This is a genomic window from Microbispora sp. H13382 (genome assembly GCF_014161445.1).
Taxonomy (GTDB): Bacteria; Actinomycetota; Actinomycetes; order Streptosporangiales; family Streptosporangiaceae; genus Microbispora.
Genome location: NZ_JABBXA010000001.1, coordinates 685,188 through 742,858 on the forward strand (window position 1 = coordinate 685,188; position 57,671 = coordinate 742,858).

Below are 57,671 nucleotides of genomic sequence, written 5' to 3' on the forward strand. Positions count from 1 at the left end.
GACGCGAAAGAGAGCAGGAAAGACACCATGATCCCGTTGCCGCTGGCCCGGGTCGCCGAGATCACGTCCGGAACGCTGAACGCGGCGGCCGACCCCTCGGCCGTCGTCCGGGGACCCGTCGTGATCGACTCGCGGGCGGCCGGACCGGGCTCGCTGTTCGTGGCGATCAAGGGCGAGCGGGCCGACGGGCACGACTTCGCCCGGCAGGCCCACGACGCCGGCGCCGTCGCCGTCCTCGCCACCCGGCCCGTCGAGGCGCCGGCCGTGATCGTCGACGACCCGCTCGCGGCCCTGGCCTCGCTGGCCACGGCCGTGGTGTCGGAGCTGCCGGCCGCGACCGTGGTCGGTGTGACCGGATCCGCCGGCAAGACCACGACCAAGGACCTGCTGGCCGGCCTCACCGCCCGGCTCGGCCCCACCATCGCCCCCGTCGGCTCGTTCAACAACGAGATCGGCCACCCGCTGACCGTGCTGAAGGCCGATGAGGCCACCCGGTTCCTGGTCCTGGAGCTGAGCGCCCGCAACGTCGGTCACATCGCCTACCTGGCGAGGATCGCCCCGCCCCGCATCGGGGTGGTGCTCAACGTCGGCGACGCGCACCTCGGCGTGTTCGGCGGCAAGGAGGCGATCGCCCGGGCCAAGGGCGAACTGGTCGAGGCGCTGCCCGCCGACGGGGTGGCCGTGCTCAACGCCGACGACCCGCTGGTGCGCGCGATGGCCGGCCGTACGCGCGCGCGGGTGACCTACTTCGGGCGCTCGCCCGAGGCGCATGTGCGGGCGGAGGACGAGACGCTGGACGCGACCGGCCGCGCCTCGTTCACGCTGCGCACGCCGTCCGGCACGGCGCCGGTCCGGTTGCGCCTGCACGGCGCGCACCTCGTGGCCAACGCCCTCGCCGCGGCGGCGGCCGCCCACGAGCTGGGGCTGCCGGTGGCGGACATCGCCGAGGAGCTGTCGGCGGCAGAGCCGCGCAGCCGGTGGCGCATGGAGGTCACCGAGCGGCCCGACGGCGTGACCGTGATCAACGACGCCTACAACGCCAGCCCCGACTCCGTGCGGGCCGCCATCGGCAGCCTCGCGGTCATCGGCGAGGGGCGGCGGCGGTTCGCGGTGATCGCCGCGATGCGCGAGCTGGGCGAGCACGCTCCGGCGCTGAACGAGGAGTTCGGGCGGCTGGCCGCCGGCGTGGGGCTGGAGGCGCTGGTCGTCGTGGGGGAGGACGCCGAGCCCGTGCTCGCCGGCGCTCCCGCCGCGATCTACGCGCCCGACGTCGCGACGGCGGCCAGGGAGCTGTCGGACCGGCTCGCGCCGGGCGACGTGGTGCTGGTGAAGGGGCCGCGTGCGGCCGGGCTCGAGCGGGTCGCCGAGGCGATCCTCGGAGGTGACGCCCGGTGAGGAACATCCTCATCGCGGGGGCGATCTCGCTGATTCTGTCCATGGTCGGCACGCCGCTGGCCATCCGGCTGTTCGCCCGCAGGGGCTACGGCCAGAACATCCGTGAGGAGGGGCCGTCGGGGCACTACGACAAGAAGGGCACCCCGACGATGGGCGGCACGGTGATCGTCATCGCGTCGCTGATCGGCTACTTCGTCGCCCACGGCGTGACCGTCTTCTCGGAGGTCGGCGACCCCCCGACGGCCTCGGGGCTGCTGGTGCTGTTCCTGATGACGGGCCTCGGCGCGGTCGGCTTCCTCGACGACTTCATCAAGATCTACAAGCAGCGGAGCCTCGGGCTGCGCAGCGGCGCCAAGGCGGCCGGGCAGCTCGTCATCGGCGCGATCTTCGCGGTGCTCGTCCTGCGGTTCCCCAACGCCTACGCCGTGACCCCCGCGGAGACGCGGGTGTCGTTCCTGCGGGACATCGGGCCGTCGATCGGCCTGATCGGCTTCATGATCTGGGTCGTGTTCTTCATCGTGGGCTTCTCGAACGCGGTGAACCTGACCGACGGCCTCGACGGCCTGGCCTCCGGCGCCACCTGCCTGGTCCTCGCGGCGTACGTGCTGATCGGCAACTGGCAGCTGCGCAACAGCTGCACGACGGTCGGCTTCGGCCCCAACTGCTACTGGGTGCGAGATCCGCTCGACCTGGCGGTGGTCGCGGCGGCGGTGCTCGGCGCCTGTCTGGGCTTCCTGTGGTGGAACGCCCCGCCCGCCAAGATCTTCATGGGTGACACCGGATCGCTGGCCCTCGGCGGCGTGATCGCCGGCCTGGCCTTCACCACCCGGACCCAGCTCCTGCTCGTCATCCTGGGCGGCCTGTTCGCGATCATCACGATGTCGGTGATCATCCAGGTCGGGTCCTTCAAACTGACCCGCAGACGGGTCTTCCGGATGGCGCCCCTCCAGCACCACTTCGAGCTGTCGGGCTGGGCCGAGACGACGATCGTGGTGCGCTTCTGGCTGATCGCCGCGTTGTGCGTCGCCGCCGGTCTCGGACTGTTCTACCTCGAATGGATGCCGAAACAGTGAACGTCGTCGTCGCCGGCCTCGGCGTGTCGGGCGCCGCCGCGGCGCGGGCCCTGGCCGCCCGCGGCGAGCGTGTGACCGTCCTGGAGGCCGCGGACGGCGAGCGGCAGCGCGCGACGGCCGCCGAGCTCGCCGAGCTGGGTGTGGAGGTGCGCTTCGGCGAGCCCGCCCTGCCCGCCGGCGCCTCGCTCCTGGTCACCTCGCCGGGCTGGCGGCCCGCCACCCCGCTGCTCGTCGCCGCGGCGGACGCGGGCGTCGAGGTCATCGGGGAGGTCGAGCTGGCCTGGCGGCTGCGGGAGGACCCGGCCGCCCCCTGGCTCGCGCTGACCGGCACCAACGGCAAGACCACCGCCGTCCGCATGCTCGCCTCCATGCTGTCCGCCGCCGGGCACAAGGCCCTGGCCGTGGGCAACGTGGGCGTCCCCATCGTGGAGGCCGTGGACGGGCCGTACGACGTGCTTGCCGTGGAGCTGTCGAGTTTCCAGCTCCACTGGTCCTCGACCCCGGCCCCGCTCGCGGCGGCCGTGCTCAACGTCGCGCCGGACCACATCGACTGGCACGGCTCGATGGAGGAGTACGCCGCGGCGAAGGCCCGCGTCTTCGCTCACGCCGGGACCGTGGTCTACAACGCCGACGACCCGTGGTCGTCCCGCCTGGCCGAGCCGTACGCCTCGCGGGTGGGCTTCACGCTCGCCGTGCCCAGGCCCGGGCAGCTGGGAGTCGTGGAGGACCTGCTCGTCGACCGGGCCTTCGTCGCCGACCCGGCGACCTCGGCGGAGGAGCTGGCCTGCCTCGCCGACGTGCGGCCGTTCGCCCCGCACAACGTCGCCAACGCGCTCGCCGCGGCCGCCCTGGCCCGCGCGTTCGGCGTGCCGCCCGAGGCCGTACGCCGCGGCCTGCGGGAGTTCACCCCCGACCCGCACCGGATCGCGCACGTCGCCCGGGTCGGCGAGGTCGACTACGTGGACGATTCCAAGGCCACCAACCCGCACGCGGCCGCCGCGTCGCTGGCCGCCTACGAGTCGGTCGTGTGGATCGCGGGCGGGCAGCTCAAGGGCGCCGACGTCGACGAGCTCGTACGGCAGGCCGCGCCCCGGCTGCGCGGGGCGGTGCTGCTGGGGGCCGACCGGGACGTGATCCGCGAGGCATTGGCGCGACACGCCGCGAATGTCCCCGTCGTGGACGTGCCGGGGCAAGACACTGGGGTCATGGACCGCGTCGTCGCCGAAGCCGCCCGGCTCGCCACCCCGGGCGACACCGTGCTGCTCGCCCCCGCCGGGGCCTCGCTGGACATGTTCGCCGGGTACGGAGCGCGTGGGGAGGCCTTCGCCCGAGCCGTGCAGCGGCTGGCGGACCGGTGACGGGCCCCGCGCCCGGCCCCGCCGGCGCCGCGCCCGCGCGGAAGACCGATCGCCGGGAGCCCGAGCGTCAGGGGCCCGAGCCCATCGGCTGGGCCGCCGCCCAGCTCGCCGCGCTGCGCGAGCTGCTCGGCCGCCCGCTGACGTCCTACCATCTCGTGCTCGGCTGCAGTGCGCTGCTGCTGGCGCTCGGGCTGATGATGGTGCTGTCGGCGTCGAGCATCGAGGCGCTCCAGCGGACCGGCGACCCCTTCTACTGGTTCCTCAAGCAGGTCACGTCCGTGGCGATCGGGCTCCCCCTGATGTGGGTCTGCTCCCGGCTGCCGCAGCGGTTCTTCCGCCTGGCCGGCTATCCGCTGATGGGCCTGTCGATCCTCGGCCTGCTGATGGTCATCTTCCTCGGCCAGGAGCTGCTGGGCGCCCAGCGGTGGATCGTCATCGGCCCGTTCTCGGTCCAGCCGTCGGAGCCGGCGAAGCTGGCCCTGGTGCTGTGGGGGGCCGACCTGCTCGCCACGCGGGCACGCGCCGGGCGCATCGAGTGGCGACAGCTGCTGATCCCGCTGATGCCGGGCGTGGCCCTGCTGGCCGTCCTGGTCATGCTGGGGCGCGACCTCGGCACGACGCTCGTGCTCATGATGATCTTCCTCGCGCTGCTGTGGGTGGTCGGCGCGCCGGTGCGGCTGTTCGGCGGGATCCTCGCGCTGCTCGTGCTGGCGACCGCCACTATGATCATCGTCGAGCCGTACCGGCTCGGCCGTCTCACCGGTTTCATGCACGTGTGGGAGACCGCGCAGGACGAGGGGTTCCAGTCCGCCCAGGGGCTGATGGCGATCGGCTCGGGCGGCTGGTTCGGCCTCGGGCTCGGCGCGGGCCGGCAGAAGTGGAACTACGTCCCGCACGCGGAGAGCGACTTCATCTTCTCCATCCTGGGCGAGGAGCTCGGGCTGATGGGGACGCTCGTGGTGGTCGCGCTGTTCGGCCTGCTCGGCTACGCCGGGCTGCGCATCGCCATGCGGACGAAGGACCCCTTCGTCCGGCTGTCGGCCGCCGCCGTCACCGCCTGGATCGCCGGGCAGGCCGTGGTCAACATCGGCGCGGTCATCGGGGTCTTCCCGGTCACCGGCATCCCGTTGCCCCTGGTGTCGTACGGCGGATCGGCGCTGCTGCCGACGCTCGCGGCGCTCGGCATGCTGCTGTCGTTCGCCAAGCAGGAGCCCGGAGCGGCCGAGGCGCTGGCCGCCCGTGGCCCGGGACCGGCCGCGCGGGCTCTAAGCTGGCTTGGCTTGAACGGCCGCGCCAGGCGGCCCGCGGCCTCGCGGGCACCGGCCCGGCAGCAGGCGGCACAGAAGGCACGGCCGCGGACGGCACGAAACGGAACGACGCGGGAACGGACGCGAGAACATCCGCGAGAACAGGGAGTGACATGAGGGTGGTCCTCGCCGGCGGCGGGACGGCCGGCCATATCGAGCCGGCGCTCGCGCTGGCCGACGCGCTTCGCCGGCTCGACCCGAGGATCGGCATCACCTGCCTCGGCACCGAGCGCGGCCTGGAGACCCGCCTGGTGCCCGCCCGGGGCTACGAGCTCGAACTCGTGCCCGCGGTGCCGCTGCCCCGCTCGCTCAGCCCCCAGCTCCTCACCGTGCCCGGCCGCCTGGCCGGGGCCATCGGCAGCGCCGCGGGCATCCTCGACAGGGTCGGGGCGGACGTCCTGGTCGGCTTCGGCGGGTACGTCGCCACGCCCGGCTACCTCGGCGCCCGGCGGCGCGGGGTGCCGATCGTGGTCCACGAGGCCAACCCCCGGCCCGGCCTGGCCAACCGGCTCGGCGCCCGCCTCACCGAGCACGTCTTCACCGGCCACCCGGAGGCCGCGCTCCCGAACGCCGAGTACATCGGCATCCCGCTGCGCCGCGAGATCAGCATGATGGACCGGCTGTCGATGGGCGACAAGGCGCGGTCGTACTTCGGGCTGGAGTCCGACCGGGTGACGCTGCTGGTGTTCGGCGGCTCGCAGGGCGCCCGCTCCATCAACCAGGCGGCGCTGGAGGCCGCGCCCTACCTGCGGGCGGCCGGCGTCCAGGTGCTGCACGTGATCGGGCCCAAGAACACCGTCGAGGTGGAGCCCCCGCCGGGCGACCCGCAGTACGTGATCCTGCCGTACGTCGACCGGATGGACCTCGCCTACGCCGCCGCCGACCTCGTGCTGTCCCGCGCGGGCGCCATGACCTGCGCCGAGCTCACCGCGGTGGGGCTGCCCGCGGCGTTCGTGCCGCTTCCGCACGGCAACGGCGAGCAGCGCCTCAACGCCGAGCCGATCGTGCGGGGCGGGGGCGGCCTGCTGGTCGACGACGCGAACCTGTCGGCCGCCTGGATCGTCCAGACGCTGCTGCCGATCCTGAACGACCCCGAGCGCGTGGTCGCGATGTCCGAGGCCGCGTCGCGGATGGGCCGCAAGGACGCGGACACGGCGCTCGCCCGCAAGGTGCTGGAGATCGCTCACCGATGAGTCTCGTCAAGCTCGTGGATCCCGTTCCCGCGGCCGCCCTGGGGCGGGTGCACTTCATCGGCATCGGCGGCGCCGGGATGTCGGGCATCGCCCGGATCCTGCTCAAGCGGGGCGTGCCGGTGTCGGGCAGCGACGCGCGGCCCTCGGAGCTGCTGACCGAGCTGCGCGAGCTGGGCGCGGTCATCCACGTCGGCCACGCCGCCTCCCACATCAAGAACGTGGACACGGTCGTGGTGTCCACCGCGATCCGCGACTCCAACCCCGAGCTGGGGGAGGCGCTGCGGCAGGACCTGCGGGTGATCCCGCGCGCCGCCGCGCTGGCGTCGGTCATGACCGGCCGCACCGGCATCGCCGTCGCCGGCACGCACGGCAAGACCACGACCACCTCGATGCTGACGGTGGCGTTGCAGAAGTGCGGTGAGGACCCGTCGTACTGCGTCGGCGGGCAGCTCGTGACGACCGGGCTCGGCGCCGACGACGGCGCGGGCGAGGTGTTCGTGGCGGAGGCCGACGAGAGCGACGGCTCGTTCCTCATGCTCGCCCCGGGCATCGCCGTGGTGACCAACGTCGAGGCCGACCATCTCGACAACTACGGCGACCCCCAGGCCGTCCATGACAGCTTCGCCCGCTTCGTCGAGCGGATCGGTTCGCTGCTCGTGGTCTGCGCCGACGACCCGGGCGCCGCGGCCCTCGTGCCGATCGCGCGCGAGCGCGGCCTCACCGTCGTGACGTACGGCGAGAGCCGGGGCGCCGACCTGCGCACGACCGACGTGGTGCCGCGCGGCCTCGGCGTGGAGTTCGCCGTGGAGCTCGGCCCCGCCGCGCCCGGGGGACCGGGACGCGGCGAGGTGCGCCTCGCCGTGCCCGGCCGGCACAACGCGCTCAACGCCACCGCGGTGATCGCCGTGGCACTCCACCTCGGCCTGCGCTTCGACGACGTCAAGGAGGGCCTGGCCGCCTTCGGCGGGGCCAAGCGGCGGTTCGAGTCGAAGGGCGAGGCCGGGGGCGTGACGGTCTACGACAGCTACGCCCACCACCCGACCGAGCTGACCGCCGACCTGCGCGCCGCCCGCGACGTCGTGACCGGCGACGGCCGGGTCATCGCGGTCTTCCAGCCGCACCTGTACTCGCGCACGCGGTTCTTCGCCGACGAGTTCGGCGCGGCGCTCGGCCTCGCCGACGAGGTGGTCGTGCTCGACGTGTACGGCGCGCGCGAGGACCCCGAGCCCGGGGTCTCCGGCGCCCTCGTCGCGGGGAAGGTCCCGCTTCCCGCCGAGCGGGTCGTGTACGCGCCCGACCGGCAGGCCGTGCCCGCGCTCGTCGCCGGCCGGGCCCGGGCCGGCGACATCGTGCTCACGATGGGCGCGGGAGACGTGACGGAGCTCGGCCCGAGGATCGTCGCGGAGCTGTCCGCCCAGTGATCCGGGACGCGAGCCGGAGCGTGGGGGACCGGTGAGGCGGGCCGTCCGGCGTTCGGCCCTCGCCACCCTGCTGACCGGCGGGGTGGTGGGCGTCGCCACGTGGGTCGTGTTCTTCTCGCCCGTCCTCGGCGTGCGGGAGGTCGAGATCACCGGCAACAGCCGGATCCCCGCCGAGCAGCTGCGCCAGGCCGCGGGGGTGCGTACCGGCACCCCGCTCGCCACCGTGGACCTCGCCGAGGTCGAACGGCGGCTGCGGGCGATGCGGGCGGTCGAGTCGGCCGCGGTCGACCGCGGCTGGCCCGGGACGCTACGCGTCAGCGTTGTCGAGCGTGTCCCCGCCGCCGCCGTGCCCATGGGCCCGACGACCGCGGTGATCGACCGGTACGGGGTCGTGCTGCAGCAGGTGACCGTGGCCCCGCCCCGGCTGCCGGTGCTGCGCGTCCAGCGGGCGGCCGCGGACGATCCCGCCACCAGGGCCGGGCTCACCGTGCTGCGGGCGCTACCGGACAGCGTGCTGGAGCGCCTGCGGGAGCTGCGTGTCCCCTCGCCCCGGTCGATCACGCTCAAACTCACGGACGGCCGTACGGTCGTCTGGGGGGACGCGGGGCGCTCGGCGCAGAAGGGACGTGTCCTGCTCGCCGCGCTCGCCAAGCCGGGTACCAGCTACGATGTCAGCTCGCCGCAGGTGGTGACGGTCAGGTGAGATATCTCACGGGCCGGGAACGCATGATCCGAATTCGCCTCAGGGCGGGGCATCGTGCGAATAGGACAGCCCGCGACACGCCGGACGGCCTTGCGGCGCGGTTAGTTGACCCTGGGGGACGCGCAACCCTACTGTCCGTATCAATCCTCAGGTTGACATAACTCTAAATCTCAACTTGAGGGTGAGAGTTCAGAAGACGGCGGGCCCTGCCCGCATGAAACGCAAACGAGCGGAAAGGCCCCTCGTCGTGGCAGCACCGCAGAACTACCTCGCGGTCATCAAGGTCGTCGGCATCGGCGGCGGCGGAGTCAACGCCGTCAACCGGATGATCGAGGAGGGACTCAAGGGCGTCGAGTTCATCGCCATAAACACTGACGCCCAGGCGCTGCTGATGAGTGACGCCGACGTGAAGCTCGACGTGGGGCGCGAGCTCACGCGGGGCCTCGGCGCGGGCGCCAACCCGGAGGTGGGCCGCAAGGCCGCCGAGGACCACCGGGAGGAGATCGAGGAGGTCATCAAGGGCGCCGACATGGTCTTCGTGACCGCGGGCGAGGGCGGCGGCACCGGGACCGGCGGCGCGCCGGTCGTGGCCAGCATCGCCCGCTCGCTCGGCGCGCTCACGATCGGCGTGGTCACCCGGCCCTTCAGCTTCGAGGGCAAGCGCCGGGCCATGCAGGCCGAGGCCGGCATCGAGACCCTCCGCGAGGAGGTCGACACGCTGATCGTCATTCCGAACGACCGGCTGCTGTCGATCTCCGATCGCCAGGTGAGCGTGCTCGACGCCTTCAAGGCCGCCGACCAGGTGCTGCTGTCCGGTGTGCAGGGCATCACCGACCTCATCACCACGCCCGGTCTGATCAACCTGGACTTCGCCGACGTGAAGTCGGTCATGTCCGGGGCGGGCTCGGCCCTCATGGGCATCGGCCACGCCAGGGGCGACGACCGGTCGGTCGCCGCCGCCGAGATGGCGGTCTCCAGCCCGCTGCTGGAGGCGAGCATCGACGGCGCCCACGGCGTGCTGCTGTCCATCGCGGGCGGCTCCGACCTGGGCCTGTTCGAGATCAACGAGGCGGCCCAGCTCGTCAGCAACGCCGCCGCGCCCGACGCGAACATCATCTTCGGCACGGTCATCGACGACGCGCTCGGCGACGAGGTGCGGGTCACGGTCATCGCGGCCGGGTTCGACGAGCCAGAAGCGGCCGCGCCGGTGGCCGCGCCGCTGTCGCGGCCTCAGCAGGCGTCCCGTCCCGCGCCGGCCGCGCCCGCGGCCCGTCCCGCGCCCGCCCCGGCCAAGCCGGAGCCCGCGCAGCCGCCCGTACGGCCGGTGAGCGGCACGGTGGGCACGGTGGGCACTATGGGCACGGCGCAGCCCGCTCCCGCGCAGGCGCAGCCCGCGAACTCCGCGCCGCCGGCGACCCAGTTGCCGGTGAACGCGCATTCGGCCGGCTCCGCGCCGCCGCCGGCCCAGCCCGTGAGCCAGCCGGTCCAGCCCGTGAGCCAGCCGGTCCAGCAGGCGGCGTCCGCGCCGCAGGCCCAGCAGGCCGACGCGGTCACGCCGTTCCCGCGCGACGCGCAGGCCGACGGCGGACGCGACCAGAGCGTCACCGGGCCGCTGTCGATCCCGCGCCCCGCGCCCGAGCCGCCGACCCCGATCACCTCCAGGACCACGCAGCCGGGTCCCCGGCGCCCGGTGGTGTTCGAGGAGCAGGAGGAGGAGCTCGACGTGCCGGACTTCCTCAAGTGATGCTGGACGTTCGTACGGCCGGAGGCGCGGTCCGTGGGTGACCGGCGCGAGGAGCTGGCTGCGGCCCTGGCCGAGGTGGAGCGGCGTGTCGAGGACGCCTGCCGGGCCGCGGGCCGGTCGCGATCGGAGATCACCCTGATCGCCGTGACGAAGACCTACCCGGCCTCCGACGTGCGGCTGCTCGCGGAGCTGGGCGTGTCGCACGTCGGCGAGAACCGCGACCAGGAGGCGGCGGCCAAGGCCGCCGAGTGCGCCGGCCTCGGCCTCACCTGGCACTTCATCGGCCAGCTGCAGTCCAACAAGGCCCGCTCGGTCGTCTCCTACGCCCACATGATCCACTCGGTGGACCGTCCGCGGCTGGTGGACGCGCTCGGTCGCGAGGCCGTACGCGCGGGGCGCGAGGTCGACTGCCTCGTCCAGGTAGGGCTGGGCGAGGGGGCGGGACGGGGCGGCGCCGCACCGGAGGAGGTGCCGGCGCTCGCCGGGCTCGTCGCGAAGGCGGAGGGGCTGCGCCTGCGGGGGGTCATGGCGGTCGCCCCGCTGGGGGAGGACCCGGCCGCCGCGTTCGCCCGGCTGCGCGCCGTCGCCGAGCGCGTCCGCGAGGAACATCCCGCCGCGGACGTGATATCGGCCGGAATGAGTGGAGACATCCCTCAGGCTGTGATGAACGGCGCGACACACCTGCGAGTCGGTACGGCGTTGCTCGGCCGCAGAAAGCTCTTCGTCAGGTAATGTCCCCCAAGCGGACCGTGGTGTCCGCGCTCAGGTAGAGGTCGATCAGCGGTGAGCTCAAAGGGGGGTACGGCTACCGCCCTGGCCTTCCGAAGGGACCTTGAAGGCACCAGTAACGCGGAGGACGACGAGCGATGGCCGGCGCGATGCGCAAGATGGCGGTCTACCTCGGTCTCGTGGAGGACGACCGCTACGAAGACAGGTACGCGGCAGAGTACGGCACTGAGGAAGAGTACGGCGACGAGGAGTACGAGTCGCCGCGGCGCGGCTTCGCCGCCCCCTCGGGTACGCACTCCGGGCCCCTGGAGCGCGAGGACGACACCGAGACGGCCGTCCCCGCTCCGCGTCCCCCCACGACCGTGCTGGAGCGCCGTACGACCGATCTGGCGCGCATCACCACCCTGCATCCCCGCACGTACAACGAGGCGCGGACGATCGGCGAGCACTTCCGCGAGGGCACGCCGGTCATCATGAATCTGACAGAAATGGTCGACAGCGACGCCAAGCGCCTTGTCGATTTCGCGGCAGGTCTCGTCTTTGGCCTACACGGCAGCATCGAACGTGTTACCAACAAGGTGTTCCTGTTGTCCCCCGCCAACGTTGAGGTGACCGCCGAGGACAAGGCCAGAATCGCGGAACGCGGCTTCTTCAACCAGAGCTAGAGTTCCATACATGAACAGTGACCGGCTTAGCGGTGCCCGTGCGGCCCGAGGACGGCTGGACCGAGGGGAGGCGGGGCTCGACCGTGGGGATCATTAGCGAGATCTTGGTCATCGCCCTGACCCTCTTCCTGGTTCTGCTGATCGGCAGAATGATCATAGATACGGTGCAGGCGTTCGCCCGCGCCTGGCGGCCCACCGGGGTCGTCCTGGTGCTGGCGGAGGTCGTCTACACGGTGACCGACCCGCCTCTCAAGTTCCTCCGCCGTTTCATTCCGCCCCTCAGGTTGGGTACGGTGGCCTTTGACCTGAGCTTCACAGTGCTGTTCATTGTGGTTTTGGTCTTGATCCAAGTCGTGAACGCGCTTCGTTGATCGGGTACCGTCCGACCGGACAGACTCCAAGCGCGCCAAGGAGACCCAAATGCCGTTGACGCCCGCCGATGTGCGGAACAAGCAGTTCAGTACCACCCGGCTGAGGCCGGGGTACGACGAGGAGGAGGTCGACGCGTTCCTCGACGAGGTCGAGGCCGAGTTGGACCGTCTCATCCAGGAGAACGAGGAGCTCCGCGCGAAGCTGGCCGAGTGCCTCAGGGGCAAGGTCCCCGGGGGTATGGGCATGCCCGGCTCCATGCAGATGGCTCCCGCTCCGGTGGCCGAGCCGAAGCCCGAGATGATGGCCCCCCAGCCGGAGCCGATCAAGCCTCCGGAGCCGGCCCGTCCGGAGCCGGTGCCCGTCGGCATGGGCCTGCCGCCCGCCGAGGACAACATGGACACCGCGGCCCGCGTGCTCGCCCTCGCCCAGCAGACGGCCGACCAGGCGATCGCCGACGCCCGTCGCGAGGCGGACGAGACCGTGACCCGCGCCCGGCGCGAGGCCGACGACATCCTCGGCAAGGCCCGCCGTCAGGCCGAGCAGATCATCGGCGACGCCCGCGCCCGCGCCGAGACGCTCGAGCGCGACGCGCAGGAGCGGCACCGTCAGGCCATGGGCACCCTGGTGCAGACCCGCGACGAGCTGGAGCGCAAGGTCGAGGAGCTGCGCAGCTTCGAACGCGAGTACCGCAGCCGCCTCAAGCTCTACCTGGAGAACCAGCTCGCCGAGCTGAACGTCGCCGGTGAGGGCAGCGGAGGCTTCCCGATCGTGGGCGCCGCCCCGGCCATGGCCCACGCCGTCGCCCCCGGTCCCCAGCAGATGGGCGCCGCCCCCAACCCGTTCGGCCAGGAGCCCTCGCAGCACTCCGGCGCCTTCCCCGGTCCCGACGGCCCCCACAACGACCGCCGGTAAGCAGTGGCGGGTCCACACAGGACCCGATAGCTCGGAGAACCCCCCGTGATCCTCATCAGTGCCGCACTGGTCCTCGCCGCAATCGTCCTGCTCATCGCGGGCGTCGTGCTGGGGACACCCCCTCTCGTGATGTGGTCGATCGTCGTCAGCGTGCTGTCGGCGGTCTGCCTGCTGATCGGGGCACTGCTGAGGCGCCACGAGCTGTTCCCGGCCGGCGGGCGTGCCGCCGAGGGAACGGCTCCCACCCCCCCGGGTTCGTCCGTGCCCCAGCTCGCGCACGTCGGTGCCGTGAGCGGGGCGTACGGCGGAGCCCTCGCCGGGGCACCGGCGCATCCGGTTGCGACGCCCATGGTGGCGGCACCGCCGGTCACGCATCACGGGGCACTGCCCCCCCAGACCTTCCCGTCCCCGCCGCCCCAGCGGACGGGACCGATCACGCGGCCTCCGGCCGCCTCGGGGCGCGGCCTCGCCCCCGACGCGATCGTCCTCGTGATCCCCGGGCGCAAGCGCTTCCACCTGGCCACCTGCCGCCAGCTCGCCGGGCGAGAGACCGAGGAGCTGACCCACGAGGAGGCCCGCGAGGAGGGCTTCACCCCCTGCACCACCTGCCTCCCCGAAGCCTCCGCCCGTGTGGCCGAGCCGGAGGAGGCCGCGCCGCGCGACGGTTCGATCCGCGACGACTCGATCCGCGACGAGAGCCTGCGCGCCGAAGCCGCTCCCACGACCACCACGCCTGCGGCCGGGACCACCGGCACGACCGGCCGGGAACCGACCCGTCTCACGCCCGCTGACCCGGAGCCGCCCTTCGCGCGGCTTCCTCAGCCCGGCGTCCCGGGATCGCGCCTGCCCGAGCCGCCCGTCCCGCCCGCGCGGTCCGAGGACGCGCCGTCCGGCGACGAAACGCGTGAAGAGTCCCCTGAGACGCCGCGAATGACGTCCGGGGAGACGGCCGGCGAGGCGGACGCGCCCGGTGGTCCTAAGGCCGACACGGCCGCCGCGGCCGATGCCGGCGCCGAGAACGACGAGCACACACCGGTGGACTGGTTCGGCCGGGGCGGGGCGCAGCCGTCCGATGCCGATGCTCCGGCGCCGGGGACCGCCGCCACGTCATGGTCCGCACCGGCCTGGTCTCCGCCGGCGGCGGGATCGGTGTCGGGCCCGGCGGACGACGAGACGGACGAGTCGATCACCGACACCGCGGAGCACGACTGGTTCAGCCCCGGCCGGGTCTCCCGGCCGTGGGACCCCGCACGATCCAAGACCGCCGAGGCGGCGAAGGACGCACCGTCGTCCGGGGACGGCGACCCCGCCGGCGACACGGCCGCGGAGAAGACGTCCGAAGAGGCTCCGGCCTCCCCGCAGGCGGCCCCCTCTTCCCGGGCGGACGACGAGCGGGCCCGTGACAACCAGACCCCCCGCAACCAGGGCGACCCCGGTGCGGACGCGAACGCGGCGTCCCTCCCGGCCGACGCCCCCACGTCCCCGCCTGCGGGGACCGGAGAGCCGGTGGAGCCGGCAGAGACCCGCGAATCCGGGCGCGCCGGATTCGCGGCCTCGGCCGGCTCCACCTCCGGCTCGGCACCCGTGACCGGGACGAGTGGCGAGGACCGCGCCGCCGGGGCTGCGGAGCCGTCCGAGGACGGGGACACGCAGGTGCGGGTCATGGTCGGCACACGCCGCTACCACATCCCCGGCTGCCCGCTGATCGCCGGCACGGACGACACGGGCATCGAGATCATGACGCTGACCGAGGCCGGCGAGGCGGGCCTCACCCCCTGCTCGGTCTGCCGGAAGAGCTGACCGCGGGCGACCTCCGGGCTCCCGCCGGACCAGAAGACGTCCCGGTGGGTCAGTCCTCGCCGAACCGGATGCGTAGTTCCGCCATCTTCGACCGAAGCTCGCCTTCGGTGAACACGCCCTTGTCCATCAGCGCGTGGGCGACGGCCAGCGCGGAACGCGCGTGGACCGGAAAGCGGCGATAGACGGTCTCTCCGAGCCGGTCCTCGGTCCGGCGGCGTTCCAGGGTGTCCAGCGCGCCTCGCGAGGCCAGGCACTCGCAGGTCGCCTGCATCCGGGACTCCCATGGAGTAGGGACGCGCTCCAGCGACGGCAGGTCGGTGTCACGGCGCTCCCCGATGGCTTCAAGCGTCTCCATGAGCACTGTGTAGGGTGTCTCACCGCTCACTTGCCACCTCCGGGCACGCCCGCCGTCGGACAGACGAGTCCGGACCGCGGGGGTGCCTCGGCGGCCGTCCAACCCGGCTGCGGAAGAGCCACACCGATCATCGTGTCACCGGTGACGATGGCCGCGAGCTGCTCCTCGGTCCAGCCCTCGGTGCCTTCCGGGCGCATCGGCATGACCATGAACCGTGACTTCTGGTTGGAGTCGTGGACGCGTATCTCGACATCGGCGGGCAGGATCAGGCCGAACTCCGCGAGCACCTGGCGCGGCTGGCGCACCATGCGCCGACGGTAGTTCGGGGTCCGATACCAGTCGGGTGACATGCCGAGCACCGGCCTCGGATAGCAGGAGCACAGGGTGCACACGATCACGTTGTGCACCTGCGGGGTGTTCTCCAGCACGTAGAAGTAGGTGTAGTCGCTCGGCGTGCCCGTCCCGGTCGGATCGAGCCAGTCCACCCCACCTCCTTGGAGGTCTCCGTCCCGTCGGCGAGCAGGCGTTCTTTGAAGGCCGGATCGAGCCAGGCCTTGGCCACCAGCCTCGACCCGTACATGGGGGTGCGGCTTTCGGCCCATTCGGAGAAACGGCGGTGGTCCTCCGCGGAGAAGACGCCCTTCTCGATCGCCAGTTCCCGTACGGCGAGCTCGAGGATCTCGAACTCGTTGATCTCCTCGGGCTCCTGGACAGGAGCGTGGGGATCATGACTGTGGGTGCTCATACGCTTCGTTCTCCTTCACCGGCCGGTTCCAGCCAGCGTTCCGAGAATTCCGATTCCAGGGTGTCGAGGTCCGGGCCGGCGTAGTCCGGCCAGAGCTCTGTCTGCCTGAAGCGCACGACGTAGAACGGCTCGTGCCGGCCGTCCTCGTCACGGCCCCACGCCTCGTCCTCGGGAATGACCCTCGCGGGCCGGTCCTCGACCACGGTGCCGATCCGTCCGCGCGTGTAACCCTGGCAGCGCGTGTGGAACAGCGACGTCTCGTCGCGGACGACGACGCGGTCTCCGACCTTGAACCGTCTCATGACAGCTCCTCCCTCCGCCGGGTCCGAATCTCGTCGACCTTCCTTCCGAGCTCGTCGGTCGTGACGATTCCCTTCTCTACGAGCACCCGGGCGGCGGTCGTGATCCACCGGGCGTAGTAGGGCAGCCCGTAGTACTGGGTGGCCCCGAGGTCGTTCTCCATGCGCCGCCGTATCTCGGCGTGTCCTTGGCGCAGGCTCGCCATTTCAGCGGGGCCCCGAGTTCGTCACCCGGGGCTCCGCTGCGGCCTCCTCCGCCTTGGCGCCGCTCATCGGGCGGCGCGGAGGAGGTCGGCCGCCCGTTCCGCGACCATCACGGTCGGCGCGTGGGTGTTGCCGTGCGGGATGCGGGGGAAGACGGACGCGTCGGCGACGCGGAGGCCGGACACGCCGTGCACCCGCAGTTCGGGGTCGACCACGCCGCTGGTCTCGGTGCCGATGCGGGCGGTGCACGCCGGGTGGTAGGTGTGCTCCACCGTCCGCCGGACGTCCTCCTCGAGCTGGTCCCGCTTCAGGATGTGCGCCCCGGGGTGCAGTTCCCTGCCGAGGAACCCGCGCAGCGGCCCGGCCGCCGCGACCTCGCGAGCCCGCTCGACGGCCGTGACCATCGCGTCCACGTCCTCCGGTTCCGCGAGGTAGTTGAAGGTGATCGCCACCTTCTCCTGCGGGTCGGCGCCGCGCAGTCGCACACGGCCGGTGCTGGACGCACCGACCATGGAGCAGCCGATGCTGAACGCCGGGCGCGCGTAGGAGGTGAAGCCGTGGTTGTAGAAGTAGGCCGGCGCGGCGATGAACTGCATGTACGGCGCGTCGTCGCCTGAGCGGGTGTGGAAGAACGCCCCCGCCTCGCCGATGTTGGACGTGAGCAGGCCGCGGCGGCGCAGCAGGTAGTCGAGCAGTTGCACCGGTGACTGGGCCCCGGCGAGCGTCCCCTTGGCCGTCGTCTCGAAGACGATCATGGCCATCGGGTGGTCCATCAGGTGGGCGCCGACGTTGGGGTTGTCCACCACCACCGGGATCCCGTGCTCGGCCAGATGGTCGGCCGGTCCGATGCCCGACAGCATCAGGATCTGGGGGGTGTTGAACGCGCCGGCCGACAGCACGACCTCACGCTCGGCCTGGTAGGACTCGCGTCTGCCCGCGCGGACGACCTCGACACCGGTCGCGCGTCCGCCCTCGATGCGCAGTTTGAGGACGTGCGTGTCGGTGAGCACCGTCAGGTTCGGGCGCTTGCGCGCGGGACGCAGGTAACCGTCCGCGGTGGTCCAGCGCTGCCCGCGGCGCTGAGTCAGCTGATACAGCCCGGCGCCCACCTGCTCGGCGCCGTTGAAGTCGTCGTTGCGCGGTATGCCGGTGTCGACCATGGCCGCCACGAGGCGTTCGCTCAGTTCGTTCGGCGAACGAGGATCTTCGACGTACAGCGGCCCGTCGGCGCCGTGGTACTCGCCGGGGCCGCGCGAGTTGCGCTCGGCCCGCTTGAAGAGCGGAAGAACCTCGTCGTAGGACCAGCCGGTCGCACCGTTCGCGGCCCAGTGGTCGTAGTCGGAACGGTGACCGCGGATGTAGATCATCGCGTTCTGGCCGCTGCAGCCGCCTAGCATCTTCCCGCGCGGGTGGTAGAGGCTGCGCCCGCCCAGATGCGGTTCCGGCTCCGTGTAGAACTCCCAGTCGTGCCTGGTCCTGAACTGCTTGGCGAAGGCGGCGGGGATTCGGACGTTCGGATGACGGCCGGAGCCGCCGGCCTCGATGAGGAGGACCCTGACCGCGGGGTCCTGCGTCAGGCGCCCGGCCACCACGGCCCCCGCCGACCCGGCCCCGATCACGACGTAGTCGTAGCTGCCCACCGTCTCCTCATCTCGTCGATCCGCTGTGAAGGCGTCGCACCGTGCTGTGGGAACTGTGGTTCCGGCTCCTGGATGCGGCTCTCACGATCACGCGGCCGCGTTGGGCGGAGACGTCGTGCCGAGTCGAGTCAGCGTTGACTCGATTCATGACAATAAGTTCCGACAGGAGACAGCACAAGGCTGTACGAGGAGAGGGTGATCTCGGTGTGAGTTTCCCGATATTTCCGGCGTCGCGTCACCGGGGCCGTGGACCGGCCCCGGTGACATCGGGCGACAGCCTGACTCAGGCCTTGCGGAGGCGGAAGGACAGGCCGAGGTCGGCGTCCTCGTGGACCGGCAGGTCCTCGTCCGGGGCGCCTTCCGCGATCCGGGAGGCGAGCACCTCGTCGGCCACGGCGCCGGCGGCTCCGCGCAGCGCCTCGGCCAGCTCGCCGTCGGCCGACCACCACAGGTCGATGCGGTCGGTGATGGACAGCCCGGTGGACTTGCGGGCCTCCTGGACGAGCCGGACCACGTCGCGGACCAGGCCTGCCCGGCGCAGTTCGTCGGTGATCGCCAGGTCCAGGGCCACGGTTTCGCCGGTGCCGGTGTCCACCGCGCCGGTCTCCACGGCCCAGCCCGACTTGGGCTGCTCGGTCACGATCACGTCGTCCGCGCCCAGCTCCACCGTGCCCAGCTCCCCGGCCTCGACCGTCGCGGTCCCGCCCGAGCGCAGGGCCCGGGCCAGCGCCGCCGGGTCGGCCGCCGACACGGCGGCGGCGACGAGCTTGGTCTGCGAGCCGAACCGCTTGCCGAGGCTGCGGAAGTTGGGCTTGACCGTGAACGTCACCAGGTCGGCGGAGAACCCGGACAGGTCCTCCAGCCGCTGGACGTTCAGCTCGTCGGCGATCAGCTCGCGCAGCTCGGCGGGGAGCGCGGCCCAGCCGGGGGCGCCGACCAGCGCCCGGCCGAGCGGCTGGCGGGTCTTGACCGACGAGGACGCGCGGGCCGAACGGCCCAGCTCGACCAGCCGGCGCACCAGCGCCATCCACTCCGACAGCTCGGGGTCGAGCAGCGCGGAGTTCACCTCGGGCCAGGCGGCCAGGTGCACCGACGCCGGGGCGTCCGGGTCGCGCAGCACGTCCCACAGGTAGTCCGTGAGGAACGGCACCAGCGGGGCCATGAGCCGGGTGACGGTCTCCAGGCACTCGTACAGCGTCGCGAAGGCGGACGCCTCACCGGACCAGAAGCGGCGGCGCGAGCGGCGGACGTACCAGTTGGACAGGTCGTCCAGGAACTCGGTGAGCCGGCGACCGGCCCGGGCGGTGTCGAACTCCTCCATGGACGCGGTGACCTCGGCCACCGTACGGTGCAGCTCCGCCAGCGCCCACCGGTCGATCAGCGGCCGCTCGGCGTACGCCGGGGCCTCGGCCATCCGGGCCGGGGACCACGACTCGGCGTTGGCGTAGAGCGCGAAGAACGACGCGGTGTTCCAGTAGGTCAGCAGGACCTTGCGGACGATCTCCTCCAGCGCGGCGTGGCCGATCCTGCGCGGGGCCCAGGGAGAGCCGGAGGTGGCCATGTACCAGCGCAGGGCGTCGGCGCCGTGCTGGTCCATCAGCGGCATCGGCCGCAGCACGTTGCCCAGGTGCTTGCTCATCTTGCGGCCGTCCTCGGCGAGGATCAGGCCGAGGCAGAGCACGTTCTCGTACGACGACCGGTCGAACACCAGCGTGCCGACGGTCATCATCGAGTAGAACCAGCCGCGGGTCTGGTCGATCGCCTCGCAGATGAACTGGCCGGGGAAGGAGCTCTCGAAGATCTCCTTGTTGACCAGCGGCGCGCCCCACTGCGCGAACGGCATGGCGCCCGAGTCGTACCAGACGTCGATCACGTCGGGCACGCGCCGCGCCTCCGCCTGACACGCCGGGCAGGGGAAGGTCACGTCGTCGACGTACGGGCGGTGCGGGTCGAGCCCGGTCAGGTCGCGGCCCGCCAGCTCGCCCAGCTCCTCCAGCGAGCCGACGCAGGTGACGTGCTCCTCGTCCCGGGAGCAGACCCACAGCGGCAGCGGCGTGCCCCAGTAGCGGGACCGCGACAGCGCCCAGTCGACGTTGTTACGGAGCCACTCGCCGTACCGGCCGTGCTTGATGGTCTCGGGGAACCAGTTGGTGCGCTCGTTCTCCGCGAGGAGCCGATCCTTGATCTCCGTGGTCCTGATGTACCAGGACGGCAGCGCGTAGTAGAGCAGCGGGGTGTGGCAGCGCCAGCAGTGCGGGTAGCTGTGCTCGAAGTGCTCGCCGCGGAACAGCAGGCCGCGCTCGCGGAGGTTGTCGGTGAGCGGCTCGTCGGCGTCCTTGAAGAACAGGCCGCCCACGAACGGCACGTCCGGCAGGAACCGCCCGTCCGGGCCGATCGGGTTGACCACGGGCAGGCCGTACCGCTTGCAGACCGTCATGTCGTCGGCGCCGAAGGCGGGGGCCTGGTGGACCAGGCCGGTGCCGTCCTCGACCGTGACGTACGTGCCGAGCACGACGTAGTGGGCATCCTCGATGTCCACCAGGTCGAAGGGGCGCCGGTAGGCGGTGTGCTCCAGCTCGGAGCCCTTGTAGGTGGCCAGCACCTCGGCGTCCTCGCCGAGGACCCGCCGCAGCAGCGGCTCGGCCACCACGAGCACCTCGTCGCCGCGCCGGGCCGCGACGTACGTCACGTCGGGGTGCACGGCGACCGCGGTGTTGGACACCAGGGTCCAGGGCGTGGTGGTCCAGATCAGCAGCGAGGCGCCCAGCTCGGCCGGCGGGCCGGACACGACGGGCATCCGCACGTACACCGACGGGCTGGAGACGGTCTCGTAGCCGCCGGGCTGGCCGAGCTCGTGGTCGGACAGGCCGGTACCGCAACGGGGGCAGTACGGCGTGATGCGGTGGTCGCGGAACAGCAGGCCCTTGTCCCAGACGACCTTGAGCGACCACCAGACGGCCTCGACGTACTGGGGGTCCATGGTGCGGTAGGCCTGGGACATGTCGACCCAGTAGCCCATCCGCTCGGTCATCTCCTCGAACGCGTCCACGTGCCGCAGCACCGACTCGCGGCAGCGCGCGTTGAACTCGGCGATGCCGTACGACTCGATCTCGGGCTTGCCGGACAGGCCGAGTTCCTTCTCGACGGCGACCTCGACGGGCAGGCCGTGGCAGTCCCAGCCGGCCTTGCGGGGGACGTGGTAGCCGCGCATCGACTTGTAGCGGGGGAAGACGTCCTTGAAGACGCGGGCCTCGACGTGGTGCACGCCGGGCATGCCGTTGGCGGTGGGCGGGCCCTCGTAGAACACCCAGGACGGGCCGCCGGCGTTCTGCTCCAGCGAGCGCTCGAAGACCTTCCCGTCCCGCCAGCGTTCGAGGACCTCGTGCTCGAGGGCCGGCAGGTCGACCTGCGCGGGAAGTGAGCGGAAGTGATGGGAAGACATCGTCGGGCGGAACCTCCACGCGGTGGCTGTGACAGCGCTGCTGACATGGCGTGAAGGGACGAAGCCGCCAGACGGCTCCGCGGTACCACCCTTCTTGACGCCCGGCCGGTGGCGGGCGCCCTCTCGTTTTCTCTCCGCTGCCGGTTCTACTCGGCCGGGACGGCCTTTCCTCCGGCGGCTCCGGGGTGATCTTCCCTCCACGGCCCGCCCCGGGCTCACACCGTCCCCGGGTCGCTGAGCGGGCGGATGTGGAGGTACTCGTCCCCATCAACGCCTTGCAGACTAAGACGATAACGCAACCCGGCCGCGAGGGCTTCCCGATATACGGGCGACGATCCGGGTGAGACCCGGCTCGTCGTGGGAATACGGGGGAGGACGCCCTGCGGGGTGCGCACGGGTGATGTACGACTCCTCTCCGGCGGCACCAGTCGCGACAAAGAGATCGAAATTGGGGGCGACGAGGAGGAGCTGGCCGAATACGTCATCCGGGTACGGGTGGGGTAAAAGCCTCGGCGAGTCCGTTGCCGATCCGTTATCGGCGACTTATTCTGCCCGGACCGGCCCTATGTGCGCCCTGCCCCGAGGGGCATGGGCTCGAAGGGTTCCTGGGCGAAGGGGAGGCCCGCAATGACGACGCGCACGGCGAGAACCGCCATCGGTGAGGACGTCTGGTCCGAGGAGGAGCTCGCCGAGGTCCGCGAGCGGCTGCGGCACGAGATCGAGGAGTTGCGCGCCGACATCGCCAGGGCGGAGGAGCAGCTCGCGTCCGGTGACGTGAGCCAGGGCGCGGGGGACGATCCGGCCGATGCCGGGGCCAAGACGTATGAGCGTGAGCGTGAGATCGCCCTTACCCTGAATGCGCGCGACCTGCTCGCGCAGAACGAGCGGGCGATCGCCCGCGTCGAGGCAGGGACTTACGGAGAGTGCGAATCGTGCCACAAGCCGATCGGCAAGGAGCGCCTGAGGGCATTCCCGAGAGCGACGCTGTGCGTAGTGTGCAAGCAGCGGGAGGAGCGCCGCTGAGCGGCGCCGACCCGGCGAGGGCCAACCGGGCGCGGAGGATCGCCCTTCTCGCCGTCCTGGCCGCGGTCGTCTACGTGCTCGACCAGGTCAGCAAGTTCCTGGTCGTGGAGTTCCTGGAGCACGAGGAGCCACTCACCGTCGTTCCCGGCGCGCTCGTGCTGACCGTGATCCGCAACGCCGGCGCCGCCTTCAGCATCGGCACCGGCATGACGATCGTGTTCACGGTGATCGCGCTGGCCGTCGTCGTCGCGATCGTGCGTACGGCGCGGCAGTTGCGCAGCCTGCCCTGGGCGATCACGCTCGGCCTGCTGCTGGGCGGCGCGGTCGGCAACCTGACCGACCGCGTCTTCCGGTCGCCGGCGCCGTTCCAGGGGCACGTCGTCGACTTCATCCAGGTGTTCCCCGTCACGCGGTTCCCGGTGTTCAACGTCGCCGACTCGGCCATCGTGTGCGGTGGCGTGCTCGCCGTGTTCCTCGCCTGGCGCGGCTACCAGATCGACGGCACCCGCCAGACGGACGAGCAGCCCGAGAAGCACGCGGACGAGCAGACCGGCGAGCGGGCGGGGGAGCGGGCCGATGGGTGACCAGCGCAGCCTGCCCGTCCCCGACGGCCTGGAGGGTGAGCGTCTCGACGCCGCCCTGGCCCGGCTGTTCGGCTTCTCCCGCACCCGCGCGGCCGAACTGATCGCCTCGGGGGACGTGCTGGTCGACGGCGCCGTCCCGGCGAAGTCCGACCGCGTCCACGCCGGGGCCTGGCTGGACGTCACGATCCCGCCGCCCCCCGCGGCGCCGATGCCCGTGGCCGAGCCCGTCCCGGGCATGACGATCCTGCACGAGGACGACGACATCGTCGTCGTGAGCAAGCCGATCGGCGTCGCGGCGCACCCGACCGTCGGCTGGACCGGCCCCACCGTGATCGGCGGCCTGCTCGGCGCCGGCCACCGGGTGTCCACGAGCGGCGCGGCCGAGCGCCAGGGCATCGTCCACAGGCTCGACGCCAACACCACCGGCGTGATGGTCGTCGCCAAGAGCGAGCGGGCCTACTCGCACCTCAAGCGGGCGTTCAAGGAACGCACCGTCGACAAGCGCTACCACGCGCTCGTCCAGGGGCACATGGACCCGCTGCGCGGCACCGTGGACGCTCCGATCGACCGGCATCCGTCGGGCGACGGGCGCTTCGCGGTGGTGGCCGGGGGCAAGGACTCGGTCACGCACTACGACACGATCGAGGCGTTCCGGGCGGCGTCGCTGCTCGACATCAAGCTGGAGACCGGCAGGACCCACCAGATCCGGGTCCACATGGCCGCGCTCCGGCATCCGTGCGTGGGCGACCTGATGTACGGCGCCGACCCCACCCTCGCCGCCCGTCTCGGCGTGAGCCGGCAGTGGCTGCACGCGGTCTCACTGTCGTTCGAGCACCCGGCGACGGGGGAGTGGATGACCTTCACCAGCGACTACCCCGGCGACCTGGCCCGCGCGCTGGAGATCCTCGCGGACGAGGGCTGACGGGGGCCCGTCACGCGTCCCAGTCGTTCTCCGGCTGGGTGTAGCCGTCGGGGATGTCACCGGTGTGCTCGTCCGTGGCGGCCTTGTGGCCCTCGCCTTTTCCCGGGCCTCCACTCTTGCCCTGGGTCGGCGCGACGGATCCGCCGCCCTTCCCGGACTTGGGTGCGGAGGGCTGCCCCTTGCTCGACCCGTTGCCGGATCCGTTGCCGGGGTGGTTCGCCTGGCCGGAGCCCTTGGGCTTGGACGCGTCCTCGTCGGGCTTCCCCTTGGGCTTCTCCTTGGGCTTCGCGCCGCCGGGATCGCCGGCCGGATTTCCGCCGGGCCCGTTCCCCGGCCGGCCGCGGTCGTCCGGACGGCTCCCGGAGTTCGCCACGGGCTGGGTGGCCGTCTTCCTCTCCGCCTCGCGGCTCTCGGTCCGCCTGCCGCTCTTGGCGGTCTCGACGGCCTCGGGGGTCCTGGTCGCGAAGACCGTCACCGTGGGCGTGCTCACCACGGTGGTCCCCCGGGGGTCGGCCGGAGGCCGGGCGGTCGCGAACGCGACGGTGCCCGCCGCCAGGCCGACGAGCGCGACGAGGACCCCTGAGCCCGCCGCCAGCGCCCAGGGGCTGCGGCGTCCCTCCACCGGCACGTGGGCGGGGACCGGGGTCGGCGCCGGGGTGATCCCGGGCAGAGGCGCGGGAGTGGGCGCGGGAGCCGGCGCGGTGCCCTCGAACCCGGGCATCAGCCGGGCGAGCCTGGGCGGGTGCCGCGGGCGCGGCACGACCGGGCCGGTCACCTGGCCGGTGGCCACGGCGTGCAGGTGCTGCGCGGCATAGTCCGCGCTCATCCTGAGGTCCGGGTCCTTGACCAGCAGGCCCTCGATGACCGGCGCCAGCGGGCCGGCGTTGTGCATCGGGCCGGCCTCCTCGTACATGACCGCGGCCAGCGTCGCCAGCGCGTGGCCCCGGTTGAACGGCGAGCGCCCCTCGACGGCCATGAACAGCGTCACCCCGAGCGACCACAGGTCCGACGCCCGCTGCGCCTGCCGGCCCGCCGCCCGCTCCGGGGCGATGAACGCCGGGGTGCCGATCAGCATGCCGGTGCGGGTGACCGGCGAGTCGTCCTCCATCGCGGCGATGCCGAAGTCCGTCAGCACGACCCGGCCGTCGTCGGCGAGCAGCACGTTGTCGGGCTTGACGTCCCGGTGCAGCACCCCGTTCGCGTGGGCGACGCGCAGCGCGGCCAGCACCTGCGACCCGATCTCCGCGGCCCGCCGGGGCGGCAGGGGGCCCTCGTCGCGGATGACCGACCCGAGCGTCCGGGACGGGATCAGTTCCAGGACGATCCAGGGGTAGCCGTTCTCCTCGAAGGCGTCGTACACTGCCGCCACGCTCGGATGGCTCAACCGCCCGGCGGCCCTGGCCTCGCGGAAGGTCCTGATCGTGAAGACCTCCCGCTCCGGGCCGGTGAGCTCGGCTGACGCGAGTAGCTCCTTGACGGCGACCTCCCGTTCGAGCACCTGGTCGACGGCTCGCCACACGGTGCCCATGCCGCCCCGCCCCAGCGGCTCGATCAGGCGATAGCGTCCTGCCACGACACGTTCGGAGGTCTGCGCTTCAGCCATGCTTGTCGCGCTACCCCACTTGGGCGAACGCATGCGACATCGTTGCTCTTCAGGGGCGAAATCGCCCGCGACCTGCGGATCTTAACCGAATCGTTATTTCGGGCGAAAGGTGCGCTCGAAGACGCGGAAATAGGACAAACCGGAAGTCCATCGGGAGTCGGAGACCTGCCAGTAGAGGGCGACGCAGCGGCCGTCGTCGAGCCTGAAGGCGCGGTCGAGCACCCGTACCCTGCCGGCGTCGGTCTGGTGCGTGAACTCCCAGTCCGCGGCGGGCACACCGAGGTATTCCGCGGACGTGATGCCGATGCGCTCGTAGCCGCGCAGGTACCCCTTCTTGGTCGAGGCCGCCTCCACCGTGCGCACCGCGGCCATCGGGTCGGTGGTCTCCCACGGGGTCAGGTCCACCTGCAGGTAGTCACGCCCGCTCGGGTGGTGGAAGCGCACCCGGGTGGCCTCCCTGCCGTACGGGACCCAGCCGGAGGGCAGGGCGATCGAGAAGCCGAGCGGGTCGCGATGGACCTTCCATCCGGCGGGCAGCGCGGCCGCCGTCGGCGTGGGGCGCTCCGAGGACGGCTCCTCCGACGGCTCCTCCGACGGCTCCTCGGTCGGTGTCGCCGAGGGCTCCGGAGTAGGCTCGGCGTCGCCCGAGGTGGCATCCGAGCCCGTGGTGGGGCCGTAGCCCGTCGGCGTGAGGTCTTCGGCGGCGGTCCCGCCTCCGTTCAGCGTGCTGTAGCCGTACCAGCCGCCCGCGGCGAGGGCCACGAGCAGCAGTGGTAACAGGACGAACAGGGTCACCCTGGCGGCGGAGCCGCGCTTCGCGGGGCGCGCACCCGGTGCGGTGTGCGTGCCGGGGTGGCCTCCCGGCGGGAACGTCTGGCCGCCGTACGGATGGGCGCCGTACGGCGGCGGGGGGCCGGCCGGGCTCTGGCTCCAGGCGCCGGGCTGCCCCGGTTGCGCCGGTTGCCCCGGCATGGACGGCGAACTGTTCCAGGGGCCGCCGTAGGGCTGCTGGGGACCGGAGGGGGTCTGCGGCCACGGGCCCGCGGACGGCTGCCCGGTCGGCGCGCCGTTCCAGGGGCCGGGCTCGGGCCCCGGTCCGGGGGGAAGGGGCTCCTGCCCGGCCGACAGGGCCGCGTTGAGCAGGGCGGCTGCCTCGGCCGCGCCGATGCGCCGGGCCGGGTCCTTGCGCAGCAGGCCCTCGAGCGCCGGCGTCAGTGCGCCCGCTCGCAGGGGCGGGGCCGGTTCGTCGTGCAGGATGGCCGCCATCGTGGCCACGGGGGAGTTGCGGTCGAACGGAGTCCTGCCCTCGACCGCCGCGTACAGCGTGGCGCCGAGGGACCACAGGTCGGACTCGGGGGTCGCGGGGTGGCCGTTCAGCCGCTCCGGCGGCATGAACGCGGGGGTGCCGGTGATGCCGCCGGTCATGGTCAGCCCGGCCTCCTCCGGCATCGTCGCGATGCCGAAGTCGGTGAGCACCACCCGGGTCTCCCCGTTGAGCAGCACGTTCTCCGGCTTGACGTCCCGGTGGAGCACTCCCGCGGCGTGCGCGGTGCACAGCGCGTCGAGCACCTGCAGGCCGATCGCGGCGACCCGGGCGGGCGGGAGCGTGCCCTGGTCGCGCAGCACCTGGCCCAGTGACTGCGACTGCACCAGCTGCATCACGATCCAGGGACGGCCGTCCTCCTCGATCACGTCGTGGACGACGACGACGTTCGGGTGGTCGATGCGGCCGGCCGCCCGCGCCTCCCGGATGGTGCGCCGGTTGAAGGTCTCCCTGTCCTCTTCCGAGGTGGGGTGGTAGAGCACCTCTTTCACGGCCACCGTACGGTCGAGCAGGTCGTCGTGGGCACGCCAGACGACGCCCATGCCCCCGCGGCCGATCGGTTCGAGCAGGTGGTACCTGCCCGCCACCCGACGCTCCTCGTCCACCCTGTCCTCCTCCAAATCTCCTGAATGGTCCCACAGGCCGGCGCGCGGCAGTCCGCCCCGAACCTCGCGAGACCGGAAGAAGCGCGCGGTGAACGACGGGCGAACCCGATGCCCACTTGTTATCGGACGTTATATAAGGAGGATTCGGTCGGGCGGCGGCGCGACGACATGCGAAAACGCGGCTTCTCACACTTTCCGTCGCGGTGCGGTTATATTTCGCGCGTCTTGTCCGGTTTATTCCGTTCTAATACTGTCCGCAGTGACTTTGTCGTTTCCCGGATGGGTGCTCCTCCCGAGACATCCCCCCGTCCCCCCGCCTGGAGGCGAGATGCGGTTACGCACGACGTTGTGCGGAAGATCCCCCTACGGCATCGCGTTCGGCGCCGCGGTCCTGATGTCGGCCGTGCTCACGCTGACGCCGGCGTCCCCCGCGCAGGCCGGCCCGGCCGGCAAGGCGCCCGCGCGGTGCGACACCGACCCGAACGCCCACCTGGCCGGAGTGCCCGCTCCGGAGCAGTTCTTCGGCTTCCCCCTGGGCAAGGGACAGCCCCGGGTGCTCACGACCGAAGAGATCAAGAAGTACGTGGACGCCGTGGCAGGCGCCTCGGACCGCGTGGTCACGGGCACGGTGGCGCACAGCGTCACCGGCCAGGACCTGCCGTACGCCATCGTGTCCGACTCCCACAACATGGTCCCGGGGCAGCTCAAGAAGATCGCGGACCAGATCCGCTCGCTGCGCGACCCGAGGTCGCTGAAGGCGGACAAGGCGGCGCGCATCGCCGCCGACTCGCCCGCCATCGTCTGGATCGCCGGCAACGTCCACGGCGGCGAGAAGAGTGGCGCCGACGCCGCCCTCAAGACGCTGTACGAGCTGGCCGGCGGCCTGTCCTGCGACGTCGCCAAGCGCAACGACAACCTGGTCACGGTCATCATGCCGACCCAGAACCCGGACGGCCGCGACGCGAACCGCAGGCAGAACGAGTACGGCTTCGACCTCAACCGGGACTGGTTCGCCCGCACCCAGCCGGAGACCGACGGCAAGATCGAGATGCTCCGCCGGTTCCCGCCGCAGGTCTTCGTCGACGCGCACGAGATGGGCGGGCGGCAGTACTTCTTCCCGCCCAACGCCGACCCGATCCACCACGAGATCGCCGACCAGCCGGTGGACTGGATCAACCGCATCGGCGCGGCGAACGCCGCGGGCTTCGGCTACAACGGCGCCTGCGGCGGCGCGGTCACCACCGAGTGCTACTTCAACTACGCGACCTACGACCTGTTCTACATGGGCTACGGCGACACGGTCCCGGCCGCCGGCTTCGGCGCCGCCGGGATGACGTTCGAGAAGGGCAGCTCGTCGGCGGTCGAGGACCGGGTGCAGCAGCAGTTCAACACCCAGTGGGCGACGACCGGCTGGGCCGCCGACAACAGGCGCGAGGTCCTGGACGGCTACTTCAAGATCTGGCAGACCGCGCTCGCCGAGGGGGCCGCCGGCGCCCTGGAGCCGAACGAGGTCGTCCAGCCGTCCAATACGGTCCGGTTCCCGGTGCCCGACATCACGATCCGGTCGTACTTCCTGCTGCCCGACCGGCAGCTCGGCGACGTGCGCCGGCTGGTGGAGCGGCTGCGCCGCATGGACGTCGAGGTCTACCGGGTGAGCAAGCCCGTGAAGGTGCCCTCCGCGCGGGTCTTCGGCGGCCGGACGGCCGGCGACGTGACGGTCCCCGAAGGGGCCTACTGGATTCCGATGGACCAGCCGCAGAAGCACTGGATCCAGGCGGTCATGGGAGAGGACCCGTACGTCCCGTTCCCCTACTTCTACGACGTCTCCTCCTGGAGCAACCCCCTGCTCGCGGGCGTGAACGCCATCTCCACCGGCGACGAGCTGTCGCCGAAGGCCACCCTCGTCAAGGACGTCGACGGCGGCGTCGCCTCCGCCGCGCCCCGGGGCGGGTCCTACTCCTACCCGATGGACTCGGCCGCCGCCTCCGAGCTGACCTTCCGGCTGCTCGGCGCGGGCGTGCCGCTCACGCGTGACGCCGGCAGCGGGGTCGTCAGCCTGCCCGCCACGGCGATGAACCGCGGCGAGCTGGACAAGCTCGCCCGCTCGCTGGGCGTGACGGTCGAGGGCGGCGCCGCCCCGGCCGCCGGCGCCGCGCTGCGCACGCCCGACGTCGGCCTGTTCGCCGGCACCGGCGTCTCCACCACCTCCGGGTCGTACGGCGAGGCCCGCTACGTGCTCGGCGACCGCTGGGGCCTCGGGCTCACGCCGGTGACCACGGCCGACGTCAACGGCAACACCCCGGCCTTCACCGAGCGGACCGTGCTGCTCGTCCCGGACGGCAGCAGCTCCAACGGCGGGCTGACCGCGCAGGGCCTGGCCAACCTCAGGCAGTGGGTGGCCGCGGGCGGCACGTACGTCGGGCTGCGCAACGAGGGCACCCGGGTCGCCCGGGCCGCCGGCCTCACCTCCACGACCGAGAAGGCCAAGCCGACCGGCTACCAGGTCATCGGCTCGCACTTCCGGGTCGACGTGACCCCCGGCACCCCGGTGTCCCTCGGCCGACCGGCGGAGGATTTCCAGTTCAACAACGGCGACCCCATCCTCAGCCCCAGCCAGACCGGGGTGAACGTGCTCACCTACCCCTCCGACGACACGTTCTGGTCCAACGGCTACACCGTGGGCGCCGAGGCGCTCAAGGGCACCGTCTCCCTGGTCGACGAGCCGACCGGCGCCGGACGCGCCGTGCTGTTCGCCTACAACCCGCTGTTCCGGGCGTACAACGAGAACGGCATCCACCTGCTCGCCAACGCGCTGCTGTACCCGGCGGGCGCGTCGCAGCCATCGCCGCAGGCGAAGCAGCGGATCGCCCCGGTCCCGGATCCGCTGCGCGTCGACGCGGCGGCGACGGAGGAGCCGCCGAACCTCGGCGGGGAGTGGCGGCCGATCGTCGTCCAGGTGGCCGACGCCGACCTCGCGCGGACCCGCGCGGTGGTCGAGCGCTACACGGACACGGCGCTGACCGCGTCCGCGGACGGCTCGTCCTACGTCACCATCCCGAACCCCGACGGCCTGTCCGCCGACGAGCACCCGTTCGTCCGCGACCTGGTCCGCGACCTCGGCGCGGCGGGCATCCCGCTCCGCTCCGTCGTCGCCTGATCCCACGCAGGAAACCGGGCCGAGCGGCCGCCCCCCGGCCGCTCGGCCCCATGAAAGGACTCCCATGACATCGTCCCGTTCGCGCCGGGCGACGCGGATCGGCGGCGCCGCGCTCGCGGCCGCGCTGCTCACCGCGACCCAGGCGACCACGGCTCTCGCGGCTCCCGGGAACCCCGGGGAACCGCGCTACTCCGCGGGCGCCCCCTCGCTCGGCGACCCGTACTTCCCCGACCAGGGCAACGGCGGCTACGACGTGCGGCACTACGACGTGACGTTCTCCTACGACCCCGCCACCAAGGTCATGGACGCCACGACGGTGATCACCGCGGTCGCCACCCAGGACCTCGACCAGTTCGACCTGGACTTCCGCGGCCCGGAGATCACGTCGCTGAAGGTGGGCAAGCACCCGGCCGGCTATCGGCGGGACGGGCAGGAGCTCGTCGTCACCCCGCGGCCGAAGCTCAAGACCGGGGAGACCTTCACGGTCACGGTGTCGTACGCCGGGACGCCGCCGGTCATCACCGACCCCGACGGCTCGATCGAGGGCTGGGTGCCGACCGACGACGGCGTCTTCGTGCCGGGCGAGCCGCAGGGCGCGCCGGCGTGGCTGCCCTCCAACGACAGCCCCGCCGACAAGGCGACCTTCACCTTCCGTGCGACCGTCCCCGAGGGCGTCACGGTGGTCGGCAACGGCCGCCTGGTGTCCAAGACGACCGCGAACGGCGAGACGACGTTCGTGTGGGACTCGGCCGAGCCGATGGCGACCTACCTCGCCACGGTGACCCTGGGGAACTTCGTCGTCAACGAGACGACCACGCCGAGCGGGATCCCGGTCTACACGGCCGTGGACCCGCGCCTGGTGACCCAGTCGGCCGCGGCCGTCGCGCGGATCCCCGACATCCTGGAGTACTTCTCCTCGATCTTCGGGCCGTACCCGTTCAACCAGGCGGGCGCCATCATCGACCGTGCGCCGAACGTCGGCTACGCCCTGGAGAGCCAGACCAAGCCGATCTTCTCCAGCGCGCCCAGCGTCGGCACGATGGCGCACGAGCTCGCGCACCAGTGGTACGGCGACAGCGTGAGCGTCGGAAAGTGGTCCGACATCTGGCTGAACGAGGGCTTCGCGACGTACGCGACCTGGCTGTGGACCGAGCACACCGGGGGCGCCACCGCCCAGCAGACGTTCAACGGCGCGAGCAACTACGGCCGGGCGGCGACCTCGTCGTTCTGGCAGATCGTCACGGCCGACCCCGGCCCCGAGGACATGTTCGGCAACGTGCCGTACAACCGCGGCGCGATGACGCTGCACGCGCTGCGCGGCAAGATCGGCGACACCGCCTTCTTCACGCTGATCAAGGACTGGGCGGCGCAGCACCGGTACGGCAACACGAGCACCGCCGACTTCGTCACGGCGGCGGAGAAGGTCTCGGGCATGGACCTGAAGGCGTTCTTCGACGTGTGGCTGTTCCAGAAGGGCAAGCCCGCCTCCTGGTGACGCGTTTCCGGCGGCTCCCCCGGCAGGGGGGGCCGCCGGTTCAGGGACGCAGGTGCAGGGCGAGCTGGATCCGGTCGCGCAGGCCCAGCTTGCGCAGCACGCTGGACACGTGGTTCTTGACGGTCCCCTCGGTGATGAACAGCCGCGCCGCGATCTCCCTGTTGGCGGCCCCGGCGGCGACCATCCGCGCCACCTCCACCTCGCGGGCGGACAGCAGCTCCTGCCCGCGGAAGGCGACCGGGCTCACCGGCAGGTGCCGCAGCTCGGCGACCAGGCGGGCCGCCACGGGGCTGCCCAGCACGGTCTCCCCGCGGCTCACCCGGTGCACGGCCGAGACCAGCTCCTCCGGCGAGCAGTCCTTCAGCAGGTAGCCGGTCGCGCCGCCGCGCAGCGCGCCGAAGATGTACTCGTCCTCGTCGAACGTGCTGAGCACGACGACCGCCACCTCCGGGTGCTCGGCGGCCAGGCGGCCGATCAGCTCCACGCCGTTCATGCCCGGCATGCGCATGTCCACCAGCGCCACGTGCGGGCGACGGCCGGCGATCACCCGCAGCGCCTCGTGCCCGTCGGCCGCCTCACCCACGACCTCGATGCCGTCCTCGACCTCGAGCAGCTTGCGCAGCCCCTCGCGCAGCAGCGCCTGGTCGTCCACCAGCACGACCCTGACCGGGGTCATGCCCGCACCTCCGACGACGGCAGCTCCGCGCGCAACTCGAAGCCTCCGCCCGGTCTGTTGGCGCCGGCCAGCGTGCCGCCGAGGGCCCTGGCCCGCTCCGCCAGCGACGTCAGCCCGAAGCCGCCGGCCGGCCGGTCGTCCCTGCCCTTCCCGTCGTCACTGACCATGAGGACGACACGGCCGTCGCCGAAGGCGAGCGTGCCGCGCACGTGCTCCGCCTTCGCGTGCCGCAGCGCGTTGGTGAGCCCCTCCTGCAGCACCCGGTAGAGGACGAGCTCGGTGTCGGGCTCCAGCCGCCGCTCCTCGCCCCGCACCTCGAAGCTCACGCTGATCCCGGTGCCGTCGAACGACGCCGCGAGCCGTTCGAGCGCGGCGCTGCCGACGCGGCCGTCCAGCGCGAGCGGCCGCAGCGCGCGCACCCAGCGCCGCGCGTCGGTCAGCGCCTCCGCGGTGAGCTCCTTGGCCTGGCGGACCTCCGCCCAGGCGGCCTCGGGGCGGCGCTCGCGGAAGCGCTCGGCGTTCTCCAGGCCCATCTTGATGACCGTGAGGTGGTGGCCGACCGAGTCGTGCATCTCCGCCGCCATCCGCGCCCGCTCCTCGGCGACGGCCAGCTCCCTGATGCGTTCCAGCAACCCCTGGGCCTCCTCGCGCCTGCGCCGCGCCTCCAGAGTGGACGCCGCCATGCCCAGGCCGACCGCGGAGAACACCGCCATCGTGGCGGCCTGGGCGAGGCCCTCCGTGGCCGGTCTGCCCGTGAGCAGCGGCACGACCGCGCACAGGACCGTGACGCAGGACAGGAGAGCGGTCGCGACGCGCATGCCGTACACGAAGGCGAGGTTGGCCATCGCGATGAGGACCAGGGGCATGTGCGTCTCGACGGACCCCGTGACTCCCAGCGCGAGCGTCGCCGCCAGGAACAGCGGCGCCACCCAACGGCGGCGCGCCGCCCGCTGCCACGGCAGCGCCGGCCAGAGTGCCGCGACCAGCGCGAGGTTGGCGGCGAACAGCACGTACTCCGGCATGCCGCTGCCGCGGCCGGTCGCGACCGCCTCCGCGAGGCCGATGGTCAGCAGGGCCGCCATCGCCCAGAACGCGACGTTCAACAGGAACGGCCGGTCGGCGTCGCGCAACCAGTCGAAACGCGCCATGACTCGACCCTAGATCTCCGCGGCGCGAATGTGACCGGCCGCCGGGAAAACCATGACCGCGGTCATGGCCGCGTCCATGCGCCGCTGAATGCGCCGGGGGTGTCGAACGCATGCCTTTCCCATGCACGTCATTCCTAGTGTTTCCGGTGTCGGACAAACCGGCCCCTTCCTGAAAAGGGAGGAAACATGAAAGAGGTGCGATTGATGATCCGGACTCTCGAGTCGCTCACCGACCGGATGCTGAGCGCGGTGGTTCCCGCGGCCGAGGCGCAAGCCATGGCTCCGCAGTGCAAGCCCGTCTTCAGCGAGAACGTCACCTGCGGTGGCTACCCCTTCCCCGTCAAGACCGTCACGACGAGCATCTGCATCGACTTCGACGCCCGGACCTTCTACATCCAGAAGTCGGGCGGCTGCTGACCGATCGGAAGCCGCGGGAAACCGGAGCGAATTCGCGGTGAGACGCACAAGCCGAGGTTCCCGGTTCCGGCCGTGATTCGCCGTGCGCGGTGACCCGCCGCCCGGATCACACGAGGTGTGATCCGGGCGGCGTTCGCGCGGGTGTGAATGCCAATACCTGAGACGTGGGAGTCCTCGTGTCGATCTTCGCAGTGTCGTTCGCCGGTCTCGTCGGCGTACTCAATCTTCTGCTGACGGCGGGCGTGATCCGCCGTCTTCGCGCGTACGACGGCCTGCGGGCCGGGGGCTCCGGTCCGGGGCCCTGGCAGACCGTGTACAAGCCCTCGCGCGCGATGCGCGCCGCCGGCGAGCGGGTGGGCACGTTCCGCGGGCACACGGTGCGCGGTGAGCCGGTCGGCGACGAGTTCTTCGCCGGGGGCACCACGCTGGTCGGGGCGTTCACCGCGGGCTGCCAGGCGTGCGAGGAGCGCCTGCCGGAGTTCGCGGAGCTCGCGGCGGCCTTCCCCGGCGACGGCGCGCGGGTGCTGGCGCTGCTCGTCGGCGACGCCGGCGACCTCGCCGACAAGATCCGGCTGCTCGAGAAGATCGCCACCGTGGTGGTGGAGCCGGATCGGAGCGGGCCGGTGGGTGAGGCGCTGGGAGTCAGGGCGTACCCCGCGCTGGCGCTGGTCGACCCGGGCGGCGTGGTCAACGCCTCCGGGTCCGGCCTGGAGCACCTGTTCCTCGATCCGGCGGAGGTCTGACGGTGGGCGGGATCGTCGAGGCCCTGCGGATGACCTGGCGGGCCGGCCGGCTGCACACGGGCGTGTTCGTGGTGTTCACGGTGCTGGGCGCGGTGGCGCCGGTCGCGGTGGCGTGGCTGACCAAGCTGCTCCTGGACGGTGTCACGGCCCGGGGCGGCGCCGGGGCGGTGCTCGGGCCAGGTGTCGCCCTGGCCGCCGCCGGGCTGGTCATGGCGCTGGTGCCGCACGTCCTCCGGTACACCTCGGCCGAGACCGGCCGCCGGGTCGGCCTGCTGGCGCAGGAGCGGCTGTTCGCGGTGACCGAGCGGTTCGTGGGCATGGCCAGGTTCGAGGACCCGGCCTTCCTCAACCGGCTGCGGATGGCGCTGCAGCACGGCGGCACCACCCCGGGCGTGGTCGTCGCCGGCGCGCTGTCCACGGCGGGCGCCGTCGTCACCGGACTGGGGTTCCTCGGCTCGCTGCTGGTCTTCTCGCCGTGGATGCCCGTCCTGGTGCTCGCCTCCGCCGCACCGGTGCTCTGCGTGGAGCTGCGGCTGGCACGCCGCCGGGCCGGCCTCCACTGGCGGCTGACCCCCGTGGAGCGCCGGGAGATCTTCTTCCGGGACCTGCTGACCGACGCCCAGGCCGCCAAGGAGATCCGGCTGTTCGGCATCGGCGCCCACCTGCGCGAGCGCATGTCGGCCCAGCGCCGCCGGGCCGACGGCGAGAACCGGCGGCAGGACCGCCGGGAACTGCACGCGCAGGGGCTGACCAGCCTGCTCGGCGCCGCGGTGGCGGGCGGGGCGACGATCTGGGCGGTGCTCGCGGCGGCGGGCGGCCGCGTCACCGTCGGCGACGTCTCCCTGCTGGTGGCGGCGGTGGCCGGGGTGCAGGCGGCGGGCCTGGCCATCGTCGACGGGATCGCCCGGTCGCACCAGCAGCTCCTGCTCTTCACGCACTTTCGCGAGGTCCTGTCCGCAGGGTCCGACCTGCCGGTGCCCGCGAGCCCCAGGGAGGCCGCCCCGCTGGCCCGCGGCATCGAGTTCCGCGACGTGTGGTTCCGCTACTCGCCCGGCCACCCCTGGACGTTGCGCGGGCTGAACCTCACCATCCCGCACGGTCGCACCGTGGGTGTGGTCGGCCGCAACGGCGCGGGCAAGAGCACCCTCGTCAAGCTGCTGTGCCGGATGTACGACCCGGAGCGCGGGGCGATCCTGTGGGACGGGGTGGACCTGCGGGACCTGGACCCGGCCGAGCTGCGGTCCCGGATCAGCGCGGTCTTCCAGGACTACATGGAATACGACCTGACAGCGGCGGAGAACATCGGCCTGGGGGACCTGGCCTGTCTCGGCGACCGGGACCGCATCGCCGCGGCGGCGCGGGACGCCGGGGCCCACGAGTTCGTCACCGCGCTGCCGGACTCCTACGACACCCTGCTGTCCCGGCTCTTCTTCCAGGGGGACGACCAGGAGGACGGCGACGCCGCCGGCGAGACGGGGGTCACCCTGTCCGGCGGGCAGTGGCAGCGGCTGGCCCTGGCCCGCGCGCATCTGCGGGCCGGGCGCGACCTCATGATCCTCGACGAGCCCAGCTCCGGCCTGGACGCCGAGGCCGAGTACCGCATCCACCACGCCCTGCGGGAGCGGCGGGCGGGGCGGACCAGCGTGCTCGTCTCGCACCGCCTCAACACCCTGCGGGACGCCGACACGCTGGTGGTCCTGGCGGACGGCGCGGTCGCGGAACAGGGCACTCACGAGGAGCTGATGGCCCTGGACGGCGTCTACGCCGGCCTGTTCCGCATGCAGGCCGAGGGCTACGCGGAGCCGCTGCCCCCGCAGGTCGAGGACCTGCTGGAGCTGGTGCGAGGGAAGTTCGGCCGGTGACCGCCGCACCGCTGCCGTTCGTCCTCACCCTGGTCGCCGCCCTCGCCGCGGGCGTGGTCGCGGGCCTGGTCTGGGCGCGCAGGCGACTGCTGATGGTGAGCGTCTCCGGGGACAGCATGCGCCCCACCTACCGGTCCGGCGACCGGGTGCTGGTGCGGCGCGTCCCCGCCGGCCGCGTCCGGCGGGAGGACGTCGTCGTGGCCGACGTCTCCGGGGTCCTGGCGAAGCGCGCGGCGGCCCTCGGGCCGAGCCGGGTCGCTGTCGCTCCCCGGACGGGCTATGTGGTCAAGCGGGTCGCCGCGCTGCCGGGCGACCCCGTCCCCGCCCGGGTCCCCCGTACGGCGGGGGAGACCGCCGTGCCCCGGGGGGCCTTCGTCCTGCTCGGCGACAACGCCGGCCACAGCACGGACTCCCGGCACTTCGGCTACGTCCCCGCCACCGGCCTCGTCGGGAAGGTGGTCCGCGTTCTCCCCGCGCGGGCAGCGGGCGGCCGGAGGCGCTGAGAGCCGGGGCGGGAGTCATGCGAAAGGGCCGCGGAGGGAAAGACCTCCCCGCGGCCCTCGTCGTGCGACCGTGCCTCCTCGGGCCGCTAGAAGACGGCCTCCGGCTGGGGGACGACGGCGCCCCGGACGGCGTCGTCGTCCCGGCGGAGCACGGCGACGTGGAGTCCGTTCAGCTCGGCCGACGGGTCGAGGCCGAGCCGGCCGCCGAGCACGGCCGTGGCGCGCCCCCAGGCCGAGATCGCCCCGGCCACGTCGCCGCCCAGGTAGCAGGCGCGCATGAGGTGCGCCCAGCTGGTCTCCCGGAAGGGGGCGTCGCCCAGCACCTCCAGGATCTCGGGGATGAGATCGGTCGTGCGGCCCAAGCCCAGGCGGGCCTCCACCAGGCGCTCCCGCACCGTCAGGTGCAGCTCGGCGAAGGCGGTGAACCGCGACCGCAGCAGCTCCGAGGCGGTGCAGTCCTGTCCGATCGGCCCCTGCCACAGATCGAGGGCCCCGCTGAGCGCCTCCTCGGCCGCGCGGGGTTGCCGGGCGCGCAGCCGGGCGAAGCCCTCCATGGCGAGCCGCCTGAACATGACCGCGTCCACCTCCTCGGGCACGGCGAGCAGCCGGTAGCCGCCCTCGCCGCCGCCTCCCCGGAGAGTGACCAGGCGGTCGCGCAGCCCCAGGGCCGCCAGGCGGGTACGCAGCCGGGCGACGTGCAGTCTCAGGTTCTTGCGGGCCGAGCCGGGCGGGTCCTCCCACAGGTATCTCATCAGTTGCTCCACCGGCACCGAGCGTCCCTCTTCGAGCAGCAGCGCGGCGAGCAGCCCCCTCACCGGGGCCGATCCGATGGCCAGGGACGCGTCGTCGTGGCCGACCTGAACACGTCCCAGCAGGCGGAAGAGCATGTCGTGGCCTTTCTCGGGCACTCGATTCTGCGGCCTCAGGGAGGGCCGGAACATCGCGCCGCGGGGTGGGAAGGGCCGGGATGGCCACTGAGCGGGGACCCACAGGAGGGCCTGCGTCGACGTCGACGCGGGCGGGGGTTCGCCTTCTCACGTCCCACGGCCAACGCGTCGCTCCCAGCGCGTCCACGTTGACGGGCCTGGCCGTTGTTCTCATCCTGCCCCGTATACGGGAGGGACGAGGATAGCCAGTTGACCGGCATTAACGGTCTTTAGTGGACAGGTGCGCGCGCCGCGTCAGCAGGGGCAGGGCACCGTGTGGTCCAGGCAGCGAGTGATCTTCGCGAGTGTGCGGGACAGCACCGCCTCGGTCAGGTGGTTGTGGCTGACGAGGAAACCGTTCCGAGGCCGTAGCAGGCCGCTCCACTCGTACCGCGCGGTGGTCGGCGTCACGATCCCCCGCCGTTCCAACGCCAGGGCGATCCGGCCGGCGGGCATGTCGGGACGCAGTTCGACGTACACGTGCGACCCCGACCGCGTGCCGCTCAGCCGCTCCACGGCAGGGTGATCGGTCAGGGCCTCCACCACGAGTTGCCGCTTGGCCTGGTACGCGTGACGCAGCCGGTCGACGCGGGCCCGGGTCTCGGCCGAGCCGAGCATCTCGGCCACGGCGCGCTGCGCCACCGCGACCGTGCCCGACTGCCGCAGCGACAGGTGCTCGGCCAGCTGCCGCAGCCGGCGTCCGCGGGCGAGGATGTAGCCGGTGCACACCACGTCCGGGAGCAGCCGGCACAGGCAGCCCACGTAGACGACGTCGTCGGTGCGGTGCCGGCTAAGGTCCCACAACGACTGCGGCCGGATCGCCTCGGTGAAGTCGTGGTCCCGGTCGTCCTCCACGATCAGCGCGCCGCGGGTGACGGCCAGCTCGACCAGCGCGCGCCGCCGCGACAGGGACAGCTCCACCCCCAGCGGCATCTGGTGGGAGGGGCGCACCACGACCGCCCCAGCGGCGCGGGGCACGGCCTCCACCAGCGCCCCTTCGGCGTCCACGGGCACGGGCACGGTGACGACGTCGTGCTGGCGCAGCAGCCGGATCACCGTGGGCAGGCAGGGGTCCTCGACCGCCGCGACGGTGCCCGGCTGTATCGCGACCGCCGCCACCATGTCCAGCGACTGGCGGACACCGGTGGTGATCAGCACGTTCTCCGGGTCGGCCTCCAGGCCGCGTACCGCCCGCAGGTGCGCGGCCACCGCGCGGCGCAGCACCGCCTCGCCGGGCACCTCCACCGCGTCCGGGATCCGGTGCGCGGCCCGGCGCCACGCGGCCCGCCACACCGGCACCGGGAAGTCCTCCCCGGACGGCTGGTCGGGGGACAGGTCGACGAGCGTCCTGCGGACCCGGTCCGCGGGCGGCTTGCCCCGGTACGGCTCCCCGGCGGCCTTATCCGGCCCGGCCCGCCTGACGTAGGTCCCCGACCTGCGCCTGCTCTCTATCAGGTTCTCGGCTTCCAGAGTGCGATAGGCCTCCTGCACCACCGGCCGGGACACCCGCAGCAGCTCGGCGAGGGTCCGGCTGGACGGCAGGCGCGTGTCCGGCGGCAGGCGGCCGTCCAGGACGGCCTGCCTCAGCTGCCTGGACAGTTGGGCCGCCATCGACTCGGCGGAACCACGTGCCAGCTCGACATAGATCGACAGAGTCGTCGCCGTCCGCATCATGCCCCTTCGGCTCTTCACAACTACGGTTCACGCGCTGGTGGTGCCGCGGCCGGCGGAGTGTGAGGAGCCCGGCAGACCATGCCGGTTCCGCGGGAACGGCCACTCCGGCGTCGCGTTCCCGGGCAAGGCAATCTCAGACGACTTTCAGTTCGCTTACAGAAGCGTTGCAAAATGCGGCGAGGCCTTGAAACGCGTCATGCCGGGAAAGGGCGAGTGCGCCGAACGTGACCGCCGCTCAGGAGGGGCACATGAGGCAGGTCAGAGCGCGCTCGAGCGCGGCGGGGGTCGGCCAGGGGACCCTGACCAGGTGCCCGAGTCCCGGCCGCGACGAGGCGCCGTAGCGGTCCAGCTCCCACAGCCACACCTCGTCGTTGGCCGGCTCTCCCGTCAGCATCTCCGCCGCCTCTCTGAGCTGTCCCAAAGCAGGACCGGTCGGCCAGGATGCCGCGGACGGGGCGTGCCGCTCCGGATACGGCGGCCCTGCGGAGTCGGCGTTCCCGAGGAGCGGGGGTGAACTTTTCACCGGTTCCGCCGCGTCTCCTGAGCACCGGATCGAGTGGGGAGCGGGATCGTTGACCCGCCGGAAGGACCGGCCTACCGTGCGGGTCGCACGTCCCCGTCCTGTCGTCAGTCGGAGGTCCCGTGTTCCGCACCGCCGCAGCGCGCCTCGTCCCCCTGGCCGCCGCCGTCCTCGTGGCGGCCACCGCGCTCCCCGCCTCGGCCGAGGTCGTCGATCCCGCTCCCATCGGCCCCCACCAGTACTTCTACGGTTTCGTCAACGGCCAGACCGGCCACGCGACCATCAAGATGGCGTGCTTCGGGCCGGTATTCCCAGGACAGACCGGTCATCCGCTCGCCGGGCAGACCGTTGAGGTGCGGCCCGTCGCGATCTCGTCGTCGGCGGCGAGCGCCGGCTACACCGGCAGCGGCGGCACCACGATCGCGGTGGACCTGGGCGACCCGTCAACCGTTGCGAGGGCGCTCACGCTGCGCTACTACGGGGTCAAGGCCGAGATCCCGGTCACCGCGACGCTGCCGTGCTACGGCTCCGGGAAGGTGACGTTCACGCCGGTGCCCACCAGCTGGACCGCCCGTGAGGCGACCGTCGTGGTCGACTACGTCGGCCAGCCCTGACCGCATCGCCTCACCGCCGTGCCATGCCGGGCACCCGCGTAGTGGGTGCCCGGCGGTCACCGGCGCGCCCGGTCCCCGCTATTTCGCCGGCTTGAAGGTGGCGGCCATGGTCTCGAAGAGCTTCTTCTTCTTTTTCCAGTCCTTGTCCTGGGTCTTGTAGAGCAGCGCGTAGCCGTTGTTCTTGTCGGTGACGAAGCCGCGGTCGATCACACGGGACCGGTAGCGGCTGTCGCCGAAGGTGAACTCCCAGTCGGCCGCGGTCTTCCAGTAGCCCTTGACCTCTTTGATGGCGATGAGCTTGTAGCCGGGGAAGTTCCGGCTCATGCCCGGCACGTCGCGCTGCCAGACCTTCAGCGCGTCCGACTCGGGGCTGGAGGTGTGGTGCACCTCCAGGTAGGTGTGCGAGTCCCCGCGGAAGCGAACCTCACCGTTGCCCCTGCCGTCGGCGTGCCACCCCTTCGGCAGGGCGATGGAGAACCCGCTCGAGTGCTTGTACTTGTGCCAGCCGTCGGGGACGTCCCCGGGGCCGGGGCCGTCGCTGTCCGGGGAGGGCTCGGGGGACGCCGACGTCGCCGGCTCGTCCGAGGGGGACGCCGACGGCTCGGCGGAGGACGGCGCGGCCGAGGAGGGCGCCGAGGCGGAGGGCTTCTCGGTGGTCTTCCCGGTCGACGGGTCCGATCCGGCGGCGGGCTTGCCTCCCGGGTCGTCCCCGCCCGCCTTCAGCCCGAGATAGCCCGCGATACCCGCGATGACCAGCAGCGCCGGAACGAGGACCAGCGCGACCTTCAGCAGGCCGCCCCGCGACCTGGGCTCGACCGGGGTGGTGGACGCGGCGTGCCACGCCGCCCCGCCCTGTGCCGCCCCGCCCTGTGCCGGCGGCGCCGCGGGCGGCTCCTGCCGCAGCCCGGCGAGCCGGTCGCCGGCGTCGGCGATCCCGGCCGCCTCGGCGGAGGCCTCCGGCGCCTCGCGGTTCTCCTCGGCGACCGCGCCGCCGACCGCACGGCCGACCGTGCCGGAGGCGACGGCGGGGGCGACCTTGGTGGTCCCGTCCTCGCCGTCCTTGTGGTCCTTACGGTCCTTGCCGTCCTTGTCGCCGGCCGCCGGATCGCCTTCGTCCGAGGGCGTCGTACGGGCGGGCGGGGCGGCCTGCACGCCGGTCTCCGGCATGGGCGCCGGGACGTCGCCCTCCTGAGGGGTCCCGGGCTCGTCCTGGACGACGGGGATGGGCGAGGTGATCTCACCGGGACCCGCGGCCGCGTCGCCGGGCTCCGCGGGCGGCGCGGGACGCTCGCCGCGCCGCGGCGAGGACTCCGGCGGTGAGGAGGACACGGGCGGGTACGGCGCCGCGCCCCGGGGCGCCTTGCCTTCGGCGGCCGCGGGCCGGGACGGCGGCGGGGCGAGGTCCCGCGACGCCCGCTTGAGCAGGCGGGTCAGCTCCTCGTAACCGGCCCGGTCGGCGGGCTCCTTGGCGAGCATCCGCAGCAGCACGGCACCGAGCGCGCCCGCGCGCCGCGGCGGCGCCGGGTCCTCGTTCAGCACGGCGTGCATGGTGGCCATCGCCATGCCGCGGTCGTGCGGGGGCTTGCCCTCGACCGCCGTGTAGAGCGTGGCGCCCAGCGACCACAGGTCCGACTCGCGCTGCGCGGCCTCGCCGCGAAGCCGTTCCGGGGCGATGAAGGCGGGGGTGCCGACGAGGCCGGTGCGGGTCATGGTGGAGTCGGCTTCGAGCCGGGCGATGCCGAAGTCGGTCAGGACCACCCGGCCGTCGTCGGTGAGCAGCACGTTCTCGGGCTTGACGTCGCGGTGCAGCACGCCCTGCCGATGCGCGGCGCGCAGCGCGTCCAGGATCTGCAGCCCGATCTCGACGGTGCGCTCGGGGGACAGCGGGCCGTCCTCCCTGATCACCTGCCCGAGCGAGCGGGACGGCACCAGCTGCATGATGATCCAGGGCCGGTCGTCCTCCTCGATGACGTCGTGGACGACCACCACGTTCGGGTGGGTGAGGCGCCCGGCGGCCCGGGCCTCGCGCATGGTCCGGCGGTTGAGGTCGCTGAGCTCGTCGCCCATGGCGCTGTCGTAGCGGACCTCCTTCACCGCGACCGCGCGGTCCAGCAACTCGTCGTGGGCGCGCCAGACGACGCCCATGCCACCCCGGCCGATCGGCTCCACCAACTGGTACCGGCCTCCGACGAGCCGGCCTTCCGCACGCGACACTCGAACCCCTTCCTGGACTCATGAATCGTCCCATGGATGGCAAAGGGATCAACCGCGTCCATCGCCGACGATCCCGGAATCCGAGACAGATCGGTTCGAGTCGTGGCCCGTCGCTGCTAAGGTCCTAGTTATGGGTACGTACAGCTCGTTTAGGAGGCCGGCTCCGGGAGGGCCGGTCGCGTGAAGGTGAGCTAGCGACCATCCGGAGCCGGCTTGAGGCAGGGACGCCAGCGTCTCTGCCTTTTTCGTTTCGCACGTCCGGTTTTCGCACGCGGCCACGGAGGAGCCCACATGACGAAGGCAGCCCAACTCGACCGCGACGCCGTACGGATCGGTGATCTCGTGATCGGCGACGGGCTACCCGTGGTGGTCGTCGGCGGCCAGGACGCCCGCTGGCTGCGCCTGCGCGGCGACGGTGGCCCGCCCGGCGACGGGACGGTCGCCGAGGCCAGGGCGAGCTGGGCGGGCCCGCTGCTGGTGGAGCCCGCCTCGGTCGCCGACCTGCCCACCGTGGCCCGGCACGCCGACGGAGTGGTGGTCGGGGCGGCCTGGGCGTGCGATCCCGGCCTCGTCCGCGCCGCGGCCCGGCTCGGGCTGCCCGTCGTCCTGCAGCGGGGCGTCGTGGGCGGGCGGACGGCGACGCTGGAGGAGTGGCTGACCGCGGTGGACGACTGCGCGGCCGAGGACAACGAGGCGATCGTGCTCTGCGAGAGCGGCGGGCGCGCCGAGCCGGAGGACGCCGCGCCCGACCTCGGGCTCATGCGCGCGGCGCGGGAGCGCACCGGCCGCCCCGTGCTCGCCGGGCTGGGCGGCGACGGCGCGCTGGCGGACGCGGCGGTGGCGGCGGGGGCGGACGGCCTGCTGGTCGGCCCGGGCGCGCCCGTGCGGGCTCTCGCGGCGGCGCACGAGGCGGCCACCGTCGTGGCGGCGATCCTGCGGCCGGAGGTACCCGAGACCCTCGACGCGGCCCGGGGCGCGATCGACCGCGTGGACGCGGCCCTCGCCATGCTCCTCGAACGCCGGGCCGGGCTGGCCGGGCGGATCCAGCGCCTCAAGCCCGTCGGCGGTTTCCGGGGCCGGGACATGGAGCGCGAGCGCCGCCTCGTCACGGCCATGGCCCGCCGCGCCCCCAGCCTCGGCGCCGGGCTGCTCGCCCCGATCATGAACGCCGTGATCGAGGCCGGACTGCGTCTGTCGGAGGAGACGCGGGACGGCGAGGAGCGGAGATAAACTCTGCTTCACCTGAGTCCCACTGGTTCGCGATCACGGCGTAGGCTCTGGTCCGCGGTCCGGTGACGATGGGGGTCTCATGGGTGATTCGTTTGTGCATCTGCACGTCCACACCGAGTACTCGATGCTCGACGGAGCGGCGCGGCTGAAGCAGATGTTCAAACTCGTGGGCGAGCTGGAGATGCCCGCGATCGCGATCACCGACCACGGCAACATGCACGGCGCCTACGACTTCTACAAGCAGGCGACCGCCGCCGGGGTGAAGCCCATCCTCGGCATCGAGGCGTACGTCGCGCCCGAGTCGCGCATGCACAAGAAGCCGGTGCTGTGGGGCGAGCCGCACCAGAAGAGCGACGACGTCTCGGCGGGTGGCTACTACACCCACATGACGATCTGGGCCCGGAACAAGGCCGGGCTGCAGAACCTGATGAAGCTCAGCTCGCGCGCCTACACCGAGGGCTTCGTCCGCAAGTGGGCCCGGATGGACGCCGACATCCTCGCCGAGCACGCCGAGGGCCTGATGGCCACAACCGGCTGCCCCTCCGGCGAGGTGCAGACCCGCCTGCGGCTCGGCCAGTACGACCAGGCGCTCAAGGCCGCGGCGAAGTACCAGGAGATCTTCGGGAAGGACAACTACTTCCTGGAGATCATGGACCACGGTCTCGACATCGAGCGGCGGGTCCGCGACGGCCTCATCCGGATCAGCCGGGAGCTGGACATTCCGCCGGTCGTCACCAACGACTCCCACTACACGTACGAGTCCGACGCGGCCGGCCACGACGCCCTCCTGTGCATCCAGACGGGCAAGCAGCTCAGTGACCCCGACCGGTTCCGGTTCGACGGCAGCGGCTACTACGTCAAGTCCGCCGACGAGATGCGGGCGGTCGACTCCTCCGACATCTGGCAGGAGGGCTGCCGCAACACGCTGCTGGTGGCCGAGAAGGTCGACCCCGAGGGCTTCTTCCCGTACCACAACCTGATGCCGACCTACCCGATCCCCGAGGGGATGTCGGAGGAGGAGTACTTCCGGCAGCAGGTCTGGGAGGGCATGAAGCGCCGCTTCCCTGGCGGCGTGGACGAGGAGCACCGCACCTGGGTCGAGAACGAGATCGGCGTCATCCTCCAGATGGGCTTCCCGAGCTACTTCCTCGTGGTCGCCGACTTCATCATGTGGGCGAAGAACAACGGCATCCGGGTCGGTCCCGGCCGTGGTTCCGCCGCCGGCTCGCTGGTCGCGTACGCGCTGGGCATCACCGACCTCGACCCGATCCCGCACGGCCTGATCTTCGAGCGGTTCCTCAACCCCGAGCGCGTCTCGATGCCCGACATCGACATCGACTTCGACGAGCGCCGGCGCGCCGACGTGATCCGCTACGTGACCGAGAAGTGGGGCGCCGACAAGGTCGCCATGATCGCCACGTTCGGCACCATCAAGGCGAAAGCGGCCGTGAAGGACGCCGGTCGCGTCCTCGGGTACCCGTACGCGCTGGGCGACCGCATCTCCAAGGCGTTCCCCCCGGCCGTGATGGGCAAGGACATCCCGCTGTCGGGCATCTTCGACGGCGACCACCCGCGCTACAACGAGGCGGGCGAGCTGCGCAAGCTGTACGAGGAGGACGTCGACGTGAAGTCGACGATCGACCTCGGGCGCGGCCTGGAGGGCCTGATCCGGCAGACCGGTGTGCACGCCGCGGGCGTCATCATGTCGGCCGAGCCGCTGACCGACCACATCCCGATCATGCGCCGCGACTCCGACGGCGCGATCATCACGCAGTTCGACTACCCGACCTGCGAGACGCTCGGCCTGCTGAAGATGGACTTCCTGGGCCTGCGCAACCTCACGATCATCGACGACTGCCTGAAGATGATCGAGGGCAACACCGGGAACCGGATCGAGCTGCTCGACCTGCCGCTGGACGACACCAGGACGTACGAGCTGCTGGCCAAGGGCGACACGCTCGGCATCTTCCAGCTGGACGGCGGCGGCATGCGCACGCTGCTGCGGCTGATGAAGCCCGACAACTTCGAGGACATCTCCGCGGCCCTCGCGCTCTACCGCCCCGGCCCGATGGGCGCCAACTCGCACACCAACTACGCCCTGCGCAAGAACGGCCAGCAGGAGATCACCCCGATCCACCCCGAGCTGGAGGAGCCGCTCAAGGACATCCTCAGCACGACCTACGGCCTGATCGTGTATCAGGAGCAGGTCATGGCCATCGCGCAGAAGGTGGCCAACTACACGCTCGGCGGCGCCGACCTGCTCCGCCGCGCGATGGGCAAGAAGAAGAAGTCCGAGCTGGACAAGCAGTTCGAGTTCTTCGAGAAGGGCATGAAGGAGAACGGGTTCTCCGCAGCGGCCATCAAGGCCCTGTGGGACATCCTTCTCCCGTTCTCCGACTACGCGTTCAACAAGGCGCACACCGCCGGGTACGGCCTGGTGTCGTACTGGACCGCCTATCTCAAGGCCAACTACCCGGCCGAGTACATGGCGGCCCTGCTGACCAGCGTCAAGGACGACAAGGACAAGTCGGCCCTCTACCTCAACGAGTGCCGCCGCATGGGCATCAAGGTGCTCCCGCCGGACGTCAACGACTCGGACTTCGACTTCACCCCGCGCGGCACCGACATCCGGTTCGGCCTGTCGGCCATCCGCAACGTCGGCGCGAACGTCGTGGACGGCGTCATCGCGGCGCGCAAGGAGAAGGGCAGGTTCACCGATTTCAAGGACTTCCTGCGCAAGGTCCCCGCGATCGTCTGCAACAAGCGGGTCATCGAGTCGCTGATCAAGTCGGGCGCGTTCGACTCGTACGGGCACGTGCGCAAGGGCCTGCTCATGGTGCACGAGCAGGCGGTGGACGCGATCATCGACATCAAGAAGAACGAGGCCATCGGCCAGGACTCGCTGTTCGGCGCGATCGACGGCGCCGAGGACCAGACCTTCGACGTGCAGATCCCGCCGGGGGAGTGGGACAAGACGACGCTGCTGCAGTTCGAGCGGGAGATGCTCGGCCTGTACGTCTCCGACCACCCGTTGTTCGGCGTGGAGCACATCCTGTCGGCGGGCGCCGACTGCTCGATCGCGGCCCTGCAGGACGACAGCCGTTCCGACGGGCAGGTCGTCACGGTCGGCGGCATCCTGTCGGGCCTGCAGCGCAAGGTGACCAAGAAGGGTGACACCTGGGTCCTCACGATGCTGGAGGACCTGGAGGGCTCGATCGAGGTCATGATCTTCCCGTCGGCCTACCAGCTCTGCGCGACCGTGCTCGCCGAGGACGCGATCGTCTTCGTCAAGGGCAGGATCGACAAGCGGGAGGACGTCGCGAAGATCATCGCGATGGAGGTGACCGCGCCGGACCTCACGGCCGAGTCGGGCGGACCGCTGGTGGTGAGCATGCCGATCAACCGCTGCACGCCGCCTGTCGTGGGCCGGCTCAAGGAGGTGCTCACCACCCACCCGGGGACCACGGAGGTCCACCTCCAGGTGCACAACGGGCCGCGTACGACGGTCATGCGGCTGGACGACCGGCTCCGCGTGAGTCCCTCGCCCGCCCTGATGGGCGACCTCAAGCAGCTGCTCGGCCCGGCCTGTCTGGCCGGTTGACCGGCTGCTCGGCCTCCCGCTCCCGCTCCCGCTTCTTCTTCTCCTTCTCCTTCTTGCGCTGCTTCTCCAACGCCTCCTTCAGGCCCGGTGTGAACCCACCGCCGAACCGGGCCATGTCCGGTGGGACGAAGCCGTACACGGGGGTGTCCCGCAGGGCGGCGCGCATCGAGTCCACCCAGATCGGGCCGGGCAGCGAGGCGCCCTGCACCGCGCCGTAGTAGCGGCCGCCGATGGTGACGCCGGTGAGCGGATAGCGGTAGGAGCCGCGGATGTCGCCCACGCTGACGGCGGCCGCGAGGCCCGGCGTGTACCCGGCGAACCAGGCCGAGGTGTAGCCGTTGTTGGTGCCCGTCTTGCCCGCGGCGGGCCGCCCGATGGACTGGCCGCGCATCGTGCCCTTGGAGAAGACCCCCGTGAGCACGTGGCTCACCGCGTCGGCGACCTCGGGCTCGAGCGCGCTCACGCACGCCGGCGGGATGTCGGTGCGGGTGCCGTCGCGCTCCACCACGGCGGTGATGGCCAGCGGCCGGCAGTAACGGCCGCGGGCGGCCAGCGCCGCGTACGCCGCCGCCACGGTGGTGGGGTCCATCTCGTTGGCCCCCAGCGTGAACGTCGGCACCTCGTGCAGCGGCGCGCCGTCCGCCCGCCTGATGCCCAGTGACCTGGCCGTCCGCACCACGTCGCACAGGCCGACCTCGCGCTCCAGCCGCATGTAGAAGATGTTCACCGACTGCCAGGTGCCCATCTCCAGGCTGTACGGCCCGCCGCCGCCCTCGCCGCCCGCGTTGTGGATGACCGTTTTCGGGTCGTTGACGGTCCTGCCCGAGCAGTCGCGGTAGCCGTACGACGGGACGTACGCGCCGGGGATCGTGAAGCCGTCGCCGAACCGCATCCCCTGCTTGAGCGCGGTGGCCAGCGTGAACACCTTGAACGTGGAGCCCGCCTGCAGGCCGAGCCCGCCGCCGTGCGCGGTGTCGGCCGCCAGATTGTAGGTGGTGGCGGGCCCGAGGTCGCGGTCGTGCGGGTTGCGTCCGTACCGCTTGCTCACCGCCATCGCGCGGATGTGCCCGGTGCCCGGCTCGATCATGGTTTCCGACGCCACCTGGTTGTCGCGCGGCCTGACCCGCACGGCGATGGCACGTGCCGCGGCCCGCTGCGCGACCGGGTCGATGGTCGTCCAGATGGTCAGCCCGCCCCGCTGCAGGCGCCGCTCCCGGTCGGCCCTGGTGTATCCGAACGCGGGGTTGCCGAGCACCTCGCGTTCCACGTACACGCAGAAGAAGGGGTAGGCGCTGCCGGCGCAGCCGCCGGGCTCGGGCCGCAGGCGCAGCCCCAGCGGCTCGGCCGCGGCGGCGCGCGCCACGTTCCCGTCGATCATCCTCAGCTCGGCCATCCGGCCGAGAACCAGGTCGCGCCGGGCCCGCAGCCGGTCCCTGTGCTCGTCGCCCAAAGAGGGATCGGTGTCGTACGGCGTGCGCACGGCGCCGGCGAGCGTCGCGGCCTGCGTGAGCGTCAGGTCGGCGGCGTCGACGCCGAAGAACCGCTTGGCCGCGGCCTGCACGCCGAACGCCCCCGCGCCGAAGTAGGCGATGTTGAGGTAACGCTCGAGGATCTGGTCCTTGGTGTATTTGCGCTCCAGCGCCAGTGCGTACCGCAGCTCGTCGAGTTTGCGGCGGAACGAGCGCACGAGGGCCTGCGCCCGCTCGTCCTCCGACTCGGCCTGGTTCAGCATGATGTTCTTGACGAGCTGCTGGCTGATGGACGAGCCGCCCTGCCGGATCCCGCCGGCCCGGGTGTTGGTGACGAATGCACGCAGCGTGCCCTTGAGGTCGAGACCGCCGTGCTCGTAGAACCGGGCGTCCTCGATGGCCACGATGGCCTGGCGCATGACCGGGGCGACCGCGCTCAGCGGCACCGACTGCCGGTTCTGGTAGTAGAACTGCGCGATCTGACGTCCGTTGCGGTCGAGCAGCCGTGTCACCTCGGGCAGCGGCTCCTCACGCAGCGGCGAGGGCAGGTAGGTGAGGGTGGACGCGGCGCTCCTGGCCGCCAGGCCGGCTCCGCCCACGAAGGGCATCACCAGCCCGGCGACCAGGGTGCCCCCGGCTGTGCCGCACAGGCCCAGCGCGAGGACGGCGCGCCCGAAAGCGACGCCGAGAAGACGAGAGGTCACGGGATATCAGTGCGACCTCTGGCGTTTGTCCAAACCCGGGAGCCGTAAAGCTTTACGTGATCCTGTTGATCTTCAATCCGAGGGAGGTGAACTGTTCGAACGGTCTGTGGTAGCCGCGTTCGATGTGGTTGACGCCCCGCAGGGTCGAGGTGCCCTCGGCCACGGCGGCGGCCAGCACCGCGGAGAACCCGGCGCGGATGTCGGGGAGCGTGACGTCGGCCCCGCGCAGGTTGGAGACTCCGCGAACGACCGCCGAGTGCTTGGCGTTGGTGTCGTGATAGCGGCACGCCGGGCCGCCCAGGCACTGGGCGAACACCTCGATCTCGCACCCCATCTTCTGCAGCGCGGGCACGTACACGAGCCGGTTCTCGAACACCGTCTCGTGCAGCACCGACATGCCCTCGGCGCGGGTGAACAGCACCATCAGCGGCGTCTGCCAGTCCGTCATGAAACCGGGGTGGGTGTCGGTCTGCACCGCCGCCGCGCGCAGGCCGTCCGGGGCCGAGGCGCACAGCCACTCGTCGGTGATCTCGAACCGCGCGCCCATCCGCGCCAGCGTGGTGATGGCGGTGACGAGCCGGTCCTGGTGGCAGCCGTGCACGCGCACCTCGCCGCCCGTCACCAGGCCCGCCACGAGGTACGAGAACGCCTCGATGCGGTCGCCGGCCAGCCAGGTGGAGGCGCCGTGCAGCTTCTCGACGCCCTCGATGACGATGCGCCGGTCCGGGCTCAGCTCGATCATCGCGCCCATGCGCTGGAGGAACAGTGCCAGCTCCACCACCTCGGGCTCCATCGCCGCGCCCTTGATGACGGTCTTGCCCTCCGCGAGCACCGCCGTCATGAGGATCGTCTCGGTGGCGCCCACGCTGGGATAGGGGAGCGTGATGCGGTTGCCGCGCAGCCGGCTCGCCTTGGCGGTGATGCCGTTGTCGCCGACCTCGATCTCCGCGCCCATCGACCGCAGCGCCTCGACGTGGAAGTTGACCGGCCGCCTGCCGATGGGGTCGCCGCCGACGAGGGGGACGAACGCCTCGCCCGCCAGGTGCAGCAGCGGGCCGAGCATCAGGATCGGGATGCGGTTGAGACCGGTGTACTCCTCCGGCACGCGCGGCCGGATCTCACTGCCCCGTTCGATGGCGATCTCACCAGGGGTGATCTCCACATGGATGCCGAGGGCTTCGAGCATGGCGGCGGTCAGCCCCACCTCGCCGACCTCGGGGGCGTTGTGCAGAATGCTCGGACCTGTCCCGAGCATCGCCGCCACCATGTGCTTGGAAACCGCGTTCTTCGATCCCCGGACCTCCACGTCTCCCCGCAACGGGCCGGACGGGTCGATCTGCCATACCTCTTCGCTCACTCGGCCTCCTTGGCCCACACCGATGCCGCGCGTCCCCTGCACCCGGCTTCAGCAAGAGTAACGGGATCGGACCCGATTACCATGTGGGTACTATCGGGACGGTGCGGCATCTGAGGGGCAATCTGGCGACGACCGTCGTGACCGTCCTCGTGCTCGCCGTCCTCGGCGCGGTCGCCGGATACGTGTGGTCGGCGCTGGCCCCCGCCACGCGGTACGTGCTGGTCGACGGCACGCCGCACCTGGCCGACCCGGAGACGCAGTCCCTCATCGAGGCCGACGGCTGGTTCGCCGCCGTCACCGGCGCGTTCGGCCTGGTCTGCGCGGTCGCGGGGTATGTGCTGTCGCGCGACAGGCCGGTCGGGGTCCTCGTGGGGCTCGCGGCCGGCGGGCTGCTCGCCGGGTATGTCGCGATGCTGGTCGGCGGCACGGCCAAGGGCGTGGTCCAGGCGGCGGGACCGGGCGGCTACACCACCACGACCTCACTCGACCTGACCGCGCACGGAGTGCTGTTCGCCTGGCCGCTCGTCGCCACCGCGGTCTTCTGGGTCGTCGAGTTCGCCGTGACCTACAACCAGCGCGCCCGTTAGACCCTGTCGCTAGGCCCCGTCGCTAGGCCCCGTCGAGGCCCGGCACGGTCCGCCAGAGGCCGGTCGCCTGCTCGAAGGCGTGCCCGAGACGCAGGACCTCCATGTCGGCCCACGGCCTGCCCACGATCTGCAGGCCGACCGGAAGGCCCTCGGGCGTGAACCCGCACGGCACCGACATCGCGGGCGCGTGCAGCACGCTGACCCAGTAGCACGAGCGCATCCACGCCAGGTAGTCGGGCATCTCCACCCCGGCCACCTCCGTGACGTACGGCTGCTCGACCGGGAACGGCGGCACCTGGCTGACGGGCGCCACGAGGAAGTCGTACCGCCCGAAGAACTTCCGCACGCGGTGGAACAGCCCGGTGCGCAGCCGCTCGGCCCGGGCGAGGTCGGCGCCGGTGACCTTCCGCCCCTGCTCCACGTTCCAGGCCACGTTGGGGCCCACCTCGGGGAGGTCGCCGAAACTGAGCGCGTAGTACCACGACCGGTAGACGCGGAACGCCTCCTCGGCGTCGGACAGGTCCAGGTCCACCTGCTCGACCTTGGCGCCCAGCGCGGCCAGCGTCTCGGCCGCCCGCGCCGTCGCCGCGGCCGTCCGCGGATCGACCGGGAGGCCGCCCAGATCGGGGCTGAAGGCGACGCGGACGCCGGCGAGGTCCATGTTGGCGAGGTGCAGGTCCAGCGGCGCCGCGAACGTCTCACCGTCCTCGCGGATCGAGAACGGTGAGACCGGGTCGAACCCGGCGATGGCCGACATGAACAGCGCCAGGTCGGCGGCAGTGCGGGCCATCGGGCCCGGCACGCTGAGCGTGAACCAGGCCGCCGTCGCCGACTTCGCCGGCACCCGCCCCGGGGTGGGCCGAAGGCCCGCCACATTGCAGAACGACGCGGGATTGCGCAGCGACCCGCCCATGTCGGAGCCGTCTGCGAGCGGCACCATCCGGCACGCCAGCGCCGCCGCGGCGCCGCCGCTGCTGCCGCCCGCGCTCTTCGACAGGTCGTAGGGGTTGCGCGTCGCCCCGAACACCTCGTTGACCGTGTGCGAGCCGGTGCCGAACTCCGGGGTGTTCGTCTTGCCGAGCGCGATACCGCCCGCCTCGCGGATGCGCCGCACCAGCGGGTCGTCCTCGGTGGGCACGTGGTTCGCGAAGGCCGGCGAGCCGTACGTGGTCCGCACGCCCGCGGTGTCGGCGAGGTCCTTGTGCGCGACCGGGATGCCGTGCAGCGGGCCGCGCACGTGCCCGCGCCGCAGGTCATCGTCGGCGCGCGCGGCCTGGTCGAGCGCCCGCTCGGCGGTCAGCGTCACGACGGCGTTGACCCGCGGGTTCGTCTCGTCGATGCGCCGCAGGCATGCCTCGGTCAGTTCGACCGCGCTCACCTCGCGGGCCCGAAGCAGCGCGGCCATCTCGGTTGCGGTGAGGTCGGCCAGCTCGTTCATATCTCCCCCGTTCCCTACGGTCTCCGGCCAGTTTCACGGCCTGTGAGCCGTACGGGCGACGGCAACACTCGACAGGTTCAGGCCTTGGCGATGGGGGCGGTCACCGCCTGGGCGAGCCGGATGAGGTTGTCCGGCGCCGTCTCGATCTGCAGGCCACGCCGCCCGGCGGAGAAGTAGATCGTCTCGAAGCCGAGCGCCGACTGGTCCACCACGGTCGGCAGCCGCTTGCGCTGTCCCAGCGGGCTGATGCCCCCCACCACGTAGCCGGTGACACGCTCCACCTTCGCCGCGTCGGCCATCGCCGCCCGCTTGCCCTTCAGCGCCGCGGCGAACGCCTTGAGGTCGAGCTTGCCCGCCACCGGTACGACCGCGACCGCCAGGCCCGCCTCGGTCTCCGCCACCAGCGTCTTGAAGATCCGCTCGTAGGGCAGGCCGAGCGCGTCGGCCGCCTCCTCGCCGTACGCCTGGGCGTTCGGGTCGTGGTCGTAGGGGTGAAGGGTGAACTCCGCCTTGGCCTGCGTGAGGGCGACGGTCGCCGGAGTGCCCTGGCCGCCCTTGCTCTTGGTCTTGCTCACGACGGCAAGCCTAGTGCGGACGCTCCTTCCCGATTCGCCCCCTGTGGACGACCCCGTCACCGCAGGACGGAGCGCACGGCCTCGGGGGAGCGGGCCACCACGGCGGTCCCGTCGTCGGCGGTGATGATCGGCCGCTGGATCAGGATCGGGTGAGCGGTCATGGCCTCGATCCACCGCCCGCGGGCCGCCTCGTCGCGCGGCCACGACTCGATGCCCAGCTCCGCCGCGACGGGCTCGCCGAGGCGGGCGACGTCCCAGGGCTCCAGTCCGAGGCGGCGCAGCATCTCGGCGAGCTCCTCCGCGCTCGGCGGGTCCTCCAGGTAGTGCCGAATCGTGTACCCGGCGCCCTCGGCATCCAGAAGCGACAGAGCCGACCGGCACTTCGAGCAGGCCGGATTGATCCAGATCTCCATGGGATCATTGTCCCGCGTCACGGTGGGGGCGGGCTCGCTAACGCTGCCGGAAAGGCGCGAACCGGCCGAGGTAGGTGAAGGCCCAGCGGTCTGTGCCGCCCTTGCGCGGATGTTCCAGGGGCCGTCCGAGCCGTTCCCGCAGGCGTGTCCTCCACGCCCTCCAGGGGCTGGAGGCTGCCCGAACCCCTCCCCGCGCCGGGGCATGAGTCAGGTCAGACGGCTCCCGCCTGATCCGGCCCGTTGTGGTGGCTGCGAACGAGGGGGAGGAATAGCTCGTCGACGATCGATCGGATGCGGGGCGGCTTCAGGGGTTTGAGGTCCATGAGCAGGTCGTGGCGCACCAGGTCGAACGGCATGGCGAGCACCGCGGGAGGGATTCGTTCCAGGTCGATTTCGCCACGGTCATGGGCACGCTGGTAGATGGCCCGAACGCGTGGAAGCCGCTGGTCGCCGATGATCCTGTCGCGTGCCTGGGCGGGGGTGAGCCCGGTGCCGGCCAGTAGCCCCGAGAAGGCGGTGGCCGCGGCGATGGCGGAGAAGGCGGCGCGGGCCTCGCCCATGGCGGTCAGCGCGGCGAGGAGGTCGCCGCGCAGCGTGCCGGTGTCGGGGAGGTCGACCGGATGGCTGTTCCGATAGTGCTCCAGCGCGGCGAGCACGAGCTGGTCCTTGTTGGCCCAGCGGCGGTAGAGCACGGCGATGCCGGTGCCGGCACGGGACGCGACGGACTCCATGGTCAGCTTCGCGAAGCCGACCTCGACCAGCTCGTCCCAGGCTGCGTCCAGCAACGCGGCCTCGAGTTCGGGCCCGCGTCGGCGTTGGCGAGAGGGCTCGGCGCCGGCTGTGGTCACGACTCCCATCATAAGGAAGGTTTGCATTCCCTAGCAAAGCCGCCCTACTCTCCTAAGAGATGGATTCCACTCTTAATGTGAGGGCGGGGCGATGACAGAGACCACCGAGGCGAGGCTGTCGCCGCAGGTGAAGAACGCGCTGATCGCGCTGATCGTGGGCGGGATCGCGGCGATCCTCGACTCGACGATGGTCACGCTGGCGATCCACACGCTGGCGGTGAAGCTGCACTCGACCGCCGACACGATCCAGTGGGTCACCACCGGTTTCCTGCTGGCGATGGCCGTCGCGATCCCGGTCACCGGGTGGGCGGAGCGCCGCTGGGGCGGCAAGCGGGCCTGGATGGCCGCGCTGGTGCTGTTCGTGCTCGCCTCGGTGCTGTGCGCGGTGGCGTGGGACGACGCCGGCCTGATCGGGTTCCGGGCGCTGCAGGGCTTCGGTGCCGGGCTGATCTTCCCGTTGATGCAGACGCTCGCGGTGAGAGCCGCGGGCGGGCGTGTCAGCAGCCGGCTGATGGCGGCCGTCAGCCTGCCGATCGCGCTTGGTCCGATCCTCGGCCCGGTGATCGGCGGCGTGATACTCAACTGGCTGAGCTGGCGCTGGCTGTTCCTCGTCAACGTGCCGGTGATCGCCGCCGGGCTGCTGCTGGCGTGGCGGTTCCTGCCTGCCGACCGTCCCGGCTCCTCAGCCGGGCGCGGGCGCCTGGACTGGATCGGCCTGGTGCTGCTCGCGCCGGCGCTGACGGGGATCCTGCTCGGCCTCTCAAAGCTGTCGGAGCATGGCGGGATCGGCCACGCCGGGGTGCTGGTGCCGCTGTCGGCCGGGGTCGTCCTGCTGGGCGCGTTCATCGCCTGGGCGTCCCGGCCTGGCGAGCGCGAGCCGATCGTCGACGTGCGGCTGCTGCGCGTGCGCTCGCTTGGCAGTGCGTCCGCGGTCCTGTTCACCGCCGGCGCGGCGATGTACGCCGGCATGTTCCTGCTGCCGCTGTACTACCAGCAGCTGCGGGGCGACAGCGTGCTGGGCGCCGGGCTGCTGATGATCCCGCAGGGCGTGGGCGCGCTCGCCTCGCGCTTCCTGATCGGCAAGGTGGTCGACCGGTTCGGGGCGCGAGCCGTGACGATCGCCGGCTTCCTGCTCGCCGCCGTCGCCACCGTCCCGTTCGCGCTCGCCGGGCCGGACACGAGCCTGCCGTGGCTGGGAGCCGTGCTGTTGGTTCGCGGTCTGGGGATCGGGGCGGTGCTGATCCCTCCGATGTCCCTCGCCTACCGGGACATCCAACCGGCAGGCATCCCGCACGCCACCATGAACACCCGCATCGTCCAGCAGGTGGGCGCCTCGTTCGGCACCGCGATCGTGGCCGTCGTCCTGCAGTCGCTCCTCGGCCACGGCGCCACCGGCGCATTCCAGGGCGCGTTCTGGTGGGCGGCCGGCATCGCCGTCGCCGCGGTCGTCCCCGCCATCGCTCTGCCGGCGGGCAAGCCGGCGAACCGCCGACCGGCCGCAGAGCCGGTGCGCGACGACGAGGCCGCGAGCAGCCGAGTGGCGGAGGTCTGAGGACGGCAGTGATGGGCATGACGGCCGCCTACAAGGCATCGACCTGCGCTGGGTGTCGGTGCCGAGCCGGGCGACGTGATCGTGTCGATCGGCACCTCCGGCGTAGTGTCCACCGTTTCCAACGTGCCGACCGCAGACCCGAGCGGGATCGTGGCCGGGTTCGCCGACACGACCGGCCGGTTCCTGCCGCTGGTGTGCACGCTCAATGCCGCCCGGGTGCTCGACGCGGCCGCGACCATGCTGCGGGTGGACCACGCAGAGCTGTCGGCGCTGGCGCTGTCCGCCCCGCCGGGCGCCGACGGGCGGACCCTGGTGCCCTACCTGGAGGGCGAGCGCACACCGAACCGCCCGCACGCCACCGGAGCCGTGCACGGCCTGGCCCTGCGGACCTCGACCCCCGCGCACCTGGCTCGCGCGGCGGTCGAGGGCATGCTGTGCGCGCTCGCCGACGGGCTGGACGCAATGATCGCGCAGGGCACGACGGTCAACCGGGTCATCCTCGTCGGCGGTGGCGCCCGCTCGGAGGCGGT

48 protein-coding genes and 1 pseudogene (1 of these 49 only partly in view) are annotated in these 57,671 nt (G+C 72.1%); 28 read left to right on the forward strand and 21 right to left on the reverse strand.

Going from position 1 to position 57,671, the window contains the following annotated elements:
* Window positions 1-27: 27 nt before the first annotated feature.
* The 13 genes from murF (at window position 28) to HHX41_RS03120 (ending at window position 14,672) form a co-directional block, all read left to right on the forward strand.
* Complete coding sequence (gene murF, locus HHX41_RS03060) at window positions 28-1,395, forward strand: UDP-N-acetylmuramoyl-tripeptide--D-alanyl-D-alanine ligase (protein WP_182904687.1); 1,368 nt, start codon at window positions 28-30, stop codon at window positions 1,393-1,395.
* Window positions 1,392-2,468: a phospho-N-acetylmuramoyl-pentapeptide-transferase gene (mraY, locus tag HHX41_RS03065; protein ID WP_169978478.1), complete on the forward strand. Its 1,077-nt coding sequence runs from the start codon at window positions 1,392-1,394 to the stop codon at window positions 2,466-2,468. The genes murF and mraY overlap by 4 nt, the downstream gene beginning before the upstream one ends.
* On the forward strand, window positions 2,450-3,826 hold the full coding sequence (gene murD / locus HHX41_RS03070; protein WP_182904688.1) for a UDP-N-acetylmuramoyl-L-alanine--D-glutamate ligase: 1,377 nt from the start codon (window positions 2,450-2,452) through the stop codon (window positions 3,824-3,826). The genes mraY and murD overlap by 19 nt, the downstream gene beginning before the upstream one ends.
* Window positions 3,823-5,250: a putative lipid II flippase FtsW gene (ftsW, locus tag HHX41_RS03075; RefSeq protein WP_310741743.1), complete on the forward strand. Its 1,428-nt coding sequence runs from the start codon at window positions 3,823-3,825 to the stop codon at window positions 5,248-5,250. Before murD ends, ftsW begins: the two co-directional genes overlap by 4 nt.
* On the forward strand, window positions 5,247-6,326 hold the full coding sequence (murG, locus tag HHX41_RS03080; protein ID WP_182904689.1) for an undecaprenyldiphospho-muramoylpentapeptide beta-N-acetylglucosaminyltransferase: 1,080 nt from the start codon (window positions 5,247-5,249) through the stop codon (window positions 6,324-6,326). Before ftsW ends, murG begins: the two co-directional genes overlap by 4 nt.
* A complete protein-coding gene (gene murC / locus HHX41_RS03085; protein ID WP_182904690.1) occupies window positions 6,323-7,747 on the forward strand; it encodes a UDP-N-acetylmuramate--L-alanine ligase in 1,425 nt (474 codons plus the stop codon). The genes murG and murC overlap by 4 nt, the downstream gene beginning before the upstream one ends.
* Window positions 7,748-7,778: 31 nt before the next feature.
* Window positions 7,779-8,450: an FtsQ-type POTRA domain-containing protein gene (locus HHX41_RS03090; RefSeq protein ID WP_182904691.1), complete on the forward strand. Its 672-nt coding sequence runs from the start codon at window positions 7,779-7,781 to the stop codon at window positions 8,448-8,450.
* A 247-nt stretch (window positions 8,451-8,697) separates the two neighbouring features.
* The gene (ftsZ, locus tag HHX41_RS03095; RefSeq protein ID WP_182904692.1) at window positions 8,698-10,194 is read left to right on the forward strand and encodes a cell division protein FtsZ; all 1,497 of its coding nucleotides are present in this window, start codon (window positions 8,698-8,700) and stop codon (window positions 10,192-10,194) included.
* Window positions 10,195-10,227: 33 nt separating this feature from the next.
* The gene (locus HHX41_RS03100; RefSeq protein WP_182904693.1) at window positions 10,228-10,926 is read left to right on the forward strand and encodes a YggS family pyridoxal phosphate-dependent enzyme; all 699 of its coding nucleotides are present in this window, start codon (window positions 10,228-10,230) and stop codon (window positions 10,924-10,926) included.
* Between the two features lie 134 nt (window positions 10,927-11,060).
* Window positions 11,061-11,588: a cell division protein SepF gene (locus tag HHX41_RS03105; RefSeq protein WP_169978465.1), complete on the forward strand. Its 528-nt coding sequence runs from the start codon at window positions 11,061-11,063 to the stop codon at window positions 11,586-11,588.
* Between the two features lie 83 nt (window positions 11,589-11,671).
* Window positions 11,672-11,959, forward strand: coding sequence for a YggT family protein (locus HHX41_RS03110; RefSeq protein ID WP_030509057.1), 288 nt, complete (start codon window positions 11,672-11,674; stop codon window positions 11,957-11,959).
* A gap of 49 nt (window positions 11,960-12,008) precedes the next feature.
* The gene (locus HHX41_RS03115) at window positions 12,009-12,872 is read left to right on the forward strand and encodes a DivIVA domain-containing protein (protein ID WP_142568625.1); all 864 of its coding nucleotides are present in this window, start codon (window positions 12,009-12,011) and stop codon (window positions 12,870-12,872) included.
* Window positions 12,873-12,917: 45 nt separating this feature from the next.
* A complete protein-coding gene (locus HHX41_RS03120; protein WP_182904694.1) occupies window positions 12,918-14,672 on the forward strand; it encodes a hypothetical protein in 1,755 nt (584 codons plus the stop codon).
* A 49-nt stretch (window positions 14,673-14,721) separates the two neighbouring features.
* Here HHX41_RS03120 and HHX41_RS03125 read toward each other — a convergent pair whose 3' ends face one another.
* The 7 genes from HHX41_RS03125 to ileS all read right to left on the reverse strand — a co-directional run bounded on the left by HHX41_RS03125 (window position 14,722) and on the right by ileS (window position 21,357).
* Window positions 14,722-15,027 carry an SH3-like domain-containing protein gene (locus tag HHX41_RS03125; RefSeq protein ID WP_182904695.1) on the reverse strand — a complete coding sequence of 102 codons (306 nt, stop codon included), beginning with the start codon at window positions 15,025-15,027 and terminating at the stop codon, window positions 14,722-14,724.
* Between the two features lie 26 nt (window positions 15,028-15,053).
* On the reverse strand, window positions 15,054-15,512 hold the full coding sequence (locus HHX41_RS39585; RefSeq protein WP_220503640.1) for a nitrile hydratase subunit alpha: 459 nt from the start codon (window positions 15,510-15,512) through the stop codon (window positions 15,054-15,056).
* On the reverse strand, window positions 15,422-15,772 hold the full coding sequence (locus HHX41_RS42175; RefSeq protein ID WP_396793928.1) for a nitrile hydratase subunit alpha: 351 nt from the start codon (window positions 15,770-15,772) through the stop codon (window positions 15,422-15,424). The genes HHX41_RS39585 and HHX41_RS42175 overlap by 91 nt, the downstream gene beginning before the upstream one ends.
* Window positions 15,769-16,074 carry an SH3-like domain-containing protein gene (locus HHX41_RS42180; RefSeq protein ID WP_182904696.1) on the reverse strand — a complete coding sequence of 102 codons (306 nt, stop codon included), beginning with the start codon at window positions 16,072-16,074 and terminating at the stop codon, window positions 15,769-15,771. Before HHX41_RS42180 ends, HHX41_RS42175 begins: the two co-directional genes overlap by 4 nt.
* Window positions 16,071-16,277 (reverse strand): SH3-like domain-containing protein, encoded by a 207-nt coding sequence (locus HHX41_RS42185; RefSeq protein WP_182904697.1) that lies wholly within the window; start codon window positions 16,275-16,277, stop codon window positions 16,071-16,073. Before HHX41_RS42185 ends, HHX41_RS42180 begins: the two co-directional genes overlap by 4 nt.
* Window positions 16,278-16,340: 63 nt before the next feature.
* The gene (locus HHX41_RS41570; protein WP_182904698.1) at window positions 16,341-17,915 is read right to left on the reverse strand and encodes a GMC family oxidoreductase N-terminal domain-containing protein; all 1,575 of its coding nucleotides are present in this window, start codon (window positions 17,913-17,915) and stop codon (window positions 16,341-16,343) included.
* A 283-nt stretch (window positions 17,916-18,198) separates the two neighbouring features.
* The gene (gene ileS / locus HHX41_RS03150; RefSeq protein ID WP_182904699.1) at window positions 18,199-21,357 is read right to left on the reverse strand and encodes an isoleucine--tRNA ligase; all 3,159 of its coding nucleotides are present in this window, start codon (window positions 21,355-21,357) and stop codon (window positions 18,199-18,201) included.
* Between the two features lie 627 nt (window positions 21,358-21,984).
* On the opposite strand from ileS, the gene HHX41_RS03155 reads away from it, so the two are divergent.
* From HHX41_RS03155 to HHX41_RS03165, 3 genes are read left to right on the forward strand one after another with little or no spacing between them, the layout of a single operon-like run.
* A complete protein-coding gene (locus HHX41_RS03155) occupies window positions 21,985-22,380 on the forward strand; it encodes a TraR/DksA C4-type zinc finger protein (RefSeq protein ID WP_182904700.1) in 396 nt (131 codons plus the stop codon).
* The gene (lspA, locus tag HHX41_RS03160) at window positions 22,353-22,964 is read left to right on the forward strand and encodes a signal peptidase II (RefSeq protein ID WP_310741744.1); all 612 of its coding nucleotides are present in this window, start codon (window positions 22,353-22,355) and stop codon (window positions 22,962-22,964) included. Before HHX41_RS03155 ends, lspA begins: the two co-directional genes overlap by 28 nt.
* Window positions 22,957-23,886, forward strand: a complete 930-nt coding sequence (locus HHX41_RS03165; protein WP_169978448.1) for an RluA family pseudouridine synthase — start codon at window positions 22,957-22,959, stop codon at window positions 23,884-23,886. The genes lspA and HHX41_RS03165 overlap by 8 nt, the downstream gene beginning before the upstream one ends.
* A 10-nt stretch (window positions 23,887-23,896) precedes the next feature.
* On the opposite strand, the gene HHX41_RS40155 is transcribed toward HHX41_RS03165, so the two are convergent.
* Both HHX41_RS40155 and HHX41_RS03175 read right to left on the reverse strand, forming a co-directional pair.
* A complete protein-coding gene (locus HHX41_RS40155) occupies window positions 23,897-25,489 on the reverse strand; it encodes a serine/threonine-protein kinase (RefSeq protein ID WP_182904701.1) in 1,593 nt (530 codons plus the stop codon).
* 93 nt (window positions 25,490-25,582) lie between these two features.
* Window positions 25,583-27,418, reverse strand: a complete 1,836-nt coding sequence (locus HHX41_RS03175; RefSeq protein WP_182904702.1) for a serine/threonine-protein kinase — start codon at window positions 27,416-27,418, stop codon at window positions 25,583-25,585.
* A 328-nt stretch (window positions 27,419-27,746) separates the two neighbouring features.
* Between HHX41_RS03175 and HHX41_RS03180 the strand changes: the two genes are divergently transcribed.
* Together HHX41_RS03180 and HHX41_RS03185 are read left to right on the forward strand one after the other, a co-directional pair.
* Window positions 27,747-30,575 carry a M14 family zinc carboxypeptidase gene (locus HHX41_RS03180; RefSeq protein ID WP_220503641.1) on the forward strand — a complete coding sequence of 943 codons (2,829 nt, stop codon included), beginning with the start codon at window positions 27,747-27,749 and terminating at the stop codon, window positions 30,573-30,575.
* Window positions 30,576-30,639: 64 nt separating this feature from the next.
* Entirely contained in the window at window positions 30,640-32,070 is a 1,431-nt protein-coding gene (locus tag HHX41_RS03185) for a M1 family metallopeptidase (protein ID WP_169978442.1), read from the forward strand.
* A gap of 40 nt (window positions 32,071-32,110) precedes the next feature.
* On the opposite strand, the gene HHX41_RS03190 is transcribed toward HHX41_RS03185, so the two are convergent.
* Window positions 32,111-32,746: a response regulator transcription factor gene (locus HHX41_RS03190; protein ID WP_182904703.1), complete on the reverse strand. Its 636-nt coding sequence runs from the start codon at window positions 32,744-32,746 to the stop codon at window positions 32,111-32,113.
* A complete protein-coding gene (locus HHX41_RS03195; RefSeq protein ID WP_182904704.1) occupies window positions 32,743-33,894 on the reverse strand; it encodes a sensor histidine kinase in 1,152 nt (383 codons plus the stop codon). Before HHX41_RS03195 ends, HHX41_RS03190 begins: the two co-directional genes overlap by 4 nt.
* Before the next feature lie 204 nt (window positions 33,895-34,098).
* Here HHX41_RS03195 and HHX41_RS03200 point away from each other — a divergent pair, with 204 nt between their 5' ends.
* From HHX41_RS03200 to HHX41_RS03215, 4 genes are all read left to right on the forward strand, one after another.
* A complete protein-coding gene (locus HHX41_RS03200; protein ID WP_182904705.1) occupies window positions 34,099-34,311 on the forward strand; it encodes a hypothetical protein in 213 nt (70 codons plus the stop codon).
* 176 nt (window positions 34,312-34,487) lie between these two features.
* Window positions 34,488-35,054 (forward strand): redoxin domain-containing protein, encoded by a 567-nt coding sequence (locus HHX41_RS03205; RefSeq protein ID WP_182904706.1) that lies wholly within the window; start codon window positions 34,488-34,490, stop codon window positions 35,052-35,054.
* 2 nt (window positions 35,055-35,056) lie between these two features.
* Entirely contained in the window at window positions 35,057-36,916 is a 1,860-nt protein-coding gene (locus HHX41_RS03210) for an ABC transporter ATP-binding protein (protein WP_182904707.1), read from the forward strand.
* Window positions 36,913-37,419: a S26 family signal peptidase gene (locus HHX41_RS03215; RefSeq protein WP_182904708.1), complete on the forward strand. Its 507-nt coding sequence runs from the start codon at window positions 36,913-36,915 to the stop codon at window positions 37,417-37,419. The genes HHX41_RS03210 and HHX41_RS03215 overlap by 4 nt, the downstream gene beginning before the upstream one ends.
* An 86-nt stretch (window positions 37,420-37,505) precedes the next feature.
* Here the strand turns inward: HHX41_RS03215 and HHX41_RS03220 are convergent, their stop codons facing one another.
* From HHX41_RS03220 to HHX41_RS03230, 3 genes are all read right to left on the reverse strand, one after another.
* Window positions 37,506-38,327, reverse strand: a complete 822-nt coding sequence (locus HHX41_RS03220) for an AfsR/SARP family transcriptional regulator (protein ID WP_182904709.1) — start codon at window positions 38,325-38,327, stop codon at window positions 37,506-37,508.
* 273 nt (window positions 38,328-38,600) lie between these two features.
* Window positions 38,601-40,019 carry a PLP-dependent aminotransferase family protein gene (locus HHX41_RS03225; RefSeq protein WP_182904710.1) on the reverse strand — a complete coding sequence of 473 codons (1,419 nt, stop codon included), beginning with the start codon at window positions 40,017-40,019 and terminating at the stop codon, window positions 38,601-38,603.
* Between the two features lie 235 nt (window positions 40,020-40,254).
* Window positions 40,255-40,413 carry a hypothetical protein gene (locus HHX41_RS03230; RefSeq protein ID WP_182904711.1) on the reverse strand — a complete coding sequence of 53 codons (159 nt, stop codon included), beginning with the start codon at window positions 40,411-40,413 and terminating at the stop codon, window positions 40,255-40,257.
* A gap of 248 nt (window positions 40,414-40,661) precedes the next feature.
* On the opposite strand from HHX41_RS03230, the gene HHX41_RS03235 reads away from it, so the two are divergent.
* The gene (locus tag HHX41_RS03235; protein ID WP_169978432.1) at window positions 40,662-41,153 is read left to right on the forward strand and encodes a hypothetical protein; all 492 of its coding nucleotides are present in this window, start codon (window positions 40,662-40,664) and stop codon (window positions 41,151-41,153) included.
* Between the two features lie 78 nt (window positions 41,154-41,231).
* Here HHX41_RS03235 and HHX41_RS03240 read toward each other — a convergent pair whose 3' ends face one another.
* Window positions 41,232-43,367: a serine/threonine-protein kinase gene (locus HHX41_RS03240; protein WP_182904712.1), complete on the reverse strand. Its 2,136-nt coding sequence runs from the start codon at window positions 43,365-43,367 to the stop codon at window positions 41,232-41,234.
* A 291-nt stretch (window positions 43,368-43,658) separates the two neighbouring features.
* Here HHX41_RS03240 and HHX41_RS41575 point away from each other — a divergent pair, with 291 nt between their 5' ends.
* Both HHX41_RS41575 and dnaE read left to right on the forward strand, forming a co-directional pair.
* Entirely contained in the window at window positions 43,659-44,597 is a 939-nt protein-coding gene (locus HHX41_RS41575) for a chorismate mutase (protein ID WP_182904713.1), read from the forward strand.
* 79 nt (window positions 44,598-44,676) lie between these two features.
* Complete coding sequence (gene dnaE / locus HHX41_RS03250; protein ID WP_182904714.1) at window positions 44,677-48,198, forward strand: DNA polymerase III subunit alpha; 3,522 nt, start codon at window positions 44,677-44,679, stop codon at window positions 48,196-48,198.
* Here the strand turns inward: dnaE and HHX41_RS03255 are convergent.
* Entirely contained in the window at window positions 48,161-50,371 is a 2,211-nt protein-coding gene (locus HHX41_RS03255; RefSeq protein WP_310741745.1) for a transglycosylase domain-containing protein, read from the reverse strand. The genes dnaE and HHX41_RS03255 overlap by 38 nt on opposite strands.
* Window positions 50,372-50,423: 52 nt before the next feature.
* The gene (murA, locus tag HHX41_RS03260) at window positions 50,424-51,728 is read right to left on the reverse strand and encodes a UDP-N-acetylglucosamine 1-carboxyvinyltransferase (RefSeq protein WP_169978421.1); all 1,305 of its coding nucleotides are present in this window, start codon (window positions 51,726-51,728) and stop codon (window positions 50,424-50,426) included.
* Window positions 51,729-51,829: 101 nt separating this feature from the next.
* Here murA and HHX41_RS03265 point away from each other — a divergent pair, with 101 nt between their 5' ends.
* Window positions 51,830-52,315 (forward strand): hypothetical protein, encoded by a 486-nt coding sequence (locus HHX41_RS03265; RefSeq protein WP_182904715.1) that lies wholly within the window; start codon window positions 51,830-51,832, stop codon window positions 52,313-52,315.
* A gap of 22 nt (window positions 52,316-52,337) precedes the next feature.
* Here the strand turns inward: HHX41_RS03265 and HHX41_RS03270 are convergent, their stop codons facing one another.
* The 4 genes from HHX41_RS03270 to HHX41_RS03285 form a co-directional block, all read right to left on the reverse strand.
* Window positions 52,338-53,753 (reverse strand): amidase, encoded by a 1,416-nt coding sequence (locus HHX41_RS03270; protein WP_182904716.1) that lies wholly within the window; start codon window positions 53,751-53,753, stop codon window positions 52,338-52,340.
* Between the two features lie 77 nt (window positions 53,754-53,830).
* Window positions 53,831-54,328, reverse strand: a complete 498-nt coding sequence (ybaK, locus tag HHX41_RS03275; RefSeq protein WP_182904717.1) for a Cys-tRNA(Pro) deacylase — start codon at window positions 54,326-54,328, stop codon at window positions 53,831-53,833.
* A gap of 56 nt (window positions 54,329-54,384) precedes the next feature.
* A complete protein-coding gene (locus HHX41_RS03280) occupies window positions 54,385-54,741 on the reverse strand; it encodes an arsenate reductase family protein (RefSeq protein ID WP_182904718.1) in 357 nt (118 codons plus the stop codon).
* A gap of 212 nt (window positions 54,742-54,953) precedes the next feature.
* Entirely contained in the window at window positions 54,954-55,589 is a 636-nt protein-coding gene (locus HHX41_RS03285; RefSeq protein ID WP_310741746.1) for a TetR/AcrR family transcriptional regulator, read from the reverse strand.
* Between the two features lie 91 nt (window positions 55,590-55,680).
* On the opposite strand from HHX41_RS03285, the gene HHX41_RS03290 reads away from it, so the two are divergent.
* Window positions 55,681-57,141 carry an MDR family MFS transporter gene (locus HHX41_RS03290; RefSeq protein ID WP_182904719.1) on the forward strand — a complete coding sequence of 487 codons (1,461 nt, stop codon included), beginning with the start codon at window positions 55,681-55,683 and terminating at the stop codon, window positions 57,139-57,141.
* 45 nt (window positions 57,142-57,186) lie between these two features.
* Window positions 57,187-57,671: pseudogene (locus HHX41_RS03295) on the forward strand (FGGY-family carbohydrate kinase); its annotated part runs 226 nt beyond the window's last position; the annotation flags it as partial.

Excerpts from the sequence above, each read along its gene's own strand:
- HHX41_RS03185 (WP_169978442.1), top strand. The coding sequence starts at position 30,640 with ATGACATCGTCCCGTTCGCGCCGGGCGACGCGGATCGGCGGCGCCGCG.
- HHX41_RS03180 (WP_220503641.1), top strand. The coding sequence starts at position 27,747 with ATGCGGTTACGCACGACGTTGTGCGGAAGATCCCCCTACGGCATCGCG.
- HHX41_RS41575 (WP_182904713.1), top strand. The coding sequence starts at position 43,659 with ATGACGAAGGCAGCCCAACTCGACCGCGACGCCGTACGGATCGGTGAT.
- HHX41_RS03230 (WP_182904711.1), bottom strand. The coding sequence starts at position 40,413 with ATGCTGACGGGAGAGCCGGCCAACGACGAGGTGTGGCTGTGGGAGCTG.
- HHX41_RS03165 (WP_169978448.1), top strand. The coding sequence starts at position 22,957 with ATGGGTGACCAGCGCAGCCTGCCCGTCCCCGACGGCCTGGAGGGTGAG.
- HHX41_RS03105 (WP_169978465.1), top strand. The coding sequence starts at position 11,061 with ATGGCCGGCGCGATGCGCAAGATGGCGGTCTACCTCGGTCTCGTGGAG.
- HHX41_RS03115 (WP_142568625.1), top strand. The coding sequence starts at position 12,009 with ATGCCGTTGACGCCCGCCGATGTGCGGAACAAGCAGTTCAGTACCACC.
- ileS (WP_182904699.1), bottom strand. The coding sequence starts at position 21,357 with ATGTCTTCCCATCACTTCCGCTCACTTCCCGCGCAGGTCGACCTGCCG.
- murG (WP_182904689.1), top strand. The coding sequence starts at position 5,247 with ATGAGGGTGGTCCTCGCCGGCGGCGGGACGGCCGGCCATATCGAGCCG.
- HHX41_RS42185 (WP_182904697.1), bottom strand. The coding sequence starts at position 16,277 with ATGGCGAGCCTGCGCCAAGGACACGCCGAGATACGGCGGCGCATGGAG.
- HHX41_RS42175 (WP_396793928.1), bottom strand. The coding sequence starts at position 15,772 with ATGAGCACCCACAGTCATGATCCCCACGCTCCTGTCCAGGAGCCCGAG.
- HHX41_RS03225 (WP_182904710.1), bottom strand. The coding sequence starts at position 40,019 with ATGATGCGGACGGCGACGACTCTGTCGATCTATGTCGAGCTGGCACGT.
- HHX41_RS03195 (WP_182904704.1), bottom strand. The coding sequence starts at position 33,894 with ATGGCGCGTTTCGACTGGTTGCGCGACGCCGACCGGCCGTTCCTGTTG.
- HHX41_RS03290 (WP_182904719.1), top strand. The coding sequence starts at position 55,681 with ATGACAGAGACCACCGAGGCGAGGCTGTCGCCGCAGGTGAAGAACGCG.
- HHX41_RS42180 (WP_182904696.1), bottom strand. The coding sequence starts at position 16,074 with ATGAGACGGTTCAAGGTCGGAGACCGCGTCGTCGTCCGCGACGAGACG.
- murD (WP_182904688.1), top strand. The coding sequence starts at position 2,450 with ATGGATGCCGAAACAGTGAACGTCGTCGTCGCCGGCCTCGGCGTGTCG.
- HHX41_RS03270 (WP_182904716.1), bottom strand. The coding sequence starts at position 53,753 with ATGAACGAGCTGGCCGACCTCACCGCAACCGAGATGGCCGCGCTGCTT.
- HHX41_RS03280 (WP_182904718.1), bottom strand. The coding sequence starts at position 54,741 with ATGGAGATCTGGATCAATCCGGCCTGCTCGAAGTGCCGGTCGGCTCTG.
- murF (WP_182904687.1), top strand. The coding sequence starts at position 28 with ATGATCCCGTTGCCGCTGGCCCGGGTCGCCGAGATCACGTCCGGAACG.
- HHX41_RS40155 (WP_182904701.1), bottom strand. The coding sequence starts at position 25,489 with ATGGCTGAAGCGCAGACCTCCGAACGTGTCGTGGCAGGACGCTATCGC.
- murC (WP_182904690.1), top strand. The coding sequence starts at position 6,323 with ATGAGTCTCGTCAAGCTCGTGGATCCCGTTCCCGCGGCCGCCCTGGGG.
- HHX41_RS03200 (WP_182904705.1), top strand. The coding sequence starts at position 34,099 with ATGATCCGGACTCTCGAGTCGCTCACCGACCGGATGCTGAGCGCGGTG.
- HHX41_RS03125 (WP_182904695.1), bottom strand. The coding sequence starts at position 15,027 with ATGGAGACGCTTGAAGCCATCGGGGAGCGCCGTGACACCGACCTGCCG.
- HHX41_RS03155 (WP_182904700.1), top strand. The coding sequence starts at position 21,985 with ATGACGACGCGCACGGCGAGAACCGCCATCGGTGAGGACGTCTGGTCC.
- dnaE (WP_182904714.1), top strand. The coding sequence starts at position 44,677 with ATGGGTGATTCGTTTGTGCATCTGCACGTCCACACCGAGTACTCGATG.
- HHX41_RS03190 (WP_182904703.1), bottom strand. The coding sequence starts at position 32,746 with ATGACCCCGGTCAGGGTCGTGCTGGTGGACGACCAGGCGCTGCTGCGC.